Raw genomic sequence first — 44,236 nt, 5'->3', positions numbered from 1 at the left:
CAATATAGAGATGGCCTCAGTGTAGGGCAGCCGCTCGAAGGGCTTCTCGAGGATGGTCGTCAGCGTAGCCATGAGATCCTTGTCCACCCACTTGGCGAACAGTTCCACGTCCTCGGCGCAAGTATCGAGCATGTGCGCCACCAGGTACTTGATCATCTCCTCGCCCAGGTCCATGTCGTCGTTCAGGTCGGCGAAGCAGATCTCCGGCTCGATCATCCAGAACTCGGCGGCGTGGCGCGGGGTGTTGGAGTTCTCGGCCCTGAAGGTCGGCCCGAAGGTGTAGCAGTCGCCCAGCGACAGGGCGAACATCTCCACCGAGAGCTGGCCGGACACGGTCAGGTTGGACGGCTTGCCGAAGAAGTCGTTCTCGGCGGGCTCCGGGCTGCCCGGCGGGAGCGCGGTCACGCGGAACATCTCGCCCGCGCCCTCGCAGTCCGAGCCGGTGATGATCGGGGTGTGGACGTAGAAGAACCCCTTGTCCGCGAAGAACCGGTGCACGGCCTGAGCCAGATGGGAACGCATGCGGAACATGGCCCCGAACTTGTTGGTCCTCGGGCGCAGGTGGGCGATGGAGCGCAGGAACTCGTCCGAGTGGCGCTTCTTCTGGAGGGGGAAGGTCTCCTGGTCCGCCTCGCCGATGACCTCAAGGGTCCGGCCGCGCACCTCCCACTTCTGCCCCTGGCCCGGCGACTCCACCAGCGAGCCGGTCACGGCCACGGATGCGCCCGTGCCGATGCGGGCCAGGGCCTCCTCGATCTCCGGGGTGTGGTCCACGACCACCTGGATGGTCCCCAGGCAGGAGCCGTCGTTCAGGGCCAGGAAGGAGAAGCCCTTGTTGTCGCGCTTGGAGCGGACCCAGCCCATGATGCGGATGTCCTCGGCCGGGGCCGAGGCGTTCAATGCGTCGAGTATCTTGGTTCGTTTCATATATTCATCCTTTGGGTGAATTTTTTACACGCTCTTAGCCGCTCGGCCGTACAATGGCAATACGCGGGGCGCAATATCCTCTATTGCCACCACCCACGAGGTAGGCTATTAACTACGCCCGAACTGAAAACGTAATCCTTATAAGAGGCCCTGATGGGATTTTTTAGCAGACTGAAAAAGGCCTGGGCAAGCCCGGAGGAGGCGGCCCAGCGGGCCCTGGACGAATACAAGCGGGAAAAGGGGCTGGATCTCGACGAACCGGCCGTGTCCGCACCCGCGCCCGCTGTCCCGGAAACCGCCGCGCCCGTTCAGGGCGACAAGCCGTCTGAAGCCGCGCCCACGCCCTCCGAGGACTGGCAGGCCGGGCTGACCCTGGCCCTGCGCCAGGCCGAGCCCAAGCTCTCCCAATGGCTGAACATCATCGTCGCGGGCGTGGACCGCAAGGGACCGGCCCTGTGGGACCGGTTGGCCTTTCTGTTCAAGGCCCTGGGCGCGCCCGACGCCGAGGCCAGGGACTTCATCGCCAAGTTCGAGGCCTGGCTGGACGACATGGGCTACGACGCCGTGGCCGACTTCAAGTCCGAACTCCAGTTCCGCCTGGCCCTGGCCCTGGAACTGGAGGACGAGGAGGACGAGCGCGACCGGCTCTTCCTCAAGCTCTCCGAAGGCATTTCCAAGACCCGCGAGCAGATCACCAAGCGCATCGACGGGCTGCTCTCCGCCCATTCCTCCCTCAACGACGACTTCTGGGAGGAGTTCGAGGAGATCTTGATCATGGCCGACGTGGGCATGGAGGCGGCGGGCCAGCTCATGGCCAACCTCAAGGCCCGCGCCCGCAAGGCCGGGACCGACAACCCCGACGATTTCAAGGATATCCTGCGCGCGGAGCTGGAGGACATCTTCAAGGTCCCCAAACGCATCAAGGCCGTCAACCCGCCCGAGGTGCTGATGATGATCGGCGTCAACGGCGTGGGCAAGACCACGACCATCGCCAAGCTGGCCTACCGCGCCCAGATGCAGGGCCGCAAGGTGCTCATCGCCGCGGGCGACACCTTCCGGGCCGCGGCCATCGACCAGCTGCGCGTCTGGGCCGACCGCCTGGGCACCGGCTTCTACGCCAAGGCCGAGGGGTCCGACCCGGCGGCCGTGGCCTTCGAGGCCATGGACAAGGCCGTAAGCGAGGGGTACGACCTGCTCCTCCTTGACACCGCGGGCCGGCTGCACACCAAGTCCAACCTCATGGACGAGCTGACCAAGATCAAGCGCGTGGTGGGCAAGAAGCACGAAGGTGCGCCCCACCGCAACGTTCTGGTCATCGACGCCACCACCGGCCAGAACGCGCTCAGCCAGACCAAGCTGTTCAACCAGGCCGTGGGCGTGGACGAGATCATTCTGACCAAGCTGGACGGCACGGCCAAGGGCGGCGTGGTGGTCGCCGTGACCCTGCAGAACAAATTGCCGATCACTTTCGTGGGGCTCGGCGAGAAGATGGAGGACCTCCGTCCCTTCGACGGCAAGGACTTCGCCAAGGCCCTGCTCACTTAACCCTTTTACCCAACGGTAGAGACGACGTGTCCGAAGAATTCAAAGAGCGTAATGGCGTGGAAGAAGGCGAAGAGTCCTTCGCCGAACTGTTCGAACAGTACAGCGAAGGCGGCGGAGACGACCTGTCCGTGGGCGACAAGGTGACCGGCACCGTCATCCAGGTGGGCGAGAACACCGTCTTCGTGGACACCGGCACCAAGCTGGACGGCATCGTCGAGCGCGAGGAACTGCTGGACGAGGACGGCAACTGCACCGTGGCCGAAGGCGACAAGGTGGAGCTGTACGTGGTCGGCAAGGACTCCGGCGGCATCAAGCTGTCCCGCGCCATCTCCGGCATCGGCGGCATGGCCATGCTCGAGGAGGCCAAGGCGGGCGCCCTGCCCGTGGAGGGCAAGGTCGAATCCACCTGCAAGGGCGGCTTCAACGTGACCATCCTCCAGCGCCGGGCCTTCTGCCCGGTGAGCCAGATCGACGCCCGCTTCGTGGAGAACCCCGAGGAGTACGTGGGTCAGACCCTGGAATTTCTTATCACCAAGCTCGAGAACCACGGCCGGAACATCGTGGTCTCCCGCCGCGCCCTGGTCGAGCGCGAGGCCGCCGAGTCCGCCCAGACCTTCGTGGACGAGACCAAGGTCGGCGACGAGGTCGAGGGCACCGTCACCCGGCTGGCCGCCTTCGGGGCCTTCGTCGAGATCATGCCCGGCCTGGAAGGGCTGGTGCACATCTCCCAGCTCGGCTACGGCCGCGTGAGCCACCCCGAGGAGGTTGTCTCCGTGGGCCAGAAGGTCCGGGCCAAGATCACCAAGCTGGACAAGGACGACAAGGGACGGCTCAAGATTTCCCTGTCCATGAAGGAACTGGCCCAGAACCCCTGGGACACCCTGTCCGCCACCTTCGCCGTGGGCGACATCGTCTCCGGCAAGGTCGTCCGGCTGGCCGACTTCGGCGCGTTCGTGGAGATCGCCCCGGGCGTGGACGGATTGGTCCACGTCTCCGAGATGAGCTACACCAAGCGCGTGAACAAGCCCGCCGACATGGTCAAGGAAGGCGACGCGGTCACGGTCAAGATCAAGTCCATCGACCTGGACAAGCGCCGCATCGGCCTGTCCATGAAGGACGCCGAGGGCGACCCGTGGGCCGGCGTGGCCGATCGCTACCAGGCGGGCCAGAAGGTCGAGGGCGTGGTCGAGAAGCAGGAGCAGTTCGGCATCTTCGTGCAGCTGGAGCCGGGCATCACCGGCCTGCTGCCCAAGTCCGTCATCGCCCGCTCCGAGAAGCCCGCCGCCTTCGAGAAGCTGCGCGCCGGGGACACCGTGGAGGTGGTCATCGGCGAGGTCAAGACCGGGGAGCGCAAGATATCCCTGAGCACGGGCGACGTCCGCGACGACGGCGACTGGAAGGAGTTCGCGCCCAAGCGCAAGGCCGACACCGGCTCCATGGGGCTGCTCGGCGCCAAGCTCCAGGAAGCCCTGGACAAGAAGAAATAACGCGGTCCGACCGCCAGACGAAAATGACCCGGCCTCCCCTGGACGCCGGGTCTTTTTCGTTTTCGGCCGTTCCGCTTTTCGCGCTTTTGGGGTAGCATGGAGATAAGCTGAGGATTGTGCCATGCGTTGGAGATTCCGCCTTGCCCTGTTCCTCCTGCTGCTCCCGGTTTACGCCTATGCGGCAGACATCCATGTGGCCACGTCCACATACTGTCCCCTGGCCTGCGAACTGGACCAGGCCCCGCACGACGGCATCATGCACGAGGTCCTGCGCCGGACCTTCGAAGGCACCGAGTACCGGCTGGTCTTCCACCACATGCCCTATGTCCGGGCCGTGCGCGACACCCTGGACGGGCTCTACGACGCGGTCACCTACGTGGGCTCGGTCCAGGCCGAGGACTTCATCTTCGTGCGCAACCTGGACATGATCAACGTGGTCCAGTTCGCCACCCGCGCCGACAGCGCCTGGCACTACCGAAACGCGGCCTCCCTGGGCGCCATCCGCCTGTCCATCCCCAAGGGGTTCCGGACCGGCAATCCCGAGGTGGACGACTACCTGGACCGCTACGAGGGGGACCCGTCGCGCATCCGCATGAACTCCTGCGACAACCCGACCATGGCCCAATGCGCCAATCTCGAATGCCTGCTCAACGACCGCGTGGACGCCATGCTCGTCGGCTCCCTGGCCTTCCGCTACATCACCCACGAGGAAGGCGTGGCCGACCGCGTCCGGGTGGACCCCGAACCGGTGGCCATGTTCTACAACCGGATCGCCTTCTCGCCCTATTGCCCCAATGGGACCGGGCTGCGCGACATGGTGGAGCGGAAGATCCGCGAGATGCGGGCCTCCGGGGAGCTGCGGGCCATCTTCGACCACTACGGGTTCAGCCCCTAGCGGGGAAAGGCCCGGAAGCGCGATCAGAAGAGCGGGATGGCCTCGGCCTGGAAGCCGGGCATCTCCAACCGCTGGTGCTGGAGCATGAGACCGCGCGGACTCTCGCCCCCGCCGTACAGGGGATCGCCGACGATGGGGTGCCCGATGGAGGCCAGGTGAGCGCGGATCTGATGGCGCGCGCCCTTGGTGATCAGGCAGCGCACCAGGGAGGTGTCGGCCGCGTTGTCGTGGGACAGGGCCGTGACCCCGGTCCAGCGGCGGGCGTCCTCGTCCGGCTCGGCCAGAACGCGGGTGGTCTTGCGATCGTCCGTGTCCAGGCGGTTGCGGACGGAGACGATGCCGTCGAGCCGCCCCCGGACGCGGGCCAGATAAAATTTCTTGATGGCCCCCTGGTCCTCGTACTCGAGGTAGGCATCGCGGGCCTCGGGGGTCAGGGCCACCAGCAGCAGCCCGGAGGTCAGGCGATCCAGCCGGTTGAGAAGCACCGGCTCCATGCCCGGGAACAGGGCGGGCAGCACCGCCTCGACGCAGGGTTCGTCCCTGCCCGAAATGATCGCCGAATGCACGCCGCCGGGCTTGTTCACGGCGGCGAATCCGTCTTCCCACTTGACGATTCTCACGCCCAATTCACCGGGTGTCGTCATTTCCCGCCCTTCCTTCACTTCCACCAATTGTCCGGTTCGAACCCTGTATCCGGGCTTCCTGGCCCGGCCATCCACCAATATACGCCCTTCGTCGCACAGCCGACGCCTGAGGCGCAACCCGGAGCCGGGCATGACCGCCTCGAGGGCCCGGTCCAGGCGAAGGCCGTCGCCGGACGCGTCGATGCTGAACGTCCCCTCGAAAAGCATGGGCCGACCATACGCGCAACCACCTTCCCCGGCAAGGGTTTCCGGTTGCGCTGGCGAGGATTTTGAAGCATCCTGGCGCGAAGTTTCAACTCAACGGATCGTATTGCAAGGGAAGCGGAATGGGTTCCGAGATTCGCTTTATATCGGCAGGGGAAACGGACCGGCTGGGCATCGCCATGGCCGAGGTCATGGACGCGGTGGAGACCGGCTTCGCGGCCCTGGGCAAGGGGCTGGGCGAGATGCCCGCCAAGATCGGCGTGCACCCGCGCGAGGACTGCTTCATCCACGCCATGCCCTGCTACCTCGGCGGCGGCATCGACCGCGCCGGGGTCAAGTGCATCGCCGCCTACCCAGGCAACCCGGCCAGGGGGCTGCCGTACATCACAGGGGTCATGATCCTGAACGACCCGGACACCGGCCTGCCCCTGGCGATCATGGACGCGGCCCAGATCACGGCCTGGCGCACGGGCGCGGCCTCCGGCGTCTACGCCCGCCACTTCGGCGACCCGAAGACGACCTCCGTGGCCGTGATCGGCACCGGCGTGCAGGGGCGGACCAACCTCCTGGCCATGAAGGAGGTCTTCCCGGACCTGCGCGAGGTCCGCTGCTTCGGCCCCCGCGACGCCTCGGTCCAGCGGTTCATCGACGACATGGCCCCAAGGCTGCCCGAGGCGGTCTTCGCCAAACACGCGGACCTCGAAACCGCGGTCCGGGGCGCGGACGTGGTCATCACCTGCACACCCATCGTCGAGCATCCGACCCGGCCCCTGCGCCGGGAATGGCTCAAGGACGACTGCCTGGTCATCGCCGTGGACTACGACGCCTGCGTGGGCGCGGACGTCTTCCGGGACGCGCACTTCACCTGCGACAACCGCAACCAGTACGTGCGCACGCGGGAGTCGGGCACCTATTTCGGAAACGGCTATCCCGGCCCCGACGACATCGACGCGGACCTGTGCGAGGTCTGCGCGGGCGAAAAAAGCGGCCCGCGCAAGGGACGGCGCGGGGCCGTGCTCATGGGCATCGCGGCCCACGACGTCATGACCGCCGCCCTGGTGTACGAACGCGCCGCCGCAGCCGGGCTCGGCACCCTGGTCGAGCTGTAGCCATGGCCGGATTCCTCTACGTACTGGCCGCGGCCTTCATGTGGGGCGTCATCGGCGTGTTCACCAAGTTCGTCCTGGCCGAGGGCGTCAGCGCCCTGGAGATCGCCTTCTGGCGGGCCATGTTCGGTTGGGTCTTCTTCATGATCCACGCCACCGTGGCGGGCCAGCTCAAGGCCCAGCGCAAGGACCTGCCCGCCCTGCTCGGTTTCGGGGTCATCTGCGTGACCCTGTTCTACGGGGCCTATCAGATCGCCATCCGCGACGTGGGCATGGCCATGGCCGCCGTGCTCCTGTACACGGCCCCGGCCTGGGTGGCCCTGCTCTCGAAGCTGGTCCTCAAGGAGGAGATGACGGTCGTCAAGGCGGCCTGCGTGGCCATGACCATCCTCGGCGTGGCCTGCATCAGCCTCGGGCCCAAGCTCATGAGCGGGGCGGCCATCCAGCTGAACCTCTTCGGCCTGGCCGCCGGGCTGCTCTCCGGCTTCACCTACGCCCTCTATTACATCTTCGGGAAAAAATTCCTGTACCGCTATCCCACGCCGACCATCTTCGTCTACGCCCTGCCCTTCGGCGCGATCCTGCTGCTGCCGTTCATCGACTTCGTGCACAAGTCTCCCACGGCGTGGCTGCTCATGATCGGCATGGCCCTGGTCACCTCCTACGGCGCGTTCTCGGTCTACTACGCGGGCCTCAAGCGGCTGGATGCCACCCACGCCTCGGTCATCGCCACCTTCGAACCGCTGGTGGCGGCGGTCCTGGCCTACCTGCTCTTCGGCGAGCAGTTCTCCCTGCTCGGCTACGCGGGCTCCTCCCTGATCATCGCCGCCGTGCTCCTGGTCGTGCTGTCCGGCTCGCGCCCGCGCAAGACCGCGCAAAGCGGGGCCTAGGCCATGTCCGAGCTTCGACAGGTCAAGGCCTCGGCGGGTTCGGGCAAGACGTACCAGCTGACCCGCCGCTTCCTGGCCCTGCTCGACCGGGCGGGCGAGGATACCCCCTTCGTCTGCACCAACCGGCCGGGCCGGGGGTTCTCCTGGCCCGAGATCATGGCCGTGACCTTCACCAACAAGGCCGCCGCCGAGATGAAGGAGCGCGTGGTCACCGGGCTCAAGGCCGGGGCGCTGGGCCTGGACAAGGACCCGGCCTGTTCCCCGGAGACCGCCCGGGCCACGGTGGGCGCGATCCTGCGCCGCTATCACCGGCTGAACATCCGGACCATCGACTCCCTGCTGGTCCTGCTCCTGCGCCTCTTCGCCCTGGAGTTCGGGGTGCGCCCGGACTTCGAGATCGTCTTCGACGAGCGCGAGCTGTTCGACGCCGTCTTCGACCACTTCCTCGGTCAGTGCGAGACCGACGAGTCCGCCGCCGCCCTGCTGGACGGCGCGGTGCGCACCCTCATCCGCCAGGAGGGCAAGAACGGCTTCTGGGTCCAGGACACGGTCCGCGACCGGCTGCGCGAGCTGACCGGCTGCGTCGAGACCCGGGCGGGAGACCTGGTCACGGACCAGGCGGCCATCCTGGGACTGCTCACCGGGGAACACGCGGCCTTCCGGCAGTCCGTCGAGGCCATGGCCGACCACGCCGGGGCCGTCGGCCTGCCCCTGAACAAATATTTCCGCGACTTCCTGGACAACTGCCTGAACATGGAGCTGTTCGACCCGATCCCGGACTCGGCGTACATCAAGAAGACGAGTGCGGCGGATTGCGTCCTGGCCAAGGGCAAGGGACTGGTGGACGAGCGCACCGAATCCTTCTACGCCCGGCTGCAAGGCAAGTGGGCCGAGTACCGCCTGCACCACGCCACCCTGGCGGGGGCCTATTTCCTGGCCCCGGCCATCGAGATCGCCCTGCGCCTGGAACAGGGGCTGGAGGACTTGCAGCGTAGGCGGGGCACGGTCCTCAACGCGGCAGTGGCCGGGCACGTCATCGAACTCCTGGCCGACGGCGGGGCCGTGTCCGAGGCATACTGCCGCCTGGGCTGCCGGTTGCACCACCTGCTGGTGGACGAATTTCAGGACACCAACCGCGACCAGTGGCGGGCCATCACCCCCCTGGCCGGGGAGTGCCTGGCCAAGGGCGGCAGCCTGTTCTTCGTGGGCGACGTCAAGCAGGCCATCTACGGCTGGCGCGGCGGGGACTCCGCCCTGTTCGACGAGGTCATGTCCCAGCCCGACGTGGCCGGGCTGGCCGAGGACGCCGAGGCCGAGACCCTGCCGGACAACTGGCGCAGCCACCGCAACGTGGTCGAATTCAACAACCGCTTCTTCGCCAACATGGAGGACCCGGACCAGGCCGGGGACCTGGCCGACCGCGTCCTGCCCGACGCGGACCCGGCCTTCCGCGCCGAGTTCGCCGGACAGCTGATGCGGACCTTCCGGGACTGCGCCCAGTCCCTGCCGGACAGGCACCGCGACACCGCGGGCTACGTGCGCATGGTCCGGCTCGAGGGCGGGACCGCCGCCGAGATCGTGGAGCAGACCCTGGAGCGGCTCGACGCTCTCATGGACGACCTGACCGCCCGGCGCGCCTACCGGGACATCGGCATCCTGGTCCGCTCCCACTTCCACGCCGCCCTGGTCTGCGACCTGCTGGTGCGCAAGAACATCCCGGTCATCACCGAGAACTCCCTGCAACTGGACCGCCACCCCGTGGTCCGGCAGCTGGCCGGGTTCCTGGCCTTCCTGGACTTCCCCCGCGACGACGCCGCGTTCCTGACCTTCGTCGGCGGCAAGGAGCTCTTCCTGGCCGAATCCGGCCTGGCCGAGGCCGAGCTGCTGGACTGGCTCATCCGCCCCCGCAAACGGCCGCTCGGCGTGCAGTTCCGCGAGGACTTCCCGGGCCCGTGGCGACGGCTCATCGAGCCCTTCTACAACCAGTCCGGCCTGATGACCCCATACGACCTGACCATGGAGGCCGTGCGCGTCTTCCGGGTGCTCGAACGCCACCCCGAGGCCGAGCTGTACGTACGCCGCTTCCTGGAGGTGGTCCACCTGGCCGAGGAGAACGGCTACGGCTCCCTGTCCGCCTTCCTGGAATACTGGGAGGAGAAGTCCGACCAGGAAAAGGTCCCCCTGCCCGAAAACATCGACGCCGTGCGCATCATGACCGTGCACAAGGCCAAGGGGCTGGAATTTCCCGTGGCCATCGTGCCCTTCCACCACTGGAAGACCGACACGGACCGCCATTTCACGGTCCAGGCATACCGGGGGCGCAATCTGCTCGTGCCCCTGAAGAAGGACCTGGGCCGCCCCTACCAGGAGAGCCTGGGCCGGGCCGTGCGCGAACAGCTCAACCTCCTGTACGTGGCCTGGACCAGGGCGCGCGAGGAGCTGTACGGCTTCTTCCCGGAAAAGGCCCTCAAGATCGCCAACCCCGTGGTCCTCAAGGCCATGGACCAGTTCCTGGAACTGGACGACGACGGCGTGTTCGAGCTGGGCCGCACCCCGGCCGAGACGCGCCCCTCCGAGGCCGCGCCCCGGCCCGAACCGCGCGACATCCCCCCGGCCGAGACCACGGCGGACCTCATGGGCTGGCTGCCCCGGCTGCGCGTCTACCGCCACAACCTGGACGACTACTTCTTCAACGAGCGCATGCGCGGCGAGGTGGCCCACCGGGTCATGGAGCATATGCGCGTCACGGGCGACAACGCGGCCGACGCGGACCGGGCCGTCGCCCTGGCGGTCCAGGACTTCCCCGAACTGGGCGGGCTGGCCGAGGCGGACCGGGCGCAACTCGATGCGGACCTTCGCGCCATGGCCGCCTGGGCCCTGAACGACGACCGCCTGCGCGGCTGGCTGGCCACGGGCGCGCGCGAGCCCGAGGTTCTGGACCAAGACGGCGGCTTCAAGCGGTTCGACCTCCTGGTCGCCGGGCCGGACGCCGTGGTCGTGGATTTCAAGACCGGCCGCCCGGACCCGCACAACGAGGTCCAGGTGCGCGACTACATGGGCATCCTCGCGGCCATGGGCGGGTACGGCGAGCCGCGCGGCTTCCTGATCTACCTGGACCTGCGCGAGATCCGCGAAGTGGGGAGGAAGGCGTAGATGAACCCCGTGCTCCTGATCCCCTGGCAGACGGATTTCATGCCCGTGCTGGCCGACAAGGTCGCCGCCTCCGACGCCCCCGGCAAGCTCACGGTCCTGTTCCCGCACAACCGCCCGCGCCGCCACCTCAAGGGGCTGCTCGCCGCCCACCCGGCCATGCAGCGGCCCGCGTTCATGCCCGAGATGACCTCCATCGCGGATTTCGTGGCCGGGCTGCACCGGGACCTCGCGCCCGCGCCGCCGGTCCGGGCCAACCAGCTGGACCTGGTGGAGATGCTCCGGCGCATCGTCGCGGACCTGCGCGGCCGCAGAAAGGGACTCCTCGCCCGGCTGCCCGAGCTGGACCGCGAACCCTTCCTGCCCTGGGGCATGCTCCTGGCCCGGCTCATGGACGACCTGCTGCGCCAGGACCTGGAACCCCAGGACCTGGAATACATGGAGGGCGAGGTCTCGGCCTACGCCGCCGCCCTGCTCGAACAGCTGCGCGCCATCCACACCGAGTACCTGGCCCGGCTGGACGCCCGTGGCTGGACCACGCCAGGCCTGTCCGCCCGCTTCGTCCTCGACCACCTGGACGAGGCGGCCGAAACGCTCAGGGGCCGGACCCTGCTGGCCGCCGGGTTCTACGCCCTGAGCGGAACCGAGGACCGGCTGTTCCGCGACCTCTGGGAACGCGGTATCCTGACCCCGCTGCTGCACTCGGACCCGGCCCTGGCCGAAGGCGGCCGCGCCCACTGGGCCACGGCCGAACACACGGCCTGGCTCGCCCGCTGGGGGGTGCGCCCGGAGCTCGTGCCGGGCCTCGACACCACGCCCCGCGCCCCGGACATCCGTTTCTGCGAGGGGTTCGACCGCCACTCGCAGCTGGCCGGGCTGACCGGGGACATGGGCGAACTGCTCGCGCGCGACACCCTGGAGCGCACCGCCGTGGTCCTGCCCGACGAGGGCGCGCTCCTGCCCGTGCTGCACCTGCTCCCCGAGGTGGACCCGGAGCTCGAACCGAACATTTCCATGGGCTATCCCCTGGCCCGCACCTCCCTGGCCCGGCTCATCGAGACCCTGCTGGTCCTCCGGGAGAACCGCGAAAACAGCCGCTGTTACTGGAAGGACGTCGTGGCCCTCATCCGCCACCCCTACCTCCGGCTGCTCGGGTCCGAAAACCGGCCGCTGCGGCCCGTGTTCCAGTTCTGGGAGGCGATCATCCGCCGGGGCGACAAGTTCCTCGATCCCCTGGCCTGGGAGCCGGACTGGGACGACGACGCGCTCAAGGACGTGGACCGCGCCGAGGCCGGGCCGCTGCTCGCGGAGGTCCTGGACCGCTGCCTGACCGGGTTCGCCTCCGCCACCACCCTGGCCCAGCTGGGCGAGGCCCTGGCCGGGCTGGCGGCCATGCTCCACGCGCGCGGCGAAAAGCTGTGGCACACCTATCTCCTGGACGCCGAATGCCTGTTCCGGCTGACCAACTCGGTCATCCCGCAGCTCAAGGGGGCCGAAATATGCTTCGAGCCCCTGGACCAATCCACCCTGCACGCCATGCTGCGGCGCATGCTCGACCAGGAGCGCGTCTCCTTCGAGCCCGATCCCCTGACCGGGCTCCAGGTCCTGGGCGTGCTCGAAACCCGGCTGCTGCACTTCGACAAGCTCTTCATCCTCGACGCCGTGGAGGAGCGGCTGCCCGGCACCAACCCCTTCGACCCGCTCCTGCCCGACCCCCTGCGCAGACTCCTGGGCCTGCCCGACGCCCACGAGCGCGACAACGTCTCGGGCTACAACTTCTACCGCCTGCTCATGGGCGCGCGGGAGGCGGTCATCTACTACCAGAACGGCGTCCAGCCCGGCCTGCTCGACCAGAAGTCCGTGCGCAGCCGGTTCGTGGAGCAGCTCCTGTGGGAGCGCGAGCTGAGCGCGGGCCGCCTCCTGACCCCGGAGGACGGGATCGTCCGCACCGTGACCTTCCCGGCCGGGGCCCTGCCCGCCGGGCCGGAGCCCGTGCCCGCCACCGAGGGGGGGCGCCGGGCCCTGACCGCGTTCCTGACCGCCAAGGGGCTGTCCCCGTCCGCCCTGGACACCTACATGAACTGCCCCAAGCGATTCTTCTACCAGTATCTTTCCGGGGTGCGCCCGGTGGACAGCGTGGACGAGGAAGGGGACCGCAGCGAGTTCGGCTCCCTGGTCCACGACGTGCTCAAGAAATTCCTCCTGCCCCACGTGGGCACGGGCGAGGACCTGGCCGGGCTGGACCCCGCCCCGCTGCTGACGGCCTTCAGCGAGACCTTCCGGGCCGGACCGCTCTTCGCCCGGCTGCCGCTGGACACCCGCACTGCCCTCATGGAGGCCGGGCGCTACCGCCTGGAACAGTTCGTGGCCGCCCAGCAACCGGCCACCCTGCTCGGTCTGGAACAGCCCCTGGAAGGGGTCCTCGCCCAGGACGGACTGGACATCCCGTTCAAGGGACGCATGGACCGCGTGGAGCGACGCGAAAACGGCGTCTTCATCCTGGACTACAAGACCGGCGGCGCGCAGCTGCCCAAGGCCCGCTTCTGGGGGGACATGGAACTTCAGGACCGCATGGCCGGGTTCCTCGAGGGCGACGTGGACCCGGACCTCGCGGCCGACCTGGCCGACGCCGTGCGCTCGGTCCAGCTCCCGGCCTACCTGCACCTCTACGCCGAGGCCACCGGGGAATCCCCGGTCAACGCGGGCCTGGTCCTGCTGGGCCGGAACGGCCGCGAACAGCTGCTCTTCCCGGCCAAGTGGACCGAGGAGGAAGTGGACGAGGCAGTGGACGAGATCGCCCCGCTCCTGGTACGAACATTGGTCCGCCATATGCTCACGGCCCCACGGTTCGATCCCCGGCCCGGCGACCGCTGCAAGTGGTGCGACTTCTGCAAACCGTGCGGGCAGACCCCGCCCAAGGACAAATAGGTATCCCCATGCAGTACAGCCAAGGCAATGTGGGCAGAGTCTTCACCCTGCGCCTGGAAAACGGCGAACGCCTCCCGGACTGTCTCGAACAGTTCGCCCGGGAACATGACATCAGGACCGCCCTGTGCACCCTCATCGGCGGTGCGGACAACGGCAACGTGGTCTCCGGCCCCAAGGACGGCGCGGCCAGGGTCATCGATCCCATCCTCTGCCCGGTGCGCGGGGCCCATGAGGTCCTCGGCCTGGGCACCCTGTTCCCGGACGAAAACGGCGACCCGGTCCTGCACATGCACGCCGCCCTGGGCCGCGCGGGCGAGACCCTGGCGGGCTGCATCCGCCCCGGCCTGGACGTCTGGCTGGTGGGCGAAGTGGTCGTCGTGGAGATCGAAGGCTCGGACTTCCTGCGCAAGAAGGACAACGAGAGCGGCGCCACGCTGCTGACCAGGGCGTAGATCCATGTACCGCGCTCACACCGTCATCTGCGGGGCGGGCATCCTCGGCCTGACCATCGCCCGCGAACTGCTCAGGACCGGGTGCGACGACGTCATCATCTTCGACAAGGAAGCCGCGCCGGGCAAACACGCCTCGGGCCGCAACAGCGGCGTGCTCCACGCGGGCATCTACTATGACCCCGGCACCCTCAAGGCCAGGATGTGCCTGGAGGGCAACCGGCGCATGCAGGCCTACTGCGAGGAGCGCGGCCTGCCCCTGTTCAAGTCGGGCAAGGTCATCGTGGCCCGCACCGAGGACGAGTTGGCCACCCTGGATGAACTCGAGCGCCGGGCCACGGCCAACGGTGGCGTGGTCGAGATGATCGACGAGAAGCGGCTGGCCGAGATCGAACCCAACGCCCGCACCGTGGACCGCGCCCTGTACTCGCCCCTGACCAGCGTGGTCGATCCCAAGCGCATCCTCTCGGCCATGCGCGAAGAGCTGGAGACCAGCGGCAAGGTCCGCTTCTTCTTCGACACCCGGTTCCTCGGCACGGCCGGGCCGAACGCGGTCGACACCACCCAGGGCCGCATCGGGTACGCGCTGTTCATCAACGCGGCCGGGGCCTACAGCGATCAAGTGGCCCAGGCCTTCGGCATCGCGGAGGACTACCGCCTGCTGCCCTTCAAGGGCATCTACCATGTGCTCGCCAAGCCCGCCGCCGACCGCATCCGGGGGTCCATCTACCCGGTGCCGAACATCAAAAATCCGTTCCTCGGAGTGCACTTCACCCGTAGCGTGCACGGCGACGTCTACGTCGGGCCCACGGCCATCCCGGCCTTCGGGCGAGAGAACTACGGCCTCTTCAAGGGCGTGGACGGCGAACTCCCGGCCATCCTCTTCCGCGACATGCGCCTGTTCCTGAACAACCCCAAGTTCCGGACCATCGCCCTGGAGGAGCCGCGCAAATATTTCTTCAAACACTTCTTCGACGACGCGGCCAGGCTGGTCAGGGAGCTCAACCCCGAGGACCTGCTGCCCTCGGCCAAGGCGGGCATCCGGCCCCAGCTCGTGAACGTCAGGACCAGCCAATTGGTCATGGATTTCGTCATCGAAGAGGCACGGGACAGCATCCATATCCTCAATTCCATTTCCCCGGCCTTTACCAGTTCCATGTATTTCGCGGAGTTGGTGGTCAAAGAGCACGTCACGGCCGTGTAACACCCGATTGAAACATCGGTTTGTCTTGACTTGGTCGGAAATTCGTCGCAAGGGACTCCTAATCATCAGCTCTACGCGAGGTATCTATAAATGAAACTCCCCAGTCTTAATTTCGGTGATCTCACGGCCAGGCTGCCCATCATCCAGGGCGGCATGGGCGTGGGCATCTCCCTTTCCGGGCTGGCCAGCGCCGTGGCCAACGAGGGCGGCGTGGGCGTCATCGCCACCTCCATGATCGGCATGCGCGATCCCCAGCGCGCCACGGACCCCGAAGGGGCCGACCGCCGCAGCCTCATAGACGAAATCCGCAAGGCGCGGGCCAAGATGACCGACGGCCTGCTCGGCGTGAACATCATGTGCGCCCTGACCAACTACGGCGACATGGTCCGCACCTCCATCCGCGAAAAGGTGGACCTGATCATCTCCGGCGCCGGGCTGCCCCTGGACCTGCCCAAGTACCTGCGCGAGGTCTCCGACGAAATGAAGGAGGACCTGCGCACCAAGCTCGTGCCCATCGTCTCCTCGGGCCGCGCGGCCTCCATCCTGTGCCGCAAGTGGGCCAGCCATTTCAACTACCTGCCCGACGGCTTCGTGGTCGAAGGCCCCAAGGCGGGCGGCCATCTCGGCTTCAAGGCCGAACAGATCGACGACCCCGAGTACCAGCTCGAAAACATCCTCGCCCAGGTCGTCGAGGCCGTGCAGCCCTACCGCGACAAGCACGAAAAGCCGATCCCGGTCATCGCCGCGGGCGGCGTGTACACCGGCGCGGACATCGCCCGCTTCCTCGAGATGGGCGCCTCCGGCGTGCAGATGGGCACCCGATTCGTGGCCACCGAGGAATGCGACGCCGACATCGCCTTCAAACAGGCCTACGTCAACGCCAGGGCCGAGGACGTGACCATCATCAAGAGCCCCGTGGGCATGCCCGGCCGGGCCCTGAAGAACGCCTTCCTCGACGCCGTGTCCGCCGGACTCAAGCACCCCAAGAAGTGCGTCCACAAGTGTCTGCACTCCTGCGCCGAGGACAAGTCCCCCTACTGCATCGCCCAGGCCCTGGTGAACGCCTACCGGGGCAAGCTCAAGAACGGCTTCGCCTTCTGCGGCGCCAACGCTTACCTGGTGGACAAGATCATCACCGTCAAGGAACTGATGGCCACCCTGAGCGAAGAGGCGGAACGCAAATACCAGGAAGTCGGCCAGAAGATCGCCGACACCAAGGAACAGGCCGCCCAGTGCATCAAGGACGTCCTGAACAAGTAGCTCGGCGCATCACTTCGAATCAAAAAAGGGCCGCCCCGATTGGGGCGGCCCTTTTTTGATTCAAGAATGCCTCCGGCGGCCAGAGGGGAAACTTTTGAAAAAGTTTCCCCTCTGGACTCCCCTTCCAAACTTTTTGTGTGCCTTCGGCAGGTGTGTACGGTCGCGGGGTGGCGAGTCTTTTCTCTTCGGCTGCCGCAGGGGGTAAGGCTTTCGAGAGTGGGTCAGCTGTGCATTTTCTTCCGGCCGCGACAACCGCAGCGAGCCTCAACTCTTAGGCCGAGCTTGCTCGGTCTTAGAGATGACGACAGCAGCGATAGCCGTCTACGTGAGGATTGGCGCGGCCGGAAAAAATGTGCAGATGGCCCGCTATCGGAAGCCGCGTTACTCGAACCGCCGGGCGGTGATAATGGAGACCGGGTCCTTGGGGACGTCGTCGAAGCCCTGGTAGGAGTGGGTGCGGGTCTTGCTGATCTTTTCGGCCACGTTCATGCCGTCCACGACCTCGCCGAACACGCAGTAGCCGAAGTCGGCGTCGTCCGTGCCGGTGTGGTCCAGGTCCGGGTTGTCGGCCACGTTGATGTAGAACTGGGAGGTGGCGCTGTGCGGCTCGGGCAGGCGGCCCATGGCCACGGTGCCCTTGAGATTCTTCAGGCCGTTGGTCGCCTCGTTCTCGATGGGCTCGCGGGTCTCCTTTTCCTGCATGGAGAAGGTCAGGCCGCCGGTCTGGATCATGAAGCCCTTGATGACCCGGTGGAACAGGGTGCCGTCGTAGAACTCGTCGTCCACGTATTTGAGAAAGTTTTCCACGGTCTTGGGGGCCTTGTCCGGGAACAGTTCGATGAGGATTTCGCCTTCCGGGGTCTCCAGAAGGACCAGGGGATTTTCCATGTGGGATCTCCGTCAGTCTTCGTTGGTGTCGGTATCGCCGGCGTGCGCCAGCGGGTGCGCGTGGTCGTATACCTGCATGATGCGCTGCATGTCCAGATGCGTGTAGCGCTGGGTCGTGGTCAGGTTCTCGTGGCCCAGGAGTTCCTGTACGGAACGCAGGTCGGCCCCGGCCTCAAGCATGTGGGTGGCGAAGCTGTGGCGCAGGGTGTGCGGATGCACGTCCAGGGGCAGCCCGGCGAGCTTGCCCAGCCTGGCCACGATGCGGTTGGCCTGCCGCCGGTCCAGCCGCTTGCCCGCCCGGGAGCTGAGGAACAGCGCCTGCTCGGCGTAGTTGCCCTTGAGAAAGGCATGGCGCTGGCCCAGGTAGCGGCGGATACGCGCCACCGCCGCGTCGGACAGGGGCACGATGCGCTCCTTGCTGCCCTTGCCGGTCACGCGGATGACGTCCGAATCCACGTCGTTCAGGTCCAGGCCGATGGCCTCGCTGATGCGCAGCCCGGAGCCGTACAGAACCTCTGCCAGGGCCACGTCGCGCAGTCCTTCCGGGTCCGGCTCAACCCGCGCCTCCATGAGGGACACGGCCTGGTCCACGTTGAGCACCTGGGGATGGTGCTTCTCCTGCTTGGGGTTGCGGATGCCCGCGACCGGGTCCTTGGTGATGACCTTGTGACGCAGGAGGTACTTGAAATAGGCGCGCAGGCTGGACAGCTTGCGGCCCATGGAGGTCTTGGTCATCTGCCGGCGGTGCAGCTCGGCCAGGAAGCCGCGCACGTGGTCGCGGTTCAGGCGGGCCGGACGCTCCAGGCTGGCCTTGCGCCCCCGGAGAAATTCCTCGAACTGTTCGAGATCGGTGCCGTAGGAACGGATGGTGGCCGGGGAATAGCCCTTCTCCACCTCGAGGAAGGCGAGGAAGCCCCGGACGAACTCGCCCTGGCCGTCACGCTTTGCGCTGGTCGATGACATAGCTGCTCTTGGGGTCCGCCTTGGCCTTCTTCTTCAGCTCCATGGCGATGGACGAGACCTCGCCGTAGTGCTCGATGCGCCGGTCGGTGTTGACCACCACGGCCAGGGAGATGGCCATGAGCGGGAAGACCTTGGTGTTGCCCTCGCGGTCGATGGAGGTGATGTTGCCGCGCTTGCGGTCCTCGGGGTCGTAGAAATGGGGCACGATCTCGTCGAAGGCCTTGATGATCCGCTTGCAGGCGTCCTCGACCTTGTCCGGCGGCAGGATGAAGACGAAGTCGTCGCCGCCCACGTGGCCCACAAAGCTCGACACCCCCTGGTAGCTGCGGATGGTGTTGACGATGACCCGCGCGGCCATCATGAGCACCTCGTCGCCGCGCGAGAACCCGTACTTGTCGTTGTAGGACTTGAAGTAGTCGAGGTCGCAGTAGGCCAGGGCGAAGTCGTCGCCGTTGTCGATGAGTTGCTGGATGCGCTGGATGATGGAGGTGTTGCCCGGCAGCTTGGACAGGGGGTTGGCGTCCAGGGCGCGCATGGCCCGGCACAGGGTCAGGTTGATGCGGTCGCGCACCTCGGACGGGTTGAAGGGCCGGACCAGGAAGTCGTCCACCTCCACCTGGTTCCAGTTCCAGGGCTCCTCCACGTCGATGGGGTCCACGCACATGACCACCGGCAGCTGGCGGTAGACGTTCTCGCTCTTGACCAGGTTGGCCACCTCGCGGCCGGCGATGTCGGTCAGCCGGTTGTCCACCACCAGCAGGTCGGGCGGGTCGGTGAACATCAGCTCGATGGCCCGCGCCCCCTTGTTGAAGACCCGGAACTCCAGGACTTCCGGGGACCACAGCCTGCGCAGCATCTCCGCCAGGGACTTGTCCGGGGAGAGCAGGAAGCCGGTCTGCTTGCGCTGGAACAGCGATTCTTCAAGGGTCTGGTTCATTTCCGGAATCTAGCACCGGTCCGGGGGGACGTCAAAGCAAGAACCCTCCCGCCTGGGTCGGCGGGAGGGTTCGAAAGGTCGTGATCGCGGCGGTCGGGCCTAGACTCCGTCCTCGCCGCCCACGCGCGTGGTGATCTGCTTGAGTTCCTCGGCCAGCCGGGCCAGGTCGCCCACGGCGGAGGAGGACTCGGTCATGGCCCCGGCGATCTCGCTGGAGACCGTGTTGACCTCCTCAACGCTCCGGCCGACCTCGGAGGTGGCCGCGGCCTGCTCTTCGGAGGCGGTGGCAATGCCCCGGATCTGGTCGTCCGCCACCTTGACCACCTTGAGGATGTCCTCCAGGGCCTCCCCGGCCTTGGAGGCCAGTTCCGTGGACTGGTCGATGGCCTCGGTGGCGTTCTCGAAGGCGGCCAGGTTGCGGCGGGTACCGTCCTGGATGGACTTGATGGCCCCGCCCACCTCCTGGGTGGCGTTCATGGTCTTCTCGGCCAGCTTGCGGACCTCGTCGGCCACCACGGCGAAGCCGCGCCCGGCGTCCCCGGCCCGTGCGGCCTCAATGGCCGCGTTAAGGGCCAGCAGGTTGGTCTGATCCGCGATGTCGGAAATGACGGTCATGATCGCGCCGATGGCCTGGACCTCGGAGCCGAGTTCGCGGATGTTCTGGTCCACCAGCCCGGCCCGGCCGCGCAGCAGCTCGATGGAATCCACCACGGCCGTGACCGCCTCGCCCCCGCGCACGGCGTTGGCCCGCATCTGCTCGGCGTTCCGGGCGGCGTTGGCGGCGTTGCGCGCGATCTCGATCACCGTGGCGTTCATCTCCTCCATGGCCGAGGCCACGTCGGCGGACATGGCCTGCTGCCGCTCCGCGCCACGGGTGGTCTGCTCCACCTGGGCGGCCAGCTCCTGGGAGGCGGCGGACAGCATGGAGGCCACGGAATCGGCCTGGGTGGCGGTCTCGTACATCTCGCGCTGGACCCGGCGGATCTCGGTCTGGTCCATGATGATCTTGACCGCGCCGAGCACCTCGCCGTCCTCGGCCAGCAGCGGCATGCCGAAATAGTCGATCTCCAAGGACCGGGCGCCGGGATGGGCCTCGGTGTTGGAGAAGACCATCTCCCGGCCGCGCATGGCCCGGTCGCAGGCGCATTTGTCCGGGTTGCAGTCGCCGGTCAGGAAGTAGTCGGAACAGGTGGTCCCGACGAGTTCCTCCCGCTCCACGCCGCCCAGGGCCGTGCCCGCCTTGTTCATGAACAGGATGGAGTGGTCCCTGGAGATGGCCATGAGCGGCAGGGGCAGTTCGTCGAGCAGGTTGACCATGTCGTCGAGCATGTAGTTGGTGCCCTTGATGAGCCTGGAAAATTCCCCCTCGAACCCATCGGCGTCGCCCCGCGCCGTGAAGTGGCCGCGCTCTATGCGCTTGGCCACCTCGGCGAAGTCCTGGGTCATGGCCCGCACGGTGCGGCGGATGTCGATGAGCGCGGACTGCATGCCCGCGATCTCGTCGCCGTTCTCGTTCTTGTCGTAGGTCTGGGCGAGGTCACCGTGGGCCGTGGCCTCGGCCATGGCCACGGTCTTCTTCACCGGACGGAAGACAAACATGGTCAGCAGGAGGTGCACCAGGACCATGACCACCAGGATCAGCCCGGCGCCGGTCAGTTTCATGACCTCGCCCTGGCGGACGGCCACCGAGGCGATGTCGTCCACCGAGTCGCTCATGCACACGAGCCAGCCGGTCACGGGTTCCGTGGCCACGGCCATGACCTTGCGGTCGCCCTCCCAGTCGTATTCGACGACTCCCTGCTTCATGTCCATGGCCCGCTTGACGAATTCGAACCCGCTGGCGTCCTTGCGGAACTGGGTCTCGTCCGGATGGCGGATGAAGCGCCCGTCCCCGTCCAGGACAAAGCCGTAGCCAGCCTTGCCGATGGTCACCGGGGCCACGAACTGCTCCACGTAGGCGTCCCAGGAGCAGAACAGGACCACCCCGCCCAGCACCTGTCCCTCGGGGTCGCGGATGGGATAGCTGATGCTGAAGATGTGCGCCCCGGACTTGCGGTCCGAGACGATGGTCTTGTCCATGACCCCGGTGTCGTTGCCCTTGAGGACCTCCTTGGCGAACCGCCGGGAGGCGACGAACAGGCCGACCATCTTGACGTCGCTCGAGTTGGCCCCGGCCTTGACCTGGCCCTCGGCGTCGAAGACCTCCACGCCCCACAGGGTGGGGTTGGCCCCGACGATGGTCGCGCAGGCGTCCTGGGCCGCCTCGGGCGCGCCCTGCACCGCGGCGAGCATGTCCGGATTGCGCGAGAGCATCCGGGCCATGGCCCGCTGATCCTTGACGAAGATGCCCAGGGAGCGCGCGGCGGAGACCGCCTGCTCCTGGGCCGAATGCACGGCCTCGTCATAGGCCATGCCGAAGGTCGATTGGGTCACGTACCAGACCAGGCCGCCGATGCCGGCCACGATGACCAGACACAGGGGGATGAGCAACTTGAGGGAAAGCCGTCGCCGAACGAATGAGAGCATAACACCGCCTCGCCATGCTGTGGATGGATGACGCCGCCGCGTCACGGATGCGCCCGGGGAGCGGATGGTCTATAATCACGATGATTACAACCGCCCCGCGCAGGCGGAGCAACGTACTACCTATATACGGCACCCGGCACCTTGCGGCGTGAATATCTATGGAATCTGATAACTTAACCACATTGATCGGTCAATCGACGCATGGGATAATGAATCCCAACAACGCATCGGACGAGCCTAACCGACGTGATTATCGGACAAAAAAATTACACAATTATTTCACAACGGACATAAAACACCAAACCGCAGTGAAAAAATTGACAAAAAAAGGATAATCAGAGGGTCAGGTCCGAGACCTCGAGGAGCTGTCCGGCCATCTCGTCCATGACCTTGTCCAGGTCGCTCATGCGGAACTTGAGCTCGATGAGGGCCTCGGGCCGGAGGTAGGCGGTCTGGTCGTCGCCGGAGTTGCCGAACTCCAGGAGCCGGACCAGGAAGTCGCCGAGGTGGACCACGCAGGACATGGGCTTGTAGAACTCGGCCAGCTGCGGGGCGTGATGCCGGGTCATGGCCTCGCGGATGTTCGGCGGCAGCCCCCAGTGGCGGGCCAGCCAGGCGTTGATGCGGTCGTGGCCGAAGCCGAGCACGGCCTTCTCGGCCTGGAAATACGTCAGGTCCCTGGTCCTGACCGTGTCGAGGATGGCCGCGTGGGTGTCCGGGAGCTGGACCGCGGTGACCACCTTGCCCAGGTCGTGAAGCAGCCCGGCCACGGCGTATTCCTCGGGGTCCTCGAACCCGGCCCGGCGGGCGATGATGTTGCAGGCCGTGGCGCAGCCCAGCGAGTGCTCCCACAGCCCCTTCATGGCCTGAACCATCATGTCGAAGACCGAGGTGGAGATGATGATGCCGCGCACCACGTTGAAGCCGAGCAGGACCAGGGCGTGCTGGATGGAGCTGATCCGGCCGGGAAAGCCGTAGATGGGCGAGTTGACCATCTTGAGGACCTTGGCCGACAGGACCTGATCCGTGGAGATGACCTTGGCGATGGCCTCGGTGGAGGCCTCGGGGTCCTCCACCAGCTGGGTGATCTTGTCCAGGACGTGGGGCAGGGTCGGCAGGTCCTTGACCTGGAGGATCTCGCCCTTGACCTGGGTCTTCAGATCGTCGCCGTTCATGCGTCCTCTCCGCCGTTTTCCGCAGGGGCGTCGCCGCCCTCCGCCTGTTTCATGGCCTGCATCCGGGCTTCCTGGGCCGCGGCCTTGATCTGGAAATACTGGCGCATGCGCTCCTTGACCCGCAGCATCCACTTGTCCTCGGCATACTGCCGGAACAGGTGGTCCAGCCGGTCCAGCCGCTCGCCCCAATGCGTGCCGGCTCCGGTCCCGCCCATCTCCACGGGGTGGCCCTGCACGGTGATGCGCTCGATGTTCATGCCCTCCAGCCGCGAGATCAGGCTTTCGGTCAATTCCATGCCCTCGGCCATGATGGTCATGCCGTTTTCCTTGGTCACGGCCTTGGCCAGCTTCATGCCGGGAGCGGCGAGGTTGATGGGTATCTTCTGCATGGCGGTCTCGGGCTGCGGGATCGGGAGTTCAAACCGTAGATACACTGCGGCCGCCCTTCCCACAACCCCGCTTATCAAATCTTATCAAAGAAGATCAGACAGCCCATGACCACGAAGGCCACGGCGGCGATCTTCTTGATGATGTCCGTGGGCACGTACTGGCAGATGAACTGGGCGAACATGACCCCCAGGAAGCTGACCAGGACCAGGGCCAGGGACGAGCCCAGAAACACGGTCCAGGGCTTCTGGGTCTTGGCCGTCATGAGCATGCAGGCCAGCTGCGTCTTGTCCCCGAGTTCGGCCACGAACAGCGTACCGAAGGTGGTTGCGAGCAATTTCCAATCCATAATATCCTCAAATGGTTAGTCTTCAAATGATCCGCCGTCGGCGGGTTCGTCTTCCCTGGCCAGGTACCACATGCCGGGCAACTGGCGCACCGCGCCGCGCATCTCCAGCAGGAGCAGCACGCGGCTGACCGTGGGCGAGTCCCAGCCCAGTTCCCGGCCCAGGGCGTCGATGTGCATCTTGTCCGCACCGTCGAGCAGGTCCAGGACGCGCTTCTCGTCCCCGTTCAGGTCCAGGGCCTCGCGGTCCACCAGGGAGACCCGCCGCCTCGGGCGCCCTCCCCCCTCTTCGGGTACGGCAAGCGCCCTCTTCTTTTTGACCACGGCCCGGTCCACGTCAACCCCGATCTCCTCCTCGGACGGGGCCGGGTCGGGCACGTGGGCCAGTTCGCGGGCGAAATCATAACGCAATATCTCGACGATGTCCGAGGCGGACTCCACCAGGGCGGCCCCCTGCTTGATCAGGCGGTGGCATCCGGTGAAGGTCGGCTGCCCGATGGGACCGGGCACGGCGAACACGTCCTTGCCCTGCTCCCCGGCCAGCCGGGCGGTGATCAGGCTGCCGCTGTTGTGGGCGGCCTCGGCCACCAGCACCCCCAAGGACAACCCGCTGATGAGCCGGTTGCGCACCGGGAAATTCCCGCCCCTGGGCCGGACGCCCGGCCCATACTCGGTGACGACCAGTCCCTTGTCGTAGAGCGCCCGGCGCACGTCGCCGTTGCCCGGGGGATAGTCCACGTCCAGGCCGCAGCCGAGCACCGCGATGGAAGAGCCGATCCCCTTGAGCCCGCCCAGGTGGGCCTGCCGGTCGATGCCCAGGGCCAGCCCCGAGATCACGGTGATGCCGATCTTCGAGAGCTGGGCGCTGATGCGTCCGGCGGTCTCCAGCCCCAGCCGGGTGCACTCCCTGGCCCCGACCACGGCCACGCCGGGATTGCCGAGCAGGGACGTGTCCCCGCGCACATAGAACAGGGCCGGGGGATCGGGAATCTGGCGCAGGGAGTCGGGGAACCGGGGATCGAACCAGGTGACCGCGTCCATGGACAGCCGCCGGGCCTCCTTGTACTCGGCCTCGGCCTTTCCCCGCCAGTCCTCGCGGGCGCAGGCCCTGGCCAGCTTCCTGGCCGACAGCCCCCGGTCGTGCCAGGCGGGCGCGTCGCGCACCGCGTCGAAGGCGCTCGGGTACGCGGCGAACAGCTCCCGCCACACCTTCGGCCCCAGGCCGGGGGTGTGCTTCAAGGCCAGACAGGCGAAGATTTCTCGTTGCAGGTCCATTGCGCCCGCCATACCTCGTCGGAAACGACAGGGCCGGACCCCGGACACGACGGGAGACCGGCCTCTGCAAACTCGTGGGCGGGACGGCGGGCTAGCCGCCCAGCCGGGCCAATTCCTTGCGGCCGAGCCCGGCGGGGGATGACTTGGGGAAATCCTCCACCAGGGCGCGCAGATAGAAAATCGCGTTGTCCGGGTCGCCCACCCGGTCGTAGGACATGCCGATCTTGAGCAGGGCCGCGGCGGCCTTGTCGTGCTTGGGGAACCGGCCCGTGACCTCCTTGAAGGCCAGGATGGCCTGGGCGTAGTCCTGTTCGGAGTAGTAGGTCTCGCCCTTCCAGTACAGGGCGTTGGGGGTCAGGTCGTTCTTCGGATACCGGGCCAGGAAGTCGTCGAAGGTCTGCCGCGCGGCCGGGAACGCGCCCGCGTTGTACTGGGCGTAGCCCTTTTCGTACAGGGCCGTGGCCCCGCCCGCCGCAGGCTTGGGCGCGGGCTTGGCTGCGGGCTTGGCAACGGGTTTCGGCGCGGGCGCAGCCTCGGCCACCGCCGGTTTGGGGGCCTCGGAACGCGGCAGGACCTCGGGTTCGGGAATGGTCCTGGGCGGCTCGGGCGCGGCGGACGGCTCGGCCTCGGCACCCGCTTCGGGCGCGGCGGGCGGCTCGGGCACCTTGGCCCACGGCTGCTCCGCGTCGTTTTTGACCATGGGAGCGCCCTCGGCGGGCTTGCCGCCCTCCACCCAGGCACTCTCGTCCGGCTTGAGGTCCGAGGACCAGGTCTCGCCGCGCGGCGCATCGGCAGGCGCCTGCCCGGCCCGCAGGGCGGCCAACTCGGCCTCCACCGTCTGCATGCGCTTCTCCAGGTCCGCGCGCGACTTGGCGTCCTCGTCGGCCGTCTTGCGCTGCTGCTCGCGAAAATTCAGGAAGCTCTCCTCGAGACTCTTGATGCGCCACTCCGTGCTCGCGGATTCGGTCTCAACGCTCTTCTGCGAGGCGGCGCAGCCCACCAGGGGCAGGCAGATCACGGCAAGCAGAAGAAGTTTCAGGCATTTCATCAGGGAGGTCTCCGCGCGGTCTCGTTTGAGCGTTTCATAGGCAATAGGCGATAGACGGAATTTTTGCAAGGAATCTGATGGCCAACACGCCACCGGCCCCGGAACTGCGCCCTTGCGCGCCGCACGATTTTCAGGCAAAAAAACGCCCACGGGGCACGGTCCGCCCCGGCAACCCATCGGAGTCCATCGACCATGAGCATCCAAGAAACCCTGACCCTCGTCGCCTACATGCTCGCGCCGGCCTTCTTCAGCCTGCTCGGCATGGCAGCCCTCGGCAGCCCGGCCATCGCGGTCCTGGCCGAAATCTCCGCCAAGACCCGCAAGAAGGTCCTCTTCGACAAGTACGGCCAGCAGACCGCGGGCATGGGCCTGATCCTGGTCATCGCCTTGATCCTCATCTACGGGGCCTCCCTGGGCATCGCCCTGGTCAGGTTCCCGGACCTCTTCCAGGCCTACCTCACCCCCGGCTCCGCCTTCTTCAACGGCTCCGTGGCCTTTGCCGTGTTCGTCGTCGCCGGGCTGATCTACTTCACCACCTGGAAGAGGATGCGCAACGCCAAGGCCGCCCACATCGCCCTCGGCCTCGTCGCCACCTTCGCCGCCATCACCGGCCTGGCCATCGTGGTCCCGGCCAAGCTGGCCCTCAATTTCTCCCTGACCCAGCCCAACGGCGACGTCATGACCAACACCGTCATCCTGGCCCAGCCCATGTCGGCCATGTACGCCCTGCTCGTCCTGTCCGCCGCCGCGGCCCTGGGCCTGGCCTACATCCTGCTGCGCCGGAACAGGGACGACTACGGGCGCGACTACTACAACTTCGCCGTGCGCATGGCCTCCCGCTGGGCCCTGCTGCCCATGATCGGCTTCCTCGGCTGCCAGCTCTGGCTCTACTCCCGGCTGCCCGCCGACATCCAAACCCTCATCCTCGGCACCCCGCTGGCCTACGTCTGGGTCGGCCTGACCGTCCTCGGCGGCCTCTGCGGCCTCATCTGGCTGTTCCTCAACCGCTGCGAATCCCCCCTGCGCTTCAAGGGACTCGCCTTCCTGGCCGTGGGCCTCTTCTGGCTCCTCCACGCCCTCAACGCCACCCTGTTCGTCAACTTCATGACCATGATGTAGCCGCCGCGACCAGCGGCGAAAAAAGGCCGGGAAGCATCTGCTTCCCGGCCTTTTTTCGCCTCCGGCGGCCAGGGCTCTGCCCTGGACCCGCTCAAGAACCTCTTGAAAGAGGTTCTTAAGAATCTCCAGAACTTTTTGTGTGCCTTCGGCAAGGCCGTGCGGGCGCGGTTCTGCATGCCTTTTCTTTTGGGGGATATCGCACGCCGTCAGGCTTTCAAGAATGGTGCGGCTGTGCATTTTCTCGGACGCAGCGCAACCGGCGGCGTAGCCGTCTACGTTGACGGATTGAGCGTAGCCCGAAAAATGTGCAGACGTGCCGCTCTCGGAAGCCGCGCCCGAGCAGGCAAAAAAAAGGGACTCCTTTTTAGGAGTCCCTTTTTTTTGCCTGCTCGGCTGACTACTTGATGGCGCCGGCCACGACCAGGGGCTCCTTGCGGCCAAGCTGGGTGGACAGGCTGTAGATCTCGTGGGGGTCGAGGATAAGCACCACGGAGCCGTCGCCCATGATGGTCGCGCCGGATAACCCCTTGAGGTTGAAGTTGTTCAGGTACTGGCCGAGCGGCTTGATGACGATCTCCTGGCGTTCGAGGAGGCGGTCCACCACCAGGCCGAGGCGGCGGTCGTTGTCCTGGATGACGACCATGGGCAGGACGGTGCGTTCGTCCATGGACTGGGGCATGTCGAGCAGTTCGGCCAGTTCGACGATGCCGAGCACCTCGCCGCGCAGGGTCACGGCCTTGCGGTTGTTGATGTCGGACAGCTTCTCGACCTCGATCTTGGTGGTCTCGGACACGGCGTCCAGGGGGATGGCGAAGGTGTCGCCGCCTACCTGGACCATGAGCGCGTCGATGATGGCCAGGGTCAGGGGCAGGGTCAGGGTCAGCTTGGACCCCTTGCCCACCTCGGACTGGGTGTTCACGCTGCCCTTGAGGTTCTTTATGTTGGTCTTGACCACGTCCATGCCCACGCCGCGCCCGGAGATGTCCGTGACCTTCTCGGCGGACGAGAAGCCCGGCGCGAAGATCAGGTCCAGGGCCTCGCGGTCGTCCATGGCGTTGGCCTCCTCCTGGGAGACGATGCCCTTGCGCACGGCCACCTGGCGGAGTTTTTCCGGGTCCATGCCCCGGCCGTCGTCCTCGACCTCGATGGCCACGGAGTTGCCCTTGTGGTAGGCGCGCAGCCAGACGTGTCCCTTGGGCTTCTTGCCCTGGGCGATGCGGGTCTCCTCGTCCTCGAGGCCATGGTCCACGGCGTTGCGCACCAGGTGCACCAGGGGATCGCCGATCTCCTCGACCACGGACTTGTCGAATTCGGTCTCCTCGCCTTCCATGATCAACTCCACCTGCTTGCCGGACTTGCGGCTCAGGTCCCGGACCAGCCGGGGGAAGCGGGAGAACACGGTCTGCACCGGGACCATGCGGACCTTCATGATGGTGTCCTGAAGGTCGTCGGAAATGCGGGCCATGGCGTAGGTGGTCTCGGTCAGCTGCTGGGCGACCACGTGCACGTCCTCCTGCCCCTCTTCCAGGGCCCGGGCGAGCATGGCGTAGCGGTTGCGGTTGATGATCAGCTCGCCGATGACGTTCATGAGGTGGTCGAGCTTGTGATGGTCCACGCGGATGGTGCTCGAGGCCTTGGGCTTGGCCTGGGCCTGAGCCGGGGCCTGGCTGCCGCCATTCCTTGCGGCGGTGGTGGGCATGGTCGTCCTTGCCGCCGGAGCGGGCTTGGCTGCGGGTTTGGCTGCGGGCTTGACCGGTGCGGGCCTGGTCGCGGCGCGCGGCGCGGGAGCCGGGGCCGGTTCTGGCGCGGCCCTTGGGGCCGGAGCGGGTTCGGGAGCCGGGGCCGGGGCCGACGCCTTGGGCTTGGCCTCGGGCGCTGGCTCGGACAGGGATGCGCCGGGCAGCTTCTCGATGGCCGCCGTGATCATGTCCCTGAGGATGGCGTATTCCTGTTCGAGGATGTCGAGCATCAGGCCGAAATCCATGTCCGAGTTGCGGGCCTGGTCCACCAGTCCCACGGTCCGGCCCGCGTATTCCTTGATCTCGTCGAAGCCCATGTAGCCCGTGGAATTCTGGATGGTCTGGAAGGTCCGGAACAGGCCGTCGACAATGTCCTTCTGGGCCGAGTCCTCGCGCAGCAGCTTGAAAGCCACCAGCGCGGCCTCGAACTGCTGCTCGATGGTCTGGACGAACAGGGCCACGTCCTCGGGGTCGTATTCGACGTCTGACCCGGCCGGTTCGAGCGCGGGCGTTACGACGGCCGAAGCGGGCTTCGCGGCGGGTTCCGGGGCCGCCTCGGCGGCCTGTCGGCCCACGGGCACCACGCCGGCCACGCCGTCCACGTTGCCGTCCTCGGTGACCTTCTGGAGGACCTGGGCCATGACGCTGGTGTCCAGCGGCTCCACGCGGCCGGTCTCCACGTCCACCCTGGTCACCAGGGCCTCGATCAGATCCACGGCCGCCAGGAGCAGGTCGATGAGCCCCTGGCTGGAGGCGATCTCGCCCTTGCGGACCTTGTTCAGCAGGGTCTCGGCCTCGTGGGTCAGGGAGTTGAGCTCCTTGAACCCGATGATGCCGCTGTTGCCCTTGAGGTTGTGAAAATAGCGGAAGGTGTCGTTGATCAGCTCGTCGTTGCCACCCGGGTCCCCCTCCATGGCCAGGAGACAGCGGTTCAGGTTCTCGACGATCTCCTGCGCCTCCTCCAGAAAGTCGGCCAGGTGGCCTTCGCCCACCGTGGTCAGGGCATAGGGCGTGGGATCGAAATCGGGATCGGGCTGCGGGTGGAAAGCGGCCATGTCGGCATCCCCGGCGGGTTGCGGCGCGGCGGCGGGTTCGGGCTCGGCGGCGGGCGCGACGGCCTCGGGTGCCGGTGCGGTCACGGCCTCGGCCGCGGGGCTCTCCGGCAGTTCGCCGACCAGGGCGGCCTCGATGCGGGCGATGATGGGCGCGGTATCCACGTCCCCCTCCACCCCGCTGGTCTCCAGGTTGTCCACCATGGTCCGCAGGGCGTCGGTGGCGGACAGGATCAGGTCCATGATCGCCCCGGTCACGCGCATGGACCCCTGGCGCAATTCGTCCAGGATGTTCTCCGCCTTGTGGGCCAGACCGTTGATCTTGTTCAGGCCGAGAAAGCCCGAGGCCCCCTTGAGGGAGTGCATAGGCCTGAAGATCTCGTTCAACAGGCCGAGGTTGTCCGGTGCCTTCTCCAGTTCGAGCAGGTTGGGCTCGATGGTCTCCAGGTGCTCCTTGGCTTCAATAAAAAAGTCGGACAAGATTTCCGAGTCGAGAAAGTCCTGGCTCATCGAGATTCCTCATGCGGCGGCGGGGTCCCTTCGTGGACCCGCGTCCCGCCGCGTCGATTTGCGTTAACGGGCCGTCCGTGGCCGGAACGGCTAACCCAGCAGCATCTTGACGTTGCGGACGAGCTTTTCCGGCTGGGCGGGTTTGATCATGTACAGATTCGCGCCCACGGTCAATCCCGTCTGAATGTCCTTGTCCTGGCCCTCGGTGGACAAAACCACGATGGGGATGTCCCGGTAGGCGGCCTGCTCCCGGACGGTCTTGATGAAGGTCAGGCCGTCCATGCGCGGCATGTTCACGTCGGATACGATCAGATCCACGTGGGACAGGCTGTACAGCTTTTCCAGTCCGTCCAGGCCGTCCTCCGCCGTGGTCACCTTGAACCCTTCCTTTTTCATGATGAAGGCCACCAGGTTCCTGACCGTCTTCGAATCGTCCACTATCAGAATATGTTTAGGCATGACTCCCCCCTGGATAGCACGGCATGCGCCACATGATCAATTCCGCCACGGAACATGTCCTACTCCTCCTTTTGATAGATGATGGCACCCGGATAGTGAATGGGCTTGAACGCACGGGTGATGTTGTGCAGCGACTCGGAGTGGCCGATGATCAGGTATCCCCCCGGCAGCAGGTTGTCGTAGAACGCGTTGATGACCCGCTTCTTCATCTCGTCGTCGAAATAGATGATGACGTTTCTGCAAAAAACGACCTGGGAACGCTCCACCCGCTTGAGCTGCATGCGGTCGCGCAGGTTGATCTGCCCGAAACTGACCAGCCGCTTGACCTCGGACCGGATCTTGTTCTGTCCGTCGTTCATGTCGAAGTAGCGCGCGGCGACCTCCTCCGGAGTGGTCCGCAGGGTGTAGTCGTTGTACACACCCCGCCGGGCCGACTCCAGGACCCGCTCCGACAGGTCGTTGGCGGTGATGCGGATGTCCCAGCCGGGCATCTCGGCCTTGAGCATCTCGTGGATGATGATCGAGATGGTGTACGGCTCCTCGCCGGTGGAGCACCCCGCCGACCAGATGCGCAGCCGTCTGCCCTTCTTCCGGCAGGAGTCGAGCACGTCGGGCAGGACCTCCTCCTGGAAGACCTTGAGCTGCGGCGGGTTGCGGTAGAAGCTCGTCTCGTTGGTGGTGATGACCTCGTAGAGCTTCTTCATCTCCGCGCCCTTGGCCGAGTCGAAGCGCAGGAGGTTGTAGTATTCGTCGAAATTCTTCAGGTTCAGCTTCTTGAGCCTGTTGCCGAGCCTGTTTTCCAGCAAATACTTGCGGTTGTCCGCGATATAGATGCCGCATTCGGCATAGATGAAATCCCGCAGGTTGACGAACTCCTGATCGGTGATCTTGAGTTCCTTGCCGAGGGATATGGTCTTCGAAAAAAGAGACGACATTCCGGTGGGTTGCTCCTACATTTCCTGAATCTTGGAGATGGCTTCCTCAGCGGCGCTGACCAGTTCGTACTCGTCGCTGTTGGTCACCTCCAGCAAGGCCGCGAAGGCCGCGCTGCCGCCGATGTTCCCCAGGGCCTCGATGGCCTTCATGACCACGAACCGGTTGGGGTTTTTCAGCATGTCGATCATGACCTGGGCCGCCTGGACCGTGCCGTGCTCGCCCAGGGCGTCCATGGCCCGGATCTTGACCCAGTCATCCTCGTCGTTCAGGGCGTGCAGCAGGTGCGGGATCATCTCCTCGTCGTAATGTCGGCCCATGATCTCGATCACCGTCAGACGCACGTCCTTGCTCTCGTCGGACAGCCGGTGCAGGACCAGGGGCCGCCACACGGCATCGTCGCCGCCGGACCCGGCCAGGGCCTCGATGGCCACCTTGCGGATATCCGGAATCTCGTCCTCCACGGCCTGGGTCAGGATGTCCAGATTCTCCATGGGACCGAGCTTGCCCAGGGCGTAGGTGGCCATGAGCCGCCGGATGGGCTCCGGGCTGCGGAACATCTCCTGGAAGCGGGCCTGCACGTCCGGACCGCCGATGGCGATGCAGGCATCCAGGGCGGCCTCCTTGACGTCGTCGTACTGGTGGTCCATGAGCGGGAATATCCGGTCCACCACCTCGGGCAGCCGAAGCATCTCGCCGAGCAGGTAGACCGCGCTCTTGAGCACGGTGCCGTCCTCGTGCTCGTCGAGAACCCTGATGAAGAATTCCTTGGACTGTTCCCCGCCCTTGGAGGCCACCACGCCGACGATCTGGCGCTGCACGGGCAGGGTCGCCCGCCAGAAGGCGTCCATGAGCACCCGGCAGACGCAGTCCTCCAGGGAGCAGGCGTCGGGGGCGATCTGGGAGAGGACCTGCACGGCCACGCGGGCCACGTCCTGGTCCTCGCCGAGGAGCCCCGCCTTGAGGGCCTCGGTCAGGCCGATCCGGGCCAGGTAGCCGATGATCAGCCGCAGCCGGTCCTGGTCGCGGTCCTGGTCCAGCCCGCCGGCGATCCTGAGGATGCCGGACGAAGCCTCCTCGCCGCCCACGAAGGCCAGCCCCTGGATGGCGGCGTCCTGGATCTCCTCGTCCTCGTCCTGCAGAGCCACCAACAGATACCTGCGGAAGCGCTCGCGCTCGTCGTCGCTGAGCAGGGTCAGAGACTTGCCGCCGAGAATCTTGACGATGGCCTTGACGATCTTGTTGCGCAGGGCGGTTGGGGCGTCGGCCATGCGCTTGAGCAGCATGGTCACGGCCTTGATATTGCCCATCTCGCCCAGGGAGTCGATGATCATGGAGGCGACCAGGTCGGACGCCCCGTCCAGGGCCTTGACCAGGGCGTCCACCGAGCTGGTGTGCCCGATCTTGGTCAGGGCCTCGATCACGGAATACTGGACCCACTCCTCGTCGTTGATGGCCTTGTTCAGGCAGGGGGTGGCCTCCTCCATGCCCAGCTCGCCCAGGCTCACGGCCGCCTGGTAGCGGACGTTGACCTCCGGGTCCCTGAGCAGGGCCTCGCACAGAGGCTGGACCGCCAGGAGGTTGCCGGTGGAGCCGAGGATGTCGGCCACGAAAATACGGATGTCCGGGTCCTCGTCCTGGGTCAGCTCGATGAGCGAGGGCATGTCCTGATTGCCCACCTCGCGCAGGATGTCCATGGCCAGGTTGCGCACCGGGGCCTCGTCGCTGCGCAGCAGCGGAATGACCGCCTCGACGGTCTCCCGGCCGCCGATCTTGCGCAGGGAGCTGTCCACCGCCTCCTGGATGCCCAGGTGGTTGGTCTTGAGCAGCTCCGCCAGCTTGGGCACGGCTTCGACGCAGTTGTCCTCTCCGGCCCTGAAGGCGCTCTCCCGGACGATCTCCTTGTTGTCGCTGCTCAGTAGGGCCAGATAATCGCTACAATCCGCCATGTTGCCAGACCTCCCCCTTCCATTTCGCGGGTCGTTCGTTATTTGTACAGATTCGCCATGATGCTTTCGGCCATGTCGTCGATGTCCACGATCTCGTCCGCCAGGTTCTCCTCCACCACGGCCTTGGGCATGCCGTAGACCACGCAGGTGGAATCGCTCTGGGCCAGGGCCCGCCCCCCTTTCCCCTTGAGGGCGCGGATGCCTTCGCAGCCGTCGTTGCCCATGCCGGTCAGGATGACCCCGAGCCCCCTGCGTCCCACGGCCTGCGCCACCGAGTTGATGAGCACGTTGGCCGAGGGCTTGTACAGGGCGTCGCGGGGTTCGTCGGTGACCACCACCTCCACGCGGCTGACCTTCTGGTCGAGCACGATGTGCCTGCCGCCCGGAGCCACGAAGGCAAGGCCGGGCCGGAGCACATCACCGGTCTCGGCCTCCTTGACCGATATCCGGCTGACGCTGTCGAGCCGGGCGGCGAAGGGGCCGGTGAAGGCCGCGGGCATGTGCTGGGCGATGACGATGCCCGCCGGAAAGTCGGCGGGCAGCGAGGACAGGATCTTCTGGACCACGGGCGGACCGCCGGTGGACACGCCGATGGCCACCACATCGCGCACGGGACGGCCGTCCCGCCGGGGCGGGGGCGCGGGCCTGCGCGGAGCCGCCTGACGGGACGCTGGCCGGGCGGCCACGTGGCGCATCTTGCGCGCGGCCACGGTCTTGACCTTGTCGATGAGGTCGCGCTCGATCTTGATGATGTCCAGCGAGACCTTGGAAAGCTGTTTGGGGATGAAATCCACGGCGCCGAGCTCCATGGCCTTCAGGGTGGACTCCGCGCCCTCGGTGGTCAGGGAGCTGACCATGAGCACGGGCCGGGGGCATTCCATCATGATGTGCCGAAGAGCGGTCAGGCCGTCCATCTCGGGCATCTCGATGTCCATGGTCACGACGTCGGGGTCAAGCTTGCGCACCATGTCCAGGCCTTCGCGGCCGTTGCGCGCCACCCCCACCACGGTGATGCCGGGGTCCTTGTCGAGCATCGTGCTGATGGCCTTGCGCATAAAGGCGGAATCATCAACGACGAGAACTGTGATCACGTATACAACTCCTTGGAAACGCCGCATTCCGCCCCCCACCGCCCGGGACGGCCCCGTGCCGCGGAAAAGCGGCCACCAGTATGCGACAGTACCCGGCCCCGATGCGGCAGGGTATTATTATGTCTTGCAATCCCTTCTTTTAAGGAGCTTTAGCCCCTTTGTCCACAACCTTGAACTTCATGTGTAATTTTGCCTTGCCTTTTTATTCCCCCTACGCTAAACACCACTCCTCACGTGCATCGGGATGTGGCTCAGTCTGGTAGAGCGCTGCGTTCGGGACGCAGAGATCGGAGGTTCAAATCCTCTCATCCCGACCAGAAAAGACAAGGGTTTACGGAGATAATCCGTAAACCCTTTTTCCTTTTTCGCCCCTCCGACCACCCTCGCATGGGGGGGGATGGACGGCTGAACGATGACAACCGGTTGACGGCATTTCGGATTCGTCATCGGGTGACCGTGGGTTCACATCGCATTCCCGGCTTCGAAGAACTCCCTGGCTGTGATCGCGGGACCAGTTCCGTGTTTCCATGCCTTCCCTGCTCCCCGAAGGCTGCGGTGGAGACAACGGGGGCAGGCGATGACCCTGACCCGTTTCCGCCCATTGCCCCATGTCCGTACGACTACCCTGAAAGCCCCCGTACTCGCGCATACACGTTGTCGAGCGCCGACGTTACCCTTTCAATGGTAAAATGGGACTCCAGGCGAAGGCGCCCCGCCTTGCCCATGGCTTCGGCGGTTTGCTCATGATCGACGACCCATTGCAAGGCGTGGGCGAGCGCCTCCGCGTTCCCTGGCGGTACCACCAGGCCGGTGACGCCGTCCTGGTTGACCCAGTCGACGCCTGACCCGGGAATGGCCGTGCTGACAAGGGGAACTCCATAGCGCATGGCTTCCAGCTGGACCAGGCCGAAGGCCTCGGCTCGGTCCACCGAGGGAAGGCAGACAAGGGTCGCCAGCTGCAACAGGACCCGAAGTTCCCGGTCCGGCAGAGAACCCGGAAGTCGGACCCGGTCGGCAAGCCCCCGCTCACGGATCATGGAGCTGATTTTTCCGTGCAGCGGGCCGTCCCCGACAATGACGAACCGCGCCGCCGGGACCATCCGCGCCGCCTCGACCAGGGTTTCATATCCCTTGTAATAGGCGAAGCGGCCCACGCTCAGGATGGTGGGCTCCTGCGTCCGCGAAAGCTGCGCGTCTTCCGGATAACGGGCAAGATCGAGCCCCAGGGGCACCACCACGCATTTGTCCCGCAGGTGCGCCAGGGATCGGCTCGACGCGGCGTAGGCCGGCGATGTCGCGATCACGGAGTCGGCCAGCGAGAGGCATTTGGCCTCGAACAGCCCATAGACAGGGTACAAGCTGCGATACAGGCGGCCGGGCAGACCGTCCGCGTCGGCATGCCAATGGATCACCAAGGGAATATCGGCGGGGAACCACCCCGAGTACAGCGCCGCCGGGTTCGGCAGGTGCAAATGGATGATCTCGGGCCGCTTCTCCCGGACAAGACGCCGCAGATGCAGGGGAAACAGCGGAGAGACGGGGGCAAAGCCCACATTGCACAAAATCCGTGCCTGCACGGAGACAACGCCCTCCGAAACGCTCCGTTCCGTGGCTCTCCATGGGTGCGCCTGGTGACAGAGAACGGCGACGTCATGGCCCTGGCGGGCCTGTTCGGTGGTCAGGTCCCTGACGAAGGACTCGATGCCGCCGCGCTCCGGGTGGCTGAACTTGCTTATATGAAGGATGCGCATGTCTGATGTCGGGTACACCAGACCCCGGCCGGAAGCAACTTGCCGGCCGCAATCCCCTCTACCGGTTCGCGACCTCCGTGGGCCCCCGTCTGCGAAGGCCTGCGGCGATTCGTCCCAGGCCTCGACAACAATTTGAATTAATGAAATTTCACATTAATTAGTCGGATAACTTTACAGTCGCCCATGGGTATGTTACGCACCATGCAACATCGGCTTGGCGCTCCTTGCGGATGAAAGGGGTGCACGGCAAGTCGGTTTGAAGGCCCTACGCCGTCATAACAACTCGTTATATTTTGTTGTGACAAGTTGACACGCCCACTTGGGATTGTATGGTTTAACGAATTCAGGAGCGAGGCCCATTCACAGGCAAGCCGTCCCGGCATGTCATGTCCATGGTCCACAAATCAGGGGACAAAAAGTTTATGAACCGTTTGATTATGCTGATCGCCGCCATCGTACTGTTTGCCGCGCCCGCGGCGTTTGCCGAAACGAATGGCCAGGAGCAGGCCGCCAGCGACATTGTCCGTACATCGAGCACCCAGGCCGTCATGGCCGTCACCAGCCGCATCGCCTCCATTGCCGGCGCCGGATCCAAAGGCGGCCAGGTAAACCAGGTTGCCAAACTGGACGCAAACGGCAATTTCAAATTCAATACCAATGCCAAAGAGATCGGCCTTGCCTCCGGTGACGTCGCCGCCAACCTCGGCATCTGGGGCATGGGTACCTACATCAACTTCCAGAACACGGCCAGCGGCAGCCGCTACGACGCCAATTACTACAGCGCCTTTGCCGGGATAGACTGGCGCGCCACCCCCGACCTGCTGATCGGTGTAGCCGGTGGATACGGCAGCCTGGACCTCGACAAGGAAGGCTGGAACAACGGCACCGACAACGGTTCCCTCAAGACCGATTACGAATGGACCATCATGCCCTACGCTGCCTACAAATTCACCGACAGCACCGTCCTCGATGCCGCCTTCGGCTACACCGACAGTCGTTACAAGGACAGCGACGGCACCGACACCAGTCACTACGACGCGACCCGCCTGCTCTCCAGCATCGGCCTGAGCCAGAGCTACAACATCGACGCGTGGACGTTGAGCGGACGCGTGGGCTACATGTACGTAAACGGCGACCTGAGCACCTACTCGCGCGGCGGCACCGAAATCGACAACCCGGACAGCTACCTGGGTCAGGTCAGCGCGGAAGCCAAGGCCTCCTATCTCTATGATTTCGGCCTCGAACCCTACGCGGCGCTCCGTTACCTGTACGACGTCCAGACGTCCACCATCCCGGTCGGCTCCGACTATGACGAGTTCGAAGGCATTCTCGGCACGAACTGGTACTTGGACGACGCGATGACCCTGGGCCTTGAAGGCGGCGCCAGCATGGGACGCACCGACTACGAGGCTTACCGTGGCCAGCTCTTCATTCGCTACGAGTTCTAGCCGCACCAACCGGCGAATCTGACAAAAAGGGCGGCTGTTGCCGTCCTTTTTTTTACTTGAGCCCCTGCCCTTCAACCCTAGCCGAGAGTAGAATGATCAACCCCTCCCGTGTCGCCGTCATCATTCCGGCCCTGAACGAGGCGCCCACGATCGGCTCCGTGGTGGAGCAGGTCCGGCAGCTCGGCTGCGCGGTCTACGTGGTTGACGACAACAGCGCGGACACAACATACGGCGAGGCTGTCGCGGCCGGGGCCGAGGTTCTCAGGCTCCCCTACACCGCCGGGGCCTGGATGGCCGTTCAGGCGGGGCTTCGCCATGCGCTCCGGCGGGCGGAGCACGACTGTTTCATCACCATGGACGGAGACGGGCAGCACAAGCCGCGATACATCCCCGAACTGATCCGGGAATTTGAGCGCGAGGACGCCAACACGCTCATCGGCAGCTGTCCCCAACGGGGAAGCCGGGCCAGGAAGTTCGCCTGGCGGCTGTTCGCGCGGTTGACGGGGCTCGGGATCGTCGATCTGACTTCCGGCTTCCGGGTGTATGACCACAAGGCGCTGGACGTGTTGCTGTCCGGGGAGGGCGCACTGCTCGACTACCAGGACATCGGCGTGTTGCTGTTGTTGCGCCGCAAGGGGCTGGTCTGCCGCGAACACGCCATCGGCATGTGCGAACGGGTCGTCGGGCACTCCAGGATTTTCGACACATGGTTAGACGTCGGGCAATATCTGGTGAAGACTTTCATCTGGATTTTCGTCGATTGGATAACCGGCAGCGGACGAAAGAGCCGCGAACAGGAAGGGCATGACGCTTTTTAATGAAGTCTCCACGGCGATCGCCCTGGTCGTCGGCGGCGTGATCATCTGGCTGATCCGCAGGCAGCGCATCGGCGTGTACCAGACCGCGCTTTGGCTGGGCGCCGTGTTCTGTCTCATCCTGTTCGGGATATTTCCGTCCATCCTCGACTGGCTGGGCGGGTTGCTCGGCGTGCACTATCCGCCGGTTCTGCTGATTATCGTCAGCCTGTGCATCCTGCTCGTCAAGCTGCTCACCCTGGAGATCCAACTGACACGCCATGAAACCAGGATACGGGTCCTGACGCAGAAAATGGCTGCATACGAAGCGCGGCTCATGGACCTCGGGAAAGACGGGGACAAGACGGACGGCGAAGACCGGTGAACGAACCGGACCTCGTCCGGCCCGTTTGGAGATGGCGGTTCGCCCCCCGTGAACGTTGACAAGGAGTTGACCTGAACATGCGGACGTTCCTTTCTTGGACGCCTCTGCGCGGCTACGGCGGATTTGCCGCGACCCTGCGCCTTGTCCGCTTCCTGGTCGTCGCGGTTCTCTCCGCGCCGCTCCTGGCCGGTTGCCTCGGGCGGACGGACCCGGCCGAGCTGGCCCGCAGCGCCAACCTCGTCCCGGTCGCCTATTCCGGTAAATATTTCGACCTGATCGGCTATGAGCGAGGCGCAGGCGCCACCTTGCGCGTCTACATCGAAGGAGACGGCATGGCCTGGCGGACCCGCAATCGTCCGTCCTCCGACCCCACGCCGGGAACGCCCATCGGACTCATGCTGGCCGCCACGGATTCCCATGACGCGGTGCTCTACCTTGCGCGTCCCTGTCAATACGTCGAAGGCGACCAACGCCGTAATTGCTCCACCCCGCTGTGGACCTCGGCCCGCTTCTCGGAGCCCGTCATTGCCGAAATGAACGGTTTTCTCGACCAGGCCAAGGCCCGGACGCACGCCTCCCGGCTCAAGCTGCTGGGGTACTCCGGCGGCGGGTGCGTCGCGCTGCTGCTGGCCGAGCGGCGGGACGACGTGGACGCGGTCGTGACGGTGGCCGGCAATATCGACCACCCCTTCTGGACCCGCCTGCACGAGGTGTCTCCACTGCAAAACTCCCTCAACCCCCTGGACGACAAGGCGGCCCTGCGAAAAATACCCCAGTTGCACATCGTCAGCCGCGACGACGCGATCATGCCCCCCGAGATCGCGGAGCGGTACGCATCCGAGCTGGGCAACCCCGACAACGTCCGGATCGTCAAGGTGGACGGCGTGGGCCATACCGGGGATTGGCGGGACGTGGTGCCGGGCATCCTCACCCAAAGCGGGTTATGGTGAGCCGCATGGGACAATCCACCCCGAACAGGACCGCCCTGGCCGGGCTGTGCGCGCTGGCGGTCGGCGTGCTCCTGAATTTTCTGCTCGCCGAACACCACGCCGGGCTGCTCCAGGCCGCAGGCTGCAGGGTGGACGGCGTCATGGCGGTGACCAACAACGACGGCTACTACCACCTGAACCACGCCCGCCTGTTCGCGGCCCAGGGCACCCCTCTCGCGGGGCTGTGGAGCGGCTCCATGCTGCTCTCCCGGCTGCTGGCCTTCCTGGGCGGAACAGACATCCCGTCCCTGCTTGCGGCGAGCGCTCCCCTGGGCCCGATCCTCGGGCTGACCATGCTCCTGGCGGTATTGCCCTGGGCCATGGACACGAAGGCCCCTGCCGTTGCTGTTCTGGCCCCCCTGCTGGCCCTTCTCTCGCCCTACTGGATCGACCGGACCCACCTGGGCGCGGTGGACACGGACGCGTTGGCCCCGTTTCTGGCATACGCGTCGCTCTACTGCGTCATGCGCCTTTCCATTCCCTCCCGCCGCCTCGCCTGGGCGGCCGGGTACGCGGCCCTGCTCGTTCTGCAATGGCTGTGGTGGAAGCCCGGGGCCTTCCTCGCCGCTGGATTCCTCGGCTGTCATCTCCTCCATTGGCCCCGGCAGCGGGGAGACGCCACGGTCAAACTGACGCTGTTGGCCGCGATCGCGTGCGCGACGGCCCTGGCCCTGGCCCGCGTATGGCCTTTCGCCGACTGGTACGATTACACCGTCGCGCACATCTCGCTGGCTTTCGGCGGGGCAGAGGGAGCGCTGCTGAGCAACGCCATCATGGAACTGCACCCGCTGACGCTCGCGGAGCTCGGCGACAGGACGCTGGGAAGCGCCTGGCTGCTGCTCCTCCTGCCGCCGGGCTTCATCCTGTACGCATGGCGTTTCGGTTGGAAGAGCCTTTTCCTGCTGCTGCCCGGCGCGGCCTTCGGCATCTTCGCCCTGCTCTCCCGGCGCTTCATCCCGTTTTTCGTACCGGCCGCGGCCCTGCTGACGGTGTACTGCGCCGTGGAGGTCTGCCGCTTGCTCGCGGCGCGGATGGACGCGGCCGCCTCGGGATGGAAGCTCGGCCGATACGGCGCACTGGCGGTGTTCACCGTGCTCCTGTTCAGCGGAGCCGGAGCCAAGGCCGTGGAATATGCCCCGGAATCCTATTTCTCGTCACCGGATTTCACCTTGGCCCGAGAAATGAAACAGGCTTTTCCGCAGGACACGCTTATCTGGACCTGGTGGGATTACGGGTACTTCTACCAATTCCTGACCGGCATGCCGGTATATTTCGACGGCGGCTCACAGACCGACGCCTCCTGTTTCGTGGCCGCATACCCGCTCATGCAATCCGACCAGCGGACCGCAGCCCGATGGATCCGCTATTTCGCGAGCCATCGGGATGCGGCATTGGACCTGTCCCGCCGAGGGAAACAATGGCCGCAGTATGTCACGGAACTCATGGCGGGCATGCGGGAAAAAACGAACGGCACACTATCCGTGGCCCTCTGCCTCCCCGCGCGCGTCTACACCACGGTGGGATATCTGTACGCCTTCGCGCACGTCTTCGACGAGCATCCGCCCGCCGTGGCCAATCACCTGGACCTCTTCGAAAAGGGCGACTTCCGCCATGACCGGGACGCCGGGGCCGTCGTGGTGCCGCAGGCGGTAATGGACAAGGGCTACACAGGATTCGGCAGTGTCCTCGATCTGACGGGGAAAGAACCGGCCCAATTCGATTTCGCCGCCCTGCCCGATCCGTACCTCACCCATTCCGGGAACACCGATTTTCTGGCCGTGACCGACAGGGCCGTTGTGCGCTCCGTCCTGTTCCGGTTGCTGGGCCAGTATCGGGCCGACCCGACGTTTTTCGAGCCGGTTCGGGCCTTCGGCCTCCATACGGGCGGTCTCTGGCGGGTAGTGGATACCGACGAAAACGCGCTACACACCCCCGGCGCACGGGAAGAGACGAATCTTCAGTCCAACAAAAGCTGAAAACCGGCAACTTCAAACATAAAAACAGAGCATGGATACAATGACACTGGACATCAAGACCACAGAGAAACTGGCATACAACGGAGACAACAGGTATGTGTACCAGTACATCAAGACATCCGATGTCGAGTTGTCCTCCATTGACTCGAAGTACATCCTCTTGGCCTATGTGCGGGGGCTCATAGAGAACGCGACATGCGAGGACGCGCATACGCTCGAGGCCCGGACCGCCCGAGCACTGAGGCTGCTTCCCGTTGCCCTGGACGGCCTCCTCGCAAAGCATCCGGGACAGATCGAGACGGTTCTCGCCCATGTTGATTCGGCGAACTACTTTTCCCGGCAAAAGCTTTTTGAACAGGCCTTGGAGGCGCTGGGAAAAGCCAAGAGCCAGGCGGCGGGGCGGTTCCCGGAATGGGAACAGCGGGCTTCGCTGGACATGGCTGCGACGGCGCTCCAGCTCGGAGAACCCGGAAAGGCCGCGGACATCCTGGCGCACTATGTGGACAGGCCCTATCTGTTCGCCGACAAATCCCTGTTTGCGGATGTTGTCCACCGCTACGCGGAGGCCGAGCTCCATTCGGGCAATGCCGACGTCTTCATGCGGCTGCAGTGGAGACTGGCGAGCAGCATCCGCACCGTCACCCGGGCCCAAAAACTGATCATCGCCTCGCGCGGCGTGTTGCCGATCCTGACCGCCCGCAACGCAGAAGCGACCCCGGCCGCCAAGCTGCTTATATTTCCCCTTTGCTGCGCCTCGATACTGGGGAAGCTGCCGCTCGTCGGGCCGTGGATCACCCGCGCCGTCGGATTCGGTTACCGCGCTCTCGGCTTTTCATCCAATCGCGTCGGCCGCGACACCCTCGCCATGCTTTCCAAGGGGGACGGCCAGGGCGCGAAGGCCGAAGGGCGACTGCCGATCCTGGTCACGCGCGCGATGGGAGGGATCGGCGATATTCTCATGATGACGGCCGGGTTGACGGAGCTACAGGCCAGGAATCCCGCCAGGCCGGTGCATTTTGCCGTCCCCGGACAATTCAAGCCGCTGCTGAAGGGCCTGCCGGGGATCACCGTCACGGATATCAACGAAAGGGTCTTCCGCAGGGACGACTACAGCGCCCTCTACGACCTCACGACCTGCCCGGCAAGCCGCATCGAAGGGCTGACGGCGCCGGATGTGAAACTGTCCAGGATCGAAATATTCGGCAAGGCCATGGGCATCAAGGGCCCGAGCGGCGGGGACTGGAAAACGTATTACCATGTGACGCAGGAGGAATCCGACGCCGCGAAGCGCTTCGTCTCGTCGGTCGGGACAAACTGCCGGAAACGGATCGGCATCCAGCTCCACTCCGATGAACGGTACCGGGATTACCCGCACTTTGCCGATCTGATCCGGATTCTGTCTCGGAAACACTCCGTGTTCCTGTTTCACAACAAGCCCATTACGGGCTTCGAGCTTGAAAACGTCCATCCGATCGACGACAGGCCGCTTCGGGAGGCACTGGCCATATTCTCCCTGTGCGACGTCGTCATCTGCCCGGATTCAAGCTTCCTGCATGTCGCCGGAGCCCTCGGCATTCCGTGCGTTGCCCTGTTCGGACCGACGAGCGCCGAGCAGCGGACCAAGCATTATCCGAGCGTCGATTACATCGACGCAAGCGACACCATACGCTGCGTGCCGTGCTGGAGAAATGAATATTCCCCCTGCACGCTCTCCGGGACAAAAGAATCGCAATGCATGAAGGCGATCCGCGTCGAGGACATCCTGAAAATGGTCGAATCCAAATTAACCAATTGCTAATAACTTGGC

The 44,236-nt window shown here is 65.6% G+C and carries 34 protein-coding genes, 1 tRNA gene and 1 pseudogene (1 of these 36 cut by a window edge); 18 read left to right on the top strand and 18 right to left on the bottom strand.

The window, feature by feature from the left end; all coding sequences use genetic code 11:
- Positions 1–927, bottom strand: the 5' portion of a protein-coding gene (gene asnS / locus DND132_RS01205; protein ID WP_014320885.1) for an asparagine--tRNA ligase. 441 nt of this gene lie to the left of the window's left edge; 927 of the gene's 1,368 nt are visible here — the first part of the coding sequence; it begins with the start codon at positions 925–927; its stop codon lies beyond the left edge, outside the window.
- A 153-nt stretch (positions 928–1,080) separates the two neighbouring features.
- Between asnS and ftsY the strand changes: the two genes are divergently transcribed.
- The 3 genes from ftsY (at position 1,081) to DND132_RS01190 (ending at position 4,854) form a co-directional block, all read left to right on the top strand.
- Positions 1,081–2,472 carry a signal recognition particle-docking protein FtsY gene (gene ftsY, locus DND132_RS01200; protein WP_014320884.1) on the top strand — a complete coding sequence of 464 codons (1,392 nt, stop codon included), beginning with the start codon at positions 1,081–1,083 and terminating at the stop codon, positions 2,470–2,472.
- A 26-nt stretch (positions 2,473–2,498) separates the two neighbouring features.
- Entirely contained in the window at positions 2,499–3,959 is a 1,461-nt protein-coding gene (locus DND132_RS01195) for a 30S ribosomal protein S1 (protein WP_014320883.1), read from the top strand.
- A 121-nt stretch (positions 3,960–4,080) separates the two neighbouring features.
- A complete protein-coding gene (locus DND132_RS01190) occupies positions 4,081–4,854 on the top strand; it encodes a substrate-binding periplasmic protein (protein WP_014320882.1) in 774 nt (257 codons plus the stop codon).
- Positions 4,855–4,877: 23 nt separating this feature from the next.
- Here the strand turns inward: DND132_RS01190 and DND132_RS01185 are convergent, their stop codons facing one another.
- The gene (locus DND132_RS01185; protein ID WP_238528391.1) at positions 4,878–5,498 is read right to left on the bottom strand and encodes a pseudouridine synthase family protein; all 621 of its coding nucleotides are present in this window, start codon (positions 5,496–5,498) and stop codon (positions 4,878–4,880) included.
- Between the two features lie 36 nt (positions 5,499–5,534).
- Positions 5,535–5,705: pseudogene (locus tag DND132_RS18810) on the bottom strand (S4 domain-containing protein); the annotation flags it as partial.
- Between the two features lie 119 nt (positions 5,706–5,824).
- Here DND132_RS18810 and DND132_RS01180 point away from each other — a divergent pair.
- The 7 genes from DND132_RS01180 to DND132_RS01150 all read left to right on the top strand — a co-directional run bounded on the left by DND132_RS01180 (position 5,825) and on the right by DND132_RS01150 (position 16,689).
- Entirely contained in the window at positions 5,825–6,811 is a 987-nt protein-coding gene (locus DND132_RS01180; protein WP_014320880.1) for an ornithine cyclodeaminase family protein, read from the top strand.
- A 2-nt stretch (positions 6,812–6,813) separates the two neighbouring features.
- A complete protein-coding gene (locus DND132_RS01175; protein WP_014320879.1) occupies positions 6,814–7,698 on the top strand; it encodes a DMT family transporter in 885 nt (294 codons plus the stop codon).
- Between the two features lie 3 nt (positions 7,699–7,701).
- Entirely contained in the window at positions 7,702–10,851 is a 3,150-nt protein-coding gene (locus DND132_RS01170; RefSeq protein WP_014320878.1) for a UvrD-helicase domain-containing protein, read from the top strand.
- Positions 10,852–13,776, top strand: a complete 2,925-nt coding sequence (locus DND132_RS01165) for a PD-(D/E)XK nuclease family protein (RefSeq protein WP_014320877.1) — start codon at positions 10,852–10,854, stop codon at positions 13,774–13,776.
- Positions 13,777–13,784: 8 nt separating this feature from the next.
- Positions 13,785–14,228: a PPC domain-containing DNA-binding protein gene (locus tag DND132_RS01160; RefSeq protein WP_014320876.1), complete on the top strand. Its 444-nt coding sequence runs from the start codon at positions 13,785–13,787 to the stop codon at positions 14,226–14,228.
- Between the two features lie 4 nt (positions 14,229–14,232).
- Positions 14,233–15,429, top strand: coding sequence for an L-2-hydroxyglutarate oxidase (gene lhgO / locus DND132_RS01155; protein ID WP_014320875.1), 1,197 nt, complete (start codon positions 14,233–14,235; stop codon positions 15,427–15,429).
- A gap of 90 nt (positions 15,430–15,519) precedes the next feature.
- The gene (locus DND132_RS01150) at positions 15,520–16,689 is read left to right on the top strand and encodes an NAD(P)H-dependent flavin oxidoreductase (RefSeq protein ID WP_014320874.1); all 1,170 of its coding nucleotides are present in this window, start codon (positions 15,520–15,522) and stop codon (positions 16,687–16,689) included.
- A gap of 381 nt (positions 16,690–17,070) precedes the next feature.
- Here the strand turns inward: DND132_RS01150 and DND132_RS01145 are convergent, their stop codons facing one another.
- The 9 genes from DND132_RS01145 to ybgF form a co-directional block, all read right to left on the bottom strand.
- The gene (locus DND132_RS01145) at positions 17,071–17,577 is read right to left on the bottom strand and encodes a peptidylprolyl isomerase (RefSeq protein ID WP_014320873.1); all 507 of its coding nucleotides are present in this window, start codon (positions 17,575–17,577) and stop codon (positions 17,071–17,073) included.
- 12 nt (positions 17,578–17,589) lie between these two features.
- A complete protein-coding gene (gene xerC / locus DND132_RS01140; protein WP_014320872.1) occupies positions 17,590–18,540 on the bottom strand; it encodes a tyrosine recombinase XerC in 951 nt (316 codons plus the stop codon).
- The gene (locus tag DND132_RS01135; protein ID WP_014320871.1) at positions 18,515–19,477 is read right to left on the bottom strand and encodes a GGDEF domain-containing response regulator; all 963 of its coding nucleotides are present in this window, start codon (positions 19,475–19,477) and stop codon (positions 18,515–18,517) included. Before DND132_RS01135 ends, xerC begins: the two co-directional genes overlap by 26 nt.
- A gap of 99 nt (positions 19,478–19,576) precedes the next feature.
- Positions 19,577–22,003: a methyl-accepting chemotaxis protein gene (locus DND132_RS17480; RefSeq protein ID WP_014320870.1), complete on the bottom strand. Its 2,427-nt coding sequence runs from the start codon at positions 22,001–22,003 to the stop codon at positions 19,577–19,579.
- Positions 22,004–22,338: 335 nt separating this feature from the next.
- Positions 22,339–23,178 carry an HDOD domain-containing protein gene (locus DND132_RS01125; RefSeq protein ID WP_014320869.1) on the bottom strand — a complete coding sequence of 280 codons (840 nt, stop codon included), beginning with the start codon at positions 23,176–23,178 and terminating at the stop codon, positions 22,339–22,341.
- Positions 23,175–23,567 (bottom strand): hypothetical protein, encoded by a 393-nt coding sequence (locus DND132_RS01120; RefSeq protein WP_014320868.1) that lies wholly within the window; start codon positions 23,565–23,567, stop codon positions 23,175–23,177. The genes DND132_RS01125 and DND132_RS01120 overlap by 4 nt, the downstream gene beginning before the upstream one ends.
- A gap of 74 nt (positions 23,568–23,641) precedes the next feature.
- Positions 23,642–23,914, bottom strand: coding sequence for a TMEM165/GDT1 family protein (locus DND132_RS01115; RefSeq protein ID WP_014320867.1), 273 nt, complete (start codon positions 23,912–23,914; stop codon positions 23,642–23,644).
- Between the two features lie 15 nt (positions 23,915–23,929).
- A complete protein-coding gene (dprA, locus tag DND132_RS01110; RefSeq protein WP_014320866.1) occupies positions 23,930–25,186 on the bottom strand; it encodes a DNA-processing protein DprA in 1,257 nt (418 codons plus the stop codon).
- A 91-nt stretch (positions 25,187–25,277) separates the two neighbouring features.
- Positions 25,278–26,234 carry a tol-pal system protein YbgF gene (gene ybgF, locus DND132_RS01105; protein WP_014320865.1) on the bottom strand — a complete coding sequence of 319 codons (957 nt, stop codon included), beginning with the start codon at positions 26,232–26,234 and terminating at the stop codon, positions 25,278–25,280.
- Between the two features lie 192 nt (positions 26,235–26,426).
- Between ybgF and DND132_RS01100 the strand changes: the two genes are divergently transcribed.
- Positions 26,427–27,353 (top strand): hypothetical protein, encoded by a 927-nt coding sequence (locus DND132_RS01100; RefSeq protein WP_014320864.1) that lies wholly within the window; start codon positions 26,427–26,429, stop codon positions 27,351–27,353.
- A gap of 397 nt (positions 27,354–27,750) precedes the next feature.
- Here DND132_RS01100 and DND132_RS01095 read toward each other — a convergent pair whose 3' ends face one another.
- From DND132_RS01095 to DND132_RS01075, 5 genes are all read right to left on the bottom strand, one after another.
- The gene (locus tag DND132_RS01095; RefSeq protein ID WP_014320863.1) at positions 27,751–30,654 is read right to left on the bottom strand and encodes a chemotaxis protein CheA; all 2,904 of its coding nucleotides are present in this window, start codon (positions 30,652–30,654) and stop codon (positions 27,751–27,753) included.
- Between the two features lie 90 nt (positions 30,655–30,744).
- The gene (locus tag DND132_RS01090; RefSeq protein WP_014320862.1) at positions 30,745–31,113 is read right to left on the bottom strand and encodes a response regulator; all 369 of its coding nucleotides are present in this window, start codon (positions 31,111–31,113) and stop codon (positions 30,745–30,747) included.
- Positions 31,114–31,172: 59 nt separating this feature from the next.
- Positions 31,173–32,048 carry a CheR family methyltransferase gene (locus DND132_RS01085; protein WP_014320861.1) on the bottom strand — a complete coding sequence of 292 codons (876 nt, stop codon included), beginning with the start codon at positions 32,046–32,048 and terminating at the stop codon, positions 31,173–31,175.
- Between the two features lie 15 nt (positions 32,049–32,063).
- Positions 32,064–33,995 (bottom strand): HEAT repeat domain-containing protein, encoded by a 1,932-nt coding sequence (locus DND132_RS01080; protein ID WP_014320860.1) that lies wholly within the window; start codon positions 33,993–33,995, stop codon positions 32,064–32,066.
- Between the two features lie 38 nt (positions 33,996–34,033).
- On the bottom strand, positions 34,034–35,086 hold the full coding sequence (locus DND132_RS01075; RefSeq protein ID WP_014320859.1) for a protein-glutamate methylesterase/protein-glutamine glutaminase: 1,053 nt from the start codon (positions 35,084–35,086) through the stop codon (positions 34,034–34,036).
- Between the two features lie 240 nt (positions 35,087–35,326).
- Between DND132_RS01075 and DND132_RS01070 the strand changes: the two genes are divergently transcribed.
- Positions 35,327–35,403: transfer RNA gene (locus DND132_RS01070), tRNA-Pro, on the top strand.
- 303 nt (positions 35,404–35,706) lie between these two features.
- Here DND132_RS01070 and DND132_RS01065 read toward each other — a convergent pair.
- Complete coding sequence (locus DND132_RS01065; RefSeq protein ID WP_014320858.1) at positions 35,707–36,837, bottom strand: glycosyltransferase; 1,131 nt, start codon at positions 36,835–36,837, stop codon at positions 35,707–35,709.
- A gap of 422 nt (positions 36,838–37,259) precedes the next feature.
- Here DND132_RS01065 and DND132_RS01060 point away from each other — a divergent pair, with 422 nt between their 5' ends.
- From DND132_RS01060 to DND132_RS01035, 6 genes are all read left to right on the top strand, one after another.
- Positions 37,260–38,285, top strand: a complete 1,026-nt coding sequence (locus DND132_RS01060; RefSeq protein ID WP_014320857.1) for an autotransporter outer membrane beta-barrel domain-containing protein — start codon at positions 37,260–37,262, stop codon at positions 38,283–38,285.
- Between the two features lie 92 nt (positions 38,286–38,377).
- Positions 38,378–39,103 carry a glycosyltransferase family 2 protein gene (locus DND132_RS01055; RefSeq protein WP_014320856.1) on the top strand — a complete coding sequence of 242 codons (726 nt, stop codon included), beginning with the start codon at positions 38,378–38,380 and terminating at the stop codon, positions 39,101–39,103.
- Entirely contained in the window at positions 39,090–39,464 is a 375-nt protein-coding gene (locus DND132_RS01050) for a DUF2304 domain-containing protein (protein WP_014320855.1), read from the top strand. Before DND132_RS01055 ends, DND132_RS01050 begins: the two co-directional genes overlap by 14 nt.
- Positions 39,465–39,541: 77 nt before the next feature.
- A complete protein-coding gene (locus DND132_RS01045; RefSeq protein WP_014320854.1) occupies positions 39,542–40,414 on the top strand; it encodes an alpha/beta fold hydrolase in 873 nt (290 codons plus the stop codon).
- Between the two features lie 5 nt (positions 40,415–40,419).
- Positions 40,420–42,429: an oligosaccharyl transferase STT3 subunit gene (locus DND132_RS01040; protein ID WP_014320853.1), complete on the top strand. Its 2,010-nt coding sequence runs from the start codon at positions 40,420–40,422 to the stop codon at positions 42,427–42,429.
- Positions 42,430–42,469: 40 nt separating this feature from the next.
- A complete protein-coding gene (locus DND132_RS01035; RefSeq protein WP_014320852.1) occupies positions 42,470–44,227 on the top strand; it encodes a glycosyltransferase family 9 protein in 1,758 nt (585 codons plus the stop codon).
- Positions 44,228–44,236 lie beyond the last annotated feature (9 nt).

Source organism: Pseudodesulfovibrio mercurii (genome assembly GCF_000189295.2).
Classification (GTDB): domain Bacteria; phylum Desulfobacterota; class Desulfovibrionia; order Desulfovibrionales; family Desulfovibrionaceae; genus Pseudodesulfovibrio; species Pseudodesulfovibrio mercurii.
Note: the sequence above shows the minus strand (reverse complement) of the source record. Positions and strands in the feature narration are given on the sequence as shown.

Coding starts and splice junctions, on each gene's coding strand:
- ybgF (WP_014320865.1), bottom strand. CDS start 26,234: ATGAAATGCCTGAAACTTCTTCTGCTTGCCGTGATCTGCCTGCCCCTG.
- DND132_RS01165 (WP_014320877.1), top strand. CDS start 10,852: ATGAACCCCGTGCTCCTGATCCCCTGGCAGACGGATTTCATGCCCGTG.
- DND132_RS01150 (WP_014320874.1), top strand. CDS start 15,520: ATGAAACTCCCCAGTCTTAATTTCGGTGATCTCACGGCCAGGCTGCCC.
- DND132_RS01120 (WP_014320868.1), bottom strand. CDS start 23,567: ATGCAGAAGATACCCATCAACCTCGCCGCTCCCGGCATGAAGCTGGCC.
- DND132_RS01055 (WP_014320856.1), top strand. CDS start 38,378: ATGATCAACCCCTCCCGTGTCGCCGTCATCATTCCGGCCCTGAACGAG.
- DND132_RS01100 (WP_014320864.1), top strand. CDS start 26,427: ATGAGCATCCAAGAAACCCTGACCCTCGTCGCCTACATGCTCGCGCCG.
- DND132_RS01170 (WP_014320878.1), top strand. CDS start 7,702: ATGTCCGAGCTTCGACAGGTCAAGGCCTCGGCGGGTTCGGGCAAGACG.
- DND132_RS01135 (WP_014320871.1), bottom strand. CDS start 19,477: ATGAACCAGACCCTTGAAGAATCGCTGTTCCAGCGCAAGCAGACCGGC.
- DND132_RS01035 (WP_014320852.1), top strand. CDS start 42,470: ATGACACTGGACATCAAGACCACAGAGAAACTGGCATACAACGGAGAC.
- DND132_RS01080 (WP_014320860.1), bottom strand. CDS start 33,995: ATGGCGGATTGTAGCGATTATCTGGCCCTACTGAGCAGCGACAACAAG.
- DND132_RS01125 (WP_014320869.1), bottom strand. CDS start 23,178: ATGAACGGCGACGATCTGAAGACCCAGGTCAAGGGCGAGATCCTCCAG.
- DND132_RS01115 (WP_014320867.1), bottom strand. CDS start 23,914: ATGGATTGGAAATTGCTCGCAACCACCTTCGGTACGCTGTTCGTGGCC.
- DND132_RS01090 (WP_014320862.1), bottom strand. CDS start 31,113: ATGCCTAAACATATTCTGATAGTGGACGATTCGAAGACGGTCAGGAAC.
- DND132_RS01185 (WP_238528391.1), bottom strand. CDS start 5,498: ATGACGACACCCGGTGAATTGGGCGTGAGAATCGTCAAGTGGGAAGAC.
- DND132_RS17480 (WP_014320870.1), bottom strand. CDS start 22,003: ATGCTCTCATTCGTTCGGCGACGGCTTTCCCTCAAGTTGCTCATCCCC.
- dprA (WP_014320866.1), bottom strand. CDS start 25,186: ATGGACCTGCAACGAGAAATCTTCGCCTGTCTGGCCTTGAAGCACACC.
- DND132_RS01065 (WP_014320858.1), bottom strand. CDS start 36,837: ATGCGCATCCTTCATATAAGCAAGTTCAGCCACCCGGAGCGCGGCGGC.
- lhgO (WP_014320875.1), top strand. CDS start 14,233: ATGTACCGCGCTCACACCGTCATCTGCGGGGCGGGCATCCTCGGCCTG.
- DND132_RS01190 (WP_014320882.1), top strand. CDS start 4,081: ATGCGTTGGAGATTCCGCCTTGCCCTGTTCCTCCTGCTGCTCCCGGTT.
- DND132_RS01085 (WP_014320861.1), bottom strand. CDS start 32,048: ATGTCGTCTCTTTTTTCGAAGACCATATCCCTCGGCAAGGAACTCAAG.
- DND132_RS01050 (WP_014320855.1), top strand. CDS start 39,090: ATGACGCTTTTTAATGAAGTCTCCACGGCGATCGCCCTGGTCGTCGGC.
- DND132_RS01045 (WP_014320854.1), top strand. CDS start 39,542: ATGCGGACGTTCCTTTCTTGGACGCCTCTGCGCGGCTACGGCGGATTT.
- DND132_RS01145 (WP_014320873.1), bottom strand. CDS start 17,577: ATGGAAAATCCCCTGGTCCTTCTGGAGACCCCGGAAGGCGAAATCCTC.
- DND132_RS01160 (WP_014320876.1), top strand. CDS start 13,785: ATGCAGTACAGCCAAGGCAATGTGGGCAGAGTCTTCACCCTGCGCCTG.
- DND132_RS01095 (WP_014320863.1), bottom strand. CDS start 30,654: ATGAGCCAGGACTTTCTCGACTCGGAAATCTTGTCCGACTTTTTTATT.
- DND132_RS01040 (WP_014320853.1), top strand. CDS start 40,420: ATGGGACAATCCACCCCGAACAGGACCGCCCTGGCCGGGCTGTGCGCG.
- DND132_RS01060 (WP_014320857.1), top strand. CDS start 37,260: ATGAACCGTTTGATTATGCTGATCGCCGCCATCGTACTGTTTGCCGCG.
- ftsY (WP_014320884.1), top strand. CDS start 1,081: ATGGGATTTTTTAGCAGACTGAAAAAGGCCTGGGCAAGCCCGGAGGAG.
- DND132_RS01180 (WP_014320880.1), top strand. CDS start 5,825: ATGGGTTCCGAGATTCGCTTTATATCGGCAGGGGAAACGGACCGGCTG.
- DND132_RS01175 (WP_014320879.1), top strand. CDS start 6,814: ATGGCCGGATTCCTCTACGTACTGGCCGCGGCCTTCATGTGGGGCGTC.
- xerC (WP_014320872.1), bottom strand. CDS start 18,540: ATGTCATCGACCAGCGCAAAGCGTGACGGCCAGGGCGAGTTCGTCCGG.